The sequence below is a fragment of the Oceanobacillus damuensis genome, from assembly GCF_001618145.1.
Classification (GTDB): domain Bacteria; phylum Bacillota; class Bacilli; order Bacillales; family Amphibacillaceae; genus Oceanobacillus; species Oceanobacillus damuensis.
Map to the genome: position 1 here is coordinate 202950 of NZ_KV392042.1, position 57671 is coordinate 260620.

The following is a 57671-nucleotide window of genomic DNA, read 5'->3' on the forward strand; positions in this document are numbered from 1 at the left end:
ACAAATGTGGAGGAATTAATCAATAAAGTTTCTACTGTCCCGCTTTCAGAAGGTGACATTATTACCAAGAACATGCTCAAAGATGCTTCGGCTGTAACCGATGTGGATAATAGGCTGATTTCATTACTCCAATCAGATAAGGTCTTCTTTGATGAAGAGTTAACTGCATTGGACCGTGTAGATATTTTGGTATCACATAACTTGGAAAAAGAACCAATCACAGAGGTATTTTTGGATGATGTAAAAGTGGCTCGGGTTGCCGCTGATTCAGATAAGCAATTTTCTGGCGTCCAGGTGGAGGTACCTTATGAAGTTGTACCGGAACTAATACATATGCAAAATTACGCCGATAGTATGCGAATCGTAAAAGCAAATGTAGGACAATTGGCAGTGCCAGAAGAAAGTGGCAATGAAGCCGAAGCAGCAACTGAAGAAACAGATGATAAAGAGGCTAAAGCTACTCCTGAAGAAACTACTGAGAAAAAGGAAGAGAGCGAAAGCACTAAAGAGAAGCAGGCAGCGGAGACCGAAGAAGCAAAAGCCGAAGAGGAAAAGCCTGAAAGTAAAGAGCCTGAAAACACAAAGAAGGAAGAGCAAAATACGGATGAGTAATCCTATTTTGCATCATGATCAATGGGTGGAGGAAGTTGTATGAAGGTGGCAAATGATATTTATGTTGTTGGTGAGAATGAAGAACTTATATCATCCATACAAGAACGAGTCAGGGAAGCATATCGATTGCACTTTGTTTCTGCAGCAGATTTAAAAAAGTATGATGCCCAGGTAATTGTTATTGTTAATTCGGAAAAAAATTCTGCTGTTGAAGATGCTCAACTTATTTTGTCGAATTTTCCACATGCTTCTATTATTTGTGTAAATGATAAAGAGAATTTTGAAGTATTACGCGGACTGATTCGTTTAGGTGTTTCAGACTACTATGTTTTTCCTGGCGAAGAAATTATCTTTATGGAAAAACTTGATGCCACTGCTAAAGCAGCTGCTGCTATTAACGAACTGAATGCCGACCAGACATCATTCAAGCGAGGCGGCGGAAAGGTTTTTGCCTTTTATAGTGGAAGTGGCGGGGTAGGGAAATCCTTAATCAGTACCACGTTTGCCCAAACGCTTAAATTGGAATCAACTGCAAATGTTTTATATATTGATCTGAATTTACAGTATGGTGGCGCAGAAACTTACCTTAGTATCGATAGTAACAGATCAATGGTTGACTTACTTCCCGTAGTTGATGAATTGGGAGAACATCATATCAGAAATGTTGCGGAAATCGAAAAACATTCGAACCTGCAAGTGTTGGTAAGTCCGAGGGATGCGGAGATGGCAGAGAAAATAAGTGAGGATTTTATATTCGGATTAATCCGAGCAAGTAAACGCAGCTATGATTTTATCATTATTGATTTGCCTGCGTGGATGGATGAAAAAGTATTTGCAGCTTTAGAAGAAGCAAATAAAATCTACTATATAATGAATTTAGATACAGTAGCAATTCGGGTGCTGAATCATGTCGAAAAGTTATTCAAACAGTTAGGAATCGTGACACAAGACCGTTTAGAGCTAGTCATGAATTTTAAAGGTAAAGATAAAGAGTTAACGAAAAAAGATATGGAAAAATTCGTTGAATATACAATTGCCGCTGAGATTAGAAGAGATAAAGGGCTTCAGCAATATATCAATCAAGGTGAGCCGCTGAGGAAAGAGCCAAAAGAGAAAAAGCTTACTACCGTAGCAAAGGATGTACATAAATGGGTTCACTCCATGCTGAAATAAGCATTACATAAGGAGGTGGGGACATGGCGCTTTTTCAACGAAATGCTAAAGAAAAAATGACGGAAGAAACAGAATCAAGTTTTATAGCGACATCCGGTTATATTGATGATCTGGTAGAGCATTATAAAACAAGACTGCTGACAGAGGTTAATCTAGAACAGATTAATCGTTTAGGTGAGTCAGATAAACGTTTGAGAATTGAGCGGTATATCAACCAATTTATGACGGAAGAAAAAGTAGTCATTCCCAGACAAGATAAAGACTCACTCCTTTCCAAATTAATCGATGAAAGTGTAGGGTTTGGGCCACTGGAGCCTTTGCTTAAGGATGATGCCATTACAGAAATTCTAGTGAATGGTCCTAAGGAAATATACGTGGAAAGAAAGGGAAGACTTGAACGGTCGAAGGTAAATTTCAAAGATGAATCACATGTAAGACATATTGTCGATCGAGTGGTAGCCCCATTAGGTAGGAGGATTGATGAAAGCTCGCCAATGGTAGATGCAAGGCTACCTGATGGAAGTCGTGTGAATGCGGTTATTTCTCCTGTCAGCCTGGATGGAACAATTGTATCAATCAGGAAGTTCAGGAAAAATCCATTCGCCATGGATGATTTGGAAGAGCATCATACGTTTACAAGTGATATGTCCGTTTTTATGCAGGCACTGGTAGAAACGAAATTGAATGTTTTAATTTCAGGGGGGACAGGCAGCGGTAAGACCACATTATTAAACGCATTGGCACAATCTATCCCAAATGGGGAACGAGTGATTACTATTGAGGATTCTGCAGAGTTAAAGCTGGACCGTGCCAATGTGGTGCGAATGGAATCGCGTCCACCAAACGTCGAAGGATCCGGAGAAATAACCACCAGGCAGCTTGTAAAAAACGCTTTGCGGATGCGGCCTGATCGAATTATTGTTGGTGAAGTGCGTGGATCTGAAGCATTCGATATGCTTCAGGCGATGAATACGGGTCATGAAGGCTCCTTGACAACCGTGCATTCCAACACACCAATTGACGCAATCAGTCGTGTGGAAGGAATGGTTGTCATGGCAGGTTTGGATTTGCCTACACATATTATCCGGGATTATATTGCTGGAGCATTGGATTATATCATACAGGTCCAACGGTTGACGGATGGAACACGGCGGGTCACTAATATCTCCGAGGTTGAAAAAATAGAAGGCAATAAAATTCAAGTACGCGATATTTTCCGTTTCCAGCGTACTGGAGTGAAGGCAGATGGAATGATACAGGGTTATTATACATCAACTGGGATTATCCCAAAATGTATCCCACATCTGCAGGTTTACGGGTTGAACCTGAGCATGAATATCTTTACACCTGAGGAGGGAATGGCGGATGAACATAGCAGTGTCTATACTCTATAGTTTAGCAGTACTTTCACTTCTCCTGTTTGCCTACTATTACTTAGGTTATCGCTCCCAAAAGAAAGAATGGAAATTAAAAGTAAAAGAGTGGTATCCGGAAGAACAGCGCAAGAGCATGATAAGCAAGCTGGGAGACCGTTTTGATGAACGGGAGTCGTCGAAGGCTTTAGGCCATAAACTGCAAAGTGCCAACGTAAAGCTTTTGCCTTCTGAATATATCGCTGCTCTATTCGTAGGTGGAATGACGGTATTTGTATTCTTCTATACGATCTTCAACATGCCAGCGGCAATCAGTTTGTTGTTATCTGCTTTGTTGATGACCGCTACGAATTATCTATTATTCTATATTAGAAAAAACAACTATGAAATCCGTTTTAATGAACAACTGGGAGAAGTGTGCAGGTTACTCGGAAATGCAGCACGATCAGGTATGACGATTAATCAGGGAATTGATATCGTCGCAAAGGAAGTACCCGCACCAGCCGGGAATGAATTCAAACAAATTTCCAATGAATTGAAACTTGGTGTTCCGCTGGAGCCCGCATTACGATCTGTCCAGAAAAGAAATAAGTCACGGGATTTCAATTTGTTCATCGCAACATTGCTTATACAGAAAAAAACGGGAGGAAACTTAGCCCGCACCCTGGAAACGATGGGAGAAACCTTCGAAGAGCGAAAGGTACTGAACCAAACGATAAAAACGATGACTGCAGAACAGAAATATATTTCCTTTATTGTACCGGCCATGCCTGTATTTCTATTACTTGTTATGAACAATATTATTGATGACTTTATTGAACCATTATGGTCAGGGCTGGGAGTCATTTTATTAATAGTATTTATCGGAGCAATTATCCTGTCATTTATTTTAATCCGAAAAATAACAGATATAAGGGTGTAGCCAATGGATGCCTTAATCATTTTAACCATCATCGCATTCTGGTTCAGTATGCTATTATGCTTTCAACATTTTTGGTCTTATTTAAACGGAAAGCGAAGGATTTTATCCCATGTATCGGACGTGACACAAATTGACCCCTATGAACGAAAAAAGAAAAAAGTGGACAGAAGGGCAGCCATTTTTCAAAAAATTACGAAGTATGCAGATGATTTTACGGATTTGGGACAAAGGATAAACTTTTTCAGTGAAAACTATATGGTGGAAGAGTGGCTCGGAAAATCAGGAAATCCATTGAAGTTGACAGTGGAACGATTTCAAGGGTTGAAAATCTTTTTATGCCTATCAGGTTTCTTAATAGGAATTCTGGCCGTCATTATTGGTCTTCCATTCTCTCAATATATGATGATAGGGATTCCCACTTTAGGATATTTCCTGCCAATCTTATTTATGAAAAGGGAGGTAAAAAAGCGACAGGATTTAATCAGACAGGATTTACCGGACTTTTTGGATACGGTAAGTACGAGTTTACAGGCAGGAGTTAGTCTAGACCAAGCACTTAGGGAGGTGATTCGCCATTTCGATGGTCCAATCAGGGAAGAATTTTCAAGGTTCAATAATGAAATCGACTTAGGCATTGCCAGGGAAAGAGCATATCGGGAACTGTTACGAAGGAATGACAATCCTGAATTCCAATCATTGATCAAGGCGCTTATACAGGGGATGAACTTGGGCGTACCAATTGCTAAAACATTTAAAATACAGGCAGAAAATTTACGGGAAATTCGTCAGGAGCAAGTTAAGGAACTGGCCGCAAAAGCATCACCAAAAGTTACACTTGTAACAACATTTTTAATTGCACCTGTTTCCATATTGATGATTGCGGGGTTAATGATCATGAATATGCTGCTGGGTGATAACAGTATTTTTAATATGTTTTAAAAATAAGGGAGGAATTTTGAATGATAAAGATGAATGAAGTTTATGTAAACATGATGAACAAAGTAACAGGTATGAAAAAGGATGAAACAGGTTCCCAGACACTAGAGTGGATTGGAATTGCGGCTGTTATTGTGATTCTAGTTGGGGTCATTTCTACATCAATGGCTGGTGCAACTGGGATTGGGGATGCTGTAGTAACTAAGTTCTCGGATCTAATTAAGAGTATAGGTGGTAACTAAGATAAATAATTAGATATTAAGGGGTTTTATTGCATGGTAAAAAATAGGTATCTTTTCTTTCAACTTGTCCTATTATTTCTTCTCGTATCTTGTAGTAATACTGATGGAGAACAAACACAAGTAGAAGAAGCGGAAGATCAGAATCAAGAAACAGAAGTGGAAGATGTAGAAGATAAACTAGTTCCGACTACGAACTCTGAAAAGACTACTAAACAAGAACTTTCACTGGGAAATCTTGACCCAATTCCAACAGATGAAGTTGGGTTAGCAACTCAATTACCAGGTCCTTATGGTGGGTATCAGCCTAGTTTCAAAGGCGATCATGAAGAAGAATTAAGAGAATACTTCGAACAGATTGAACCGATGAGTGAAAATCCAAGTGACGAGGAATATGAGGCTTACTTACGATACATGTATTGGTTAGTGGCTGCTGATTATCCTGATCCACAAGACGTTATAAAAAAATGGGAGTTCGGTTCTTTTGGAAATCCAGATTTACCGGATTCACGCTTACATTTTAAAGAAAACTACAATATTGAGATTCTATTAGATTCGAGTGGAAGTATGGGGTTCTATGCAGGGGATAAAACCCGTATGCAAGTTGCCAAGGAAGCAATTAATGAATTTGTTAAAAATACACCAGAAGAAGCGAATGTTTCACTAAGGGTGTATGGGCATGAAGGTACAGGTGATGATGCAGATAAGGCATTATCTTGTGCAACGATTGAACAGGTCTATGGATTTGCACCTTACAATGAGTCCGACTTTCAAGCAGCACTGAATCTATTTGAGCCTGCAGGTTGGACACCACTGGCTGCTGCCATGGAAGCTTCGAATGAGGCAATGAAAGATCTAAACAGTGAAGAGAACACCAACCTCATTTATATTGTTAGTGATGGAATAGAGACATGTGATGGTGATCCTGTAAAAGTAGCTGAACAGCTTGCCGCTTCCAATGCGAAACCGATTATTAATGTGATTGGTTTCCAAACTGATGCCGAATCTCAAGAGCAATTACAGAAAATTGCAGAAGTTGCAGAAGGGATTTATGCCTCTGCAAGAAACCAGGATGAACTCCAAGCTGAGTTTGAGCGAGCAGAAGAAGTATTAGATGTTTGGGAACAGTGGAAGAAAGAGGCTTTAAGAAATGTTGATGCGGCTGAAACAAAAAGTACATTTGATATTATGGAAATGAGTAATGATTGGAGTTTCATTACTACAGCCACTAGTAATAATATGAACAGTTTAGCTCCTTTGTTAGAGGACTTTGGGATTATTACATTTGATCAAAGAAAAGAATTGATTAAGAGATACAAAGAATTAAGAGAAGAAATGGAGCAAACAGTGAAAGAGCTTGAGGAAAGTTTAGAAGAATTAAGTACAGAAACACTTGAACAAACCAAAGATGAAATTAACCAGAAGTATAATAGTAATGTACAGGACTAGTTGAATATAACCCTTCAGCCAGTTTTTTCCATGGACAGGGAGTTCTTGGACAGGTGAATTATGGCAAGAGGACGTTAGAAGCAGTAATGAAAAGACTTGATTTAGTTATTCATGAGCTAAATAAGAATTGGAAAATAGAAGAAAAGATATATTTGAAGAAATCAATCATACAGTGGATGAATTAGAGAAAGAGATGAAGCAGGTTAGCTCAAAAACGATTGAAGAAGCAAAGCAGGAGATTGAGAAGAAATACAGCGAAAATTTACAGGAATAACCAATTTAAAGAGTGCACCAAATGGGGGTGACGATCATTGGCAAATGGGTAAGAATAATGTCAGCTTTTATTGCCTCCTTGTTCCTAACCTTCTTACCTGTCTTTATGCCGGTTGCTTATGCAGTGGAGGCATGGACAGGTAATTCCTGGGAAGGGGAATCCTGGACTGGGGATTCTTGGGATGGCTCTAGCTTACAGTGGGAAGGTCAATCCTGGGAACGAAAGTCTTGGCAAGGTGATGATTGGGAAGGACAAGGAACAGAAGGGGCTAGTTGGAATAGCTACACTTGGAGTAGTGTTCCCTGGTACTTAGAGGGATGGTCCCAGCATGGCTTTACAGGGGATTCATGGACAGGCAATCCATCATTAGGAGATTCCTGGGGAGCTAATGGCTGGAACGGAAATGGATACACTGGAGATGGATGGCAATATCAAGGGTGGAATGGTTCCTCCTATAATGGAAATGCTTGGAATCAACCAGGATTTCAGGGTGGTGACTCTTATGCGGGAAACCCGTGGAGTGATTCTGGTTTTACAGGTAATTCATCTTTAGGCAACTCATACTCTGGTAATCCGTTTTTAGGCAATCCATATTCAGACAACCCATACTCTGGTAATCCGTTTTTAGGCAATCCGTATTCAGTCAACCCTTATCTAAGTACTCCATATGCTGGTAGTACTTCCGGGTCAAATGTATATGTGCCACCGGGAAGATTCTATGATTCTGAGGGATTTAAGGCAGCTAATTTTGCATTTAATACTGTAACAAAGGGTACGGTGAACTTATTAAATAGTGGCATAGATAGTGGTTTTAAAACGGGTTTACATGCAAGCAACTTAATTGTTGGTACTGCTAAATTACATTTAGGGGACAGCTCTGCATTTGATATCTATGATATAGGAACGAAAACTTATGGGGGCTATGAAGCCTACAAAGATTTAGAAGAATTGAGACGGACTACGGACTTTGGAAGTACAGTAACTCAAAGTATAAAAGATTTTAATAAAGTTTCCGATACATCAAAAATAAAAAAATATGGATCACTCGTAAGAGATTCAGGCAAAACAGTCTTCAAAAATGCAAATATTTCTAATATGACAAGCACTTGGAAAAGTATGGGTGCTCTATCTAAGTTTAATGGTGTTACTTCAGCGTTGAATGCAGGGTTTTCAGCATATAAGACAGGAGCAAGTATAAACGACTTTGCCCATGCTATCCAGAGTGATGCTTCAGTATCAGAGAAATGGGCTTCTGGGGCGGATGTTGGTGTTAACTTGGGTGAAACGGTGATGAGTGTCGGAGGTAGTGCGGCAATAATCCCCGGGGGTCAGGCAGTTGGTGCTGGACTTGTTGTTGCAGGTGCTGGTATCTACGCAATCTCTAAAGGAACAAAACTCATAGCAAAAAATGCAGATAAAATTGCGACAACAGTTAAAAAGAGCTGGAAGAATACAAAAAATGCTATCAGTACAGGATGGAATAAGGTAAATGGATGGTTTTCTTAAATGTTCATTGATTTTAAAGAGGATAGAATAAAACTTTCCTATCCTCTATCTCCTTGGAAAAGACTTATATAGCAGGCTGTTTACTATAGGCATATGGAAGAAATAGAAATCATTTGTGCCAAGGAAATTTATCGAAATTTTTCACACAAATCAAGTGGAAAAAGGATGTTAGGCTTTCTTTTAAAAATCATTGATATTTTAAAAATTACTATCTATTAAAAGTAAGGAGTTAATATGAAAAAAGTTGATAAAAAAGAACTGCTCAAACTAGGGAAAAAGCATCGTAAATGGCTTGAAGAAACAACTGTAAATCTAAATGCTTATAAAATCGGCAGCCATTTATTTTACCTGGTACATTATGAGAGTAAATTTAGCACAAAAGTTAAAGCCAATGCAGTAATATCACCCGATTCAGATGACAGGGAGGAAGCACTTCAATCTATAAAACCTCATATTTATTTTGTCATTAGTTGTAATAATCTTAGAGAAAGTGGTTCAAAGCGTGCAAACCTTGATTATGCAGTTTGGGAGAAAATCAGGAATTATCTAAAACAAATAGTGGAATCAAACGTGTTGGATGGTATGAATAAAATAATTTACCAACGCTCATTAACTATCATGCAATCTATGATCGATTTACAGCTTGACATGATACAGCTTTGGGAAAATTACACAACCCTAAAAGAGCAAGTGGATCAAAAAGGTTTTTTTACAGATGAAGAAGTTGAAAAGGTCTTAGATTATGTAGCAAAGGGAAATCTCATTCAGTATAAACAATTTAGGGATCGGTATGATAATTGCCGGGATTTCGATGTGATATATGAAAATAGGGATCACCCCCAAATTAAACTTTTTGAAAAAAATGTAGATCATATGGTATTAAAAGGGATGACCAGTGATGCTGCGGAACAGCAGCTTAAGGATGCACTTGACCGCTTAACGAAAAATCGGTATTTCGGAAATATGAATGAAACTGAAATTTATGACGAATTGCGGAAAACTTATCAGGAAGGATTGGCTTTACGAGTTCAACAAACAAAGGATATGCTGCGTTATCCATAAAAGCCCTTTTGAGTGTAGTTCCAATGTGAAAAATCGCTTGATGGCTCCGAAACAGTGCAGCAAAGTTCAATATTTTAAAGGGGAGTTATCTATGAATAATCCGCTAGGGAATTATGATGAATAAAAGAGAAAAAGAACTTTTCAAATTAGCAAAAAAATACCAGAAGTTTTTTGAAAATACAACGATAAATGCCGATGCTTACCAATTGAATAACTGTCCTTATTATCTTGCTTTTTATAAAAGTAAATTTGGCGGCGAGGTAAAAGCAACTGCAGTGATATCAAATGATTTAAGTTACAAAAAAGAAGATGCAATGAAGGCTTTTTCAGCTTTAGTATACTACTTTATTTCCTGGAATAATGTTGAAGACAGTGTTGGGGAGCGTGCAAAACTCGATATATTAATTTGGGAGGAGGTTCGGGACTATCTAAACACTGTCGTGGAGTCTGGACTTCTTGCTTATGAAAACGAGATTATCTATCGACGTTCATTACGGAGTATGCAATTAACAATCGAATTACAGCATGAGATGGTAGAACTTTGGCATGAAGCTAAATCAATGAATGATTCTGTTGTAGAAAAAGGCTGTTTTACTGATGAAGAAGTGGAAAAAGTTATAAAGATTGTCACAGTCGTGGCTGGATTCAGTATCAACAATTTAAAGACCGATATGAAAACAGAGGAGATTTTGAAGTTATTTATGCGAATAGAAATGATTCGAATATTAAATCGTTTGAACAATTTACTAATCCTAACACATTAAAAGAAATGGCAGATTCAAGTGCAGCACAGCAATTAAAAAAATCGATGGACCGTATGACTGATGGAATGGATATGAGCCATATGAATAAAGAAGAGTATATTGATTCCTGGACCCAAACTTATAAAAAGCGCTTGGATGATCGTGTTGAAAGTATGAAGAAAAAATTGCGTTATCCATAAAATGACCTTTTTAAGAAAAGGAAAGTGCATTACCTATTAAAAAGGAGTTAGCTATGAAGAATCCACTACGTTCCACATGGCAATTATATACAGGTAAATTCGAGAAAATACTTGTATTGATGCTGACGACAACTTTACCATTACTGATGCTCCACTCTTTTACTACCAATTATATTTATGCAATTACACCAAGCATGAATCCCAACTATTCTTTTGCGGATATTTATTATGCTTTGCTTACAATTTTGTTTTATATCTTTGCTCAAATTCCTTATATAAGGTTTGTATATAATGAATTTCAGGGGCATGAACATAGTTTAAAGAATGCTATGTACACTTTTCTGGTCAGTGGATTTACCGTGTTTTTGTTTGCGGCTATTGTCGCAATTCTATCTTCCATTGGTTTTATGTTCTTTGTTATACCGGGGCTTCTATTGCTGTCATTGGTTTTTCCAATACCGTATATTAGTATTTTTGATGAAAAATCGATATGGAAAGCATATAAAGAGGGTTTACGGATTGGAAAAAAACACTTCTTGAAAATCTTCTTGATGATTACCATCACAGGTACGATTGAAGCGGTTATCGGTTTGTTTGTCGTAGCGCAAGTTTACTCGATTACCGATTCTTTTGCTGCTCAAATAATTACACAAATGACATTGAATCTATTAATTTTTCCTTTTGTAATTATGTATATCACATCCAATGTAATGAAATGGAGAGAAGAACTGGAAGTATTGGAAATTAGCGATAAGGAAGATGTTTCTTGATGGCAGTTAGCGACAATGGAAAAGAAAAAATGAAGAGGAGATTTAAAATGAAGAAATTATTTTTAATATCAATTTTATCCATCGTTACTGGACTTGCTGCATGCAGTTCACCTGAAGCAGATGAATTGGTTGAGTATCACAACGACTTTGTAGATACAGTCAATCCAAAAGCGGAACAAATCGATATGGAATTGCAGGAACTTTCTATGATTGAAGCACCTGACGAAGCATTGGAATTTCAAAATGAAAATATTACACCGATTGCAAATGAAATAATGGACTATATTAACTCCCTGGAGCCAGAAACAGAAGCCGTGAAAGAACTGCATGAGCTGAGGTTAAGTCAATTAAATTCATGGTCAGAAGGTTTCGAACTTAGACACAAAGCAATGGAAAGAGCTGCGGAATCCGCAGAAGAGCATGAAATAAATCAGCTTGTTCAACAATCAGACGAAAAATTTATGGAAGCCTTCGAAAACGCTCAAAAAGCTGATGTAAGACTAGTGGAAATGGCTGATGAGTACAACGTGGAACTTGAGGATGAGGAAGGGGTAAATTAAGGTGTCGATCTAAAAGAAATCCTTTATCTCAAGAGATGGGGAGTATTTATTGTTAGATTCATTAAGAGGCATATGAAAAAACTATGCCATCCAAAAATTTAATGAGGAGTTTACCATGGAAACACCACTGCAATTTGCTTGGGAGTTATACACACGTAAATTTGAAAAGATTTTAATGTTAATGTTGTTTACGACGCTGCCCCTATTAATCATTCATAATTTTGCAACAAATTATATGTACGTTGTAACTCCGAGCTATTCACCAATTTACTCATTTGCGGACATATATTATGGCCTATTAACCGTTTTACTGTTTATCTATGCACAAGTACCTTATATCCGATTTGTCTATAACGAATATAGAGGTTATGAAAATAGCCTGCGAAATGCCATTTATCATTTTATTGCGAATGGATTTACGGTTTTTTTGTTTGCGTGTATTGTTTCCATTTTTACAACAATAGGTTTTATGTTTTTTATTCTTCCTGGTTTTATATTTCTGGCACTATTGTTTCCTATACCATATCTTAGTATTTTTGATGATAAATCGGTTTGGAATTCTTATAAAGAGGGATTACGCCTCGGGAAGAAAAACTTTTGGAAGATCGCATTAATTCTTATAATTACCGGGAGCATTGAGTTCTTATTTGGAATTTTTATTACCATTCAATTATTTAATATTACACCATCCTATGCTGCTCAAATAATTACGCAAATGATTTTAAATCTATTAATATTTCCTTTTATTATAATTCTCTTAACCTCATATATTATCAAATGGAGAGAGTCATCAGAGGTACTCGAGGTTTCAAGTGAAAGAAGACAACGTTAATTACCTAAATTAGAAACTTCATTAAAATCCTGCTTCCAATGGAAACCACTATTTTTCATAAAGGGGTTATGAAATGAATAAATGGCTAAAATTATTCTTTGTTTCTATAGCGAGTATCTTTCTCGTATTTCAGCCTATACTTTTACCTACTGTATATGCGGTAGAAGCGTGGCAAGGTAATTCCTGGACGGGAAACTCTTGGACAGGTGAATCCTGGGATGGGAATGATTTAAAATGGGAAGGCAATTCATGGCAAGGTAATACTTGGACAGGAAACTCATGGCAAGGTAATTCCTGGACGGAAGACTCATGGCAAGGGGAACCAGGTAGGAATGAGGAATCGTGGGACGGAAGTACATGGAATCAATCTGGATTTTCAGGTGAACAGTATCAGGGACAACCTTGGTTAGCTCCTGGGTTTCAAGGATATGAGTATCAGGGAGGACCATGGACGAATTCAGGATTTACAGGTGATGGCTATCAGGGAAATCCTTTCTCAACACCTGGATTTCAACAAAATGGATACCAGCAAGGTCCATTGTTAGCCCAACCTGGAACGCAATTCCCTGGTGTAATGGGATACCCTTGGGCACAGCAAGGATTTAGTAATTATGATTCAACAGCCAACACTACTTCAGATAGAGATCAACCTATTCCAGATTTGCCAAAAGGATATGATATTGGAAAGTATATTGTAAAAGACGTGGTATTGGGTCAGGTTAATTATGTAGGTGATGTGCTAACCTATGAAAATATGACAAGCCTGGGCTATGATGCCAAGATGAATTATGGTGGCAGTCTCTATAAAGGTTTACTTTTAAATGGGATAAAATTAAGTATAAATGATAAGACATTATTTGATATTTATGATACTGGTACGCATATTGCAGATGGCTATAGTGCTGTTCAGGATTATCAAACAGCACGTAACCTTTCCAATATTACTACTTCGGGAAGTGCTTTGGCAGATGCTGCAAATACTGTCTCTAATGTAACTCCTTCAGCAGGTGCAGTTGGTGCAATTTCAAAATTAAATATTGGCGCAGCTGCAATTGGAACAGGCATAGCAGCATTTGAAACAGGTTATAAAACCGGTCAGGCCTATAATGTGTTAACGAGCGATGCTTCAGGTGCTGAGAAAACATCTGCAGTTGCAGACGCCACTGGGAGTTTAGGTGATACGTTAATGAATGCAGGAGTAGTTGCTTCTGCAATTCCTGGTGGCCAAGCTGTTGGTGCTGGAATGGTGGCTGTTGGTGCGGGAATTTGGGTCGTATCAAAAGGTGTTAAACTCTTTGCAGAAAACTGGAAAGGTGATTTGGGATCTACGACAAAATCTATCGTTAATAAAGCAGGAAATAAAGTTAAGGATGGATGGAATTGGCTTAAAGGAAAATTTTCCTAAAGCATAGATTCATAAACTCTGTGCTAACTAATTTTAAAGAAAGGTCGTTCAAGTGTTAATAACAGAGGAATTAAATAAACAGGCTAAAAAGCATAAGAAACTATTCGAAACCTATGATATTAATGAAAAATACGTTCATGTGGATGGTAAGGATTTTTATATGGTGTTTTATCGGAAATTTAATAAACATAGTGGTTTTGGAATGCTTTCTTCTCACCCAAACCCTACAAAAGAAGAATATAATACCGCTTTTGAATTGCTGGTTATTTTATATAATAATATCGCAAGCTTCAAAAATAATGCCTTTAGCAGAGCGAAAATACCGATGGAGCATTTTGAGAAGACAAATTTATTTTTTGAAAAGGTTACAAAAGAAGTTAACTTATCTGAACATGAAAGAAAGATATATAATCATTGCTACAATGGAGCAGTGAAAATAATGAATCTGCACAAGCAGTTAAAAAAGATAACAAAAGACTTTGAGATGAAGACAATGACTAAGCAATGTTTCACTGTTTCTGATCTTGATTATGTGCAAGATGTTTTGGCTGAATTTGATTATATTCAATACACACAGGCTCAAATCGATTATCAACTCATTGACTACTATAAATTTATAAAAGAGCATATCAAACAGGACAAAATGATTCAAACTCTCGCAACAGCTGATGTGAAGAAATATATTGACCAGCTTTCCGATAATAAAGAAAAGTTGCGAACAGAAATTGAATCGGTGAGCCATGTAGAAAATATGGAAAACATGACAATGGAAGAGCATATGGACGCTGTTAAAAAATATTATTTAACCATACAGGATGAAGGAAATAAGTCATTAAGGAAAGAAATAAGATATCCAAAAATTATTTAGAATTAGAAAGTTAAAATTTTATATCTGTAATAAGAGGAATTTTAAATAAAAAGGGGGATGTTGAGTCTCATGAATGGTTAGATAAAAGGGTTTAATGGAATGGGATTAAAAGCAAGTTCTCTTAAGAATAAAGAAAGGGTGTTCACATGTCTTTAGTAAATCCCGTACTAGATAAAGAAGCTAAACAGCATAAAAAGATGTTTGAAACCTACAAAGTTAATGAAAAATATGTGCGAATCGACGGTACAGAATTCTTTATGGTATTTTATCGGAAATTCAATAAACATAGTGGTTTTGCAATCATATCATCCCGGTCAGGTATATCAACAGAAGCCTATTATATTGCTTTCGAACAGTTAGTCCTTTTATACACAAATACTTCAAGTATTATAAAAAATGGATATGACCGAGCACAAATAAACATGCAGCCATTTAACGAAACAAAAATAGCTATCCGACAGATTTTGCAGGAAGCAAATCTATTAATGGAAGATAAAATAGTATACGAGAGATGCATAAACTTTTTATCGACCGCAATTAATTTGCAAAATAGACTGATTGAATTGACTAATCAATTTCAGAAAAAAATGGAGATTAAAGAAAGAGAAGGTTTTTCGAGAGAAGATATAGATTATATTCTAACAACTTTGGCGGAAATTGACTATATTCAGTATATACAATTACTTGATAATTATAAAAGGATAGATGATTTCAGACAAATCAAGCAAAATTCTGAAAGGTACCCGAATATGAAATCATTACTGACCACTGAAGTAGAAAGACATATAAGTGAATTTGCCAGCAATAAAGAAAAGCTGCAAGCTGAAATCCAATCTATTAGCCACTTTGAAAATATGGAAAGCTTTACAAAGGAACAGCATATGGAAGCATTTAAAAATAAAATTCTTGTGGAACAGGAAGAAGCAAATATATCGTTGCGGAAAGAGATGAGATATCCCAAACTTATCTAATATAATCTTATTAAAAATTTCATTACCACTTCTGATAACAGGATTCATGAAAAGTTTTTTAAAAAGGAGGTTGACTACCCATGAAGTATTGGAGAAAAAAATTAAATAATGAAGAAGGATCGGCCACGATAGAATTCTTGGGAATCGTGCCTTTAGCTCTGATTCTGTTGATGACCCTGATTCAATTCATTGTTGCCATACATGGTATTCTCGTTACCCAGTCGGCAGTAAATGAATACGCAAATGTCTATTCCGTAACAAAAGATTATTCCGAAGCTCAAGAGGCAGCAAATAGAATATTATCTTCCACTGGCGATTATTTACAATTGAATTCTATTGTGAATCCATCTCCTGGGGCGAAAGAGTTTGAGGCACAAGTAAAAGTAGATATTAATTTTATTTTTCTATCAAACTACTTTCCCAATTTGTCGGTTCCATATTCTGCAGAAGCATATGGCAGGGTGATCGAATGAAGGAAACGCTAAAAAATAGATTAAATAATGAAGAAGGAAATATTGCGTTATTTGTCCTCGGTATGCTTGGATTTATCATGATCTTATTTGTTTTTGTAATGAATATGGGGATGGCGTTGGCAGTAAAGGAACAGTCAGCAACAACCGCCCAACAGGCGAGCATGGCTGCATCCAGCGTACTTTATGATGAAGTTCAGGAAATTGTATTTGGATTTGATTATGAAGGGGTCTTACCAGAAGAGGATCCTGAAGAAGATTCTGATGAAGTTAATAACGATGAGCCGGAAGAGGAGGACCTGCCTTTTGAAAATCTCGAAGAAAAAATTAATGAACTTGCAGTTAATTTTCAAGGGAATGGCAGATATAGTGGCTGGTCGGAAAATGAAAAGAAACTGCAGGCGTTTGATCAATATTTAACGGACGACCTATTTCCCCTTCCACTTATAGGACAGGCATTAAAGATTAAGCTGCAGAATTCAGGGATTGAATCGGCGGTTATCGATATGGCAAGAAATACAATCATACAAAATGGTGGCGTACTCGATGAAGCAGAGCTGTGGGTAAAAGATGATCGAATATACGTACGGGCAGCAAATGAAATGGAGGGCGCTTCCTACAATGGTTTCATGAGTGGTATCCAGGAAAATATTTTTCAGGAATCAGCCGGTCCGGAAATAGAATTCATAGAGTTTATTCTCGGTAAAAATTACCATGTATCATTAGAAAATTAAGGAGGTATTTTTATGCCAAAAAAAGAAAAAGGATGGCGGAGATTGTATTTGATTTTAATGATTTTTATCTATGCAGTTTTTGTACCTATTACAGTAATCGAGTGGCTTACAGGGAATGGAGGGTTTCCAATGACAGCTCTCATCGTTGGTTTAGCTCTTCCAGCAATGAGAAAAAACCATCTCAATCAAATTAGGGAAAAAGAAGGTTAAAATGGTGCCTGTCACTTCCCGAAATTTGTCGAATCTTGTCAATCGGATTGCTCCCATTTCAATGTGAATATAATCAAACGTTCCGGCATACATAATCCAAAAAATCTTAGGAACAATATATAAAGATTTTTAATCAGCTTCAATACGGAGGTACATGTATGGTACAGGACATCCATCAGAGATTACAGGAAGCCAGTCATCAAATAAAAGAAGCACAGGAAGCAATAATACGTGCGCAAGGTCATGATCGGCAATTATTGGAACAGGCAGAACAGCAATTGCTGCAAGCGGAACAGGCTCTTCAAGCTACTGGGGAGCAAGCTGGATCTGAAGCAACAGAGAATTCCCAATTTCAACAAGCATATCAAAAACTGCATGATACCCGACAACAAGTGAAGGAAGCACAGCAAAATATTAATGATGTTTTATAGAATAAGCATGGAAACTTCGTTATAGAGGTTTCCTTTTTTTCTCCTTATTTTATCCGCAATTATACTGATTTTAAGCAAGCTTATTCCAATTATTTACTAAGAATATAAATTAATGGAATGGAAACAATGAGATGTGTATTACATAACAAATCTGTATATCTTTGCAGGGAGAAATCGGGATGAATTTAAACATTAAAAGAAATTGCGTCTTACTTTGGAATTTTATTGATCCGATTTATTATCACTTTACACGATTGAATTATATTCAAAATGATGACGGGAAAAAAACAATTATACGTGTGCGTTTGACACGGTATAAAGGGAGAAAGATAACTTTATCAGATGGTACAGTAATAAACAAAAACGATATCCTATTAAAAATACACCTGCATAATGTGAAGCTGATGAGAGAAATGGACGGAAAGAATAGTGATATCAGACGTGCTTTAATCATTTATAAAAGCGTGCGGGAGTCTCTCCCATATGTTGCCCGCTATATACAATCACATGGATACACAAGCGAAATTAAGGGGTTAATTGGCATAACCACGCTACATAAAGGCTGCAGGAAATTGAACTTTGAAGTTTTCTCCATTTACAATCCATACTATAAAATGTTCAAACGCATAGCTCTACTACCCATTCATCTGTTATCAACAGAAAATAAGTGGAAGGAAATTCCTTCCCCGATGTACTTATTCATGTCAAAGAAACGTTTATTTAAAGAGTACAACTAAAATCCCTCCTCAAGAAGAGGAGGGAGAGATGTGGATAATTATGATTGTCGATATCTTAAAAGGCTATGGAATGCTTGCCTTTTACTGTTGTGTGTTATTACCACCAAATGTGTTTGTTAATTGTTGTAAATTTTGATTGTTTGCCATGTTTTCCAACGGTTTGGTTATTTGCTGCATTGCCGGGTTGTTCATTGCATTGGATAGCTGTTGTGGCAATCGCTGAAATGTCCCGTTTTGAACACCTCTTGTAATTCCGTATACAGCTGCACCTGCGGCAGCGGTAGTCAGTACCGCAGTCATCACACCTTGTCGATTATTCATACGCATCAACATCTCCTTTATCAGTTATGGAAAGTGTTTTATAAACACAGTATTAGTTTTAATTATTCAGCTAAAAATATACGGAAAGTGATTTCCATTTTTTGAACGTACAACGTGCTAATTGTGAATAAAGAAGTGATGGAAATTTATAAGGATCTGGCTTTCGCAGGAAAAGGAGTTAGTTGTTTGTGGAAATTAAAGTCATGACATATAACATCCATCATGGAGTTGGAATAGATAAAAGACTGGATCTGTACAGAATTTCTGAAGTAATTATGAAAAGTAACTGTGACATCATAGCTTTAAACGAGGTTGATAAAAACTTTTCCAAAAGAAGTGACTATACGGATCAAATTGGTTGGCTGGCAAACCAATTAAACATGGATTATGCTTTTGCTCCCTCACTCTCTTTAAAGTCAAATGGGTCATTGCCATTAAGGGAATACGGAAATGCCCTGCTGTCACGTTATTCAATCATCACGGAAAAAAAACATTCATTTGGAATTCTGCCTTGGCTCCTTGAAGGCCGCTCCATGCTTGATACGACCATTCAGATAAATGAAAATAAAGTCAATGTAAATGTAACACATCTAAGCCTTAACCCTTTCCTTCACCGAATGCAAACATCTTTTATGATTAATCAGCTAAAGGACAATCCGCTTCCAGTAATTATTATGGGGGATTATAATATGAAGCCTGGTTCAAGCGGGTGGAAGAAGATAACGAATGTATTTCAAGATGCATGGACAATTGCTGGTAATGGAAAAGGGTACACGTATTCATCGCTTCACCGAAAGTCCAGATTAGACTACATTTTTGCTGATTCGCGCTTTGAAGTTTTAAAAGCAGAAGTACTGACAAAGCATCCTGAAGCTTCCGACCACTTTCCGGTAAAAGCCCATCTCCGTCTATACTAACTTCAATCATTTGTCTGATATGCACCTGAAAATATAGTACATGGAAAGGAAAATAGTTATGTCTTCAGCTTTTCCCCATAAAAAAAGAGTGATCATGTTAATGATCGATACATTAATGGATTCACCACTACAAGAAGCAATAAAGTATAAGAAAGCACCAGCCTTGAAGTTTTTTATGGAAAATGGCCGTTATTTTCCAGATCTTATCTGCCCTTTTCCAACGATGTCAGTCAATGTTGACAGTACATTATTAACGGGTGTTTACTGTGATAAACATAAAGTTCCAGGACTTGTTTGGTTTAATGAAAAGGAAAAGAGAATAGTCAACTACGGAAGCGATGGGAAAGAATTAATTAAACTGGGGATGAATCAATCTGTAAAGGATATTTTTTATAATTTAAATCACGTACATTTGGATAAAAAACATTCCACTTTTCATGAAGTCTTCAAAGAAAAAGGAATCGATACTGCGTCCATAAATGCACTATTATACAGAGGAAGCAATCCAGGTCATCTGAATATACCTTTCCTTTTATCTTTATTTACAGGTGTTGACAGAAAGTTGAAAACGTACGCACCCGATTTCTTCTCCTATGGAGGGATGCATAAGCTGAATCCAAAGACAAAGCTATCCGAATTAAGAAAAAAATATGGATTTAATGATAAGTTTTCAGCCAGTGAATTAAACTATCTGATAAAAGAAAATAAACTTCCACCTTTCACAATAGCATATTTACCGGATTTGGATCAAAGTGTCCATAAAAACGGAAGAATGGATATAAATGGAATCGAAAAGGTGGATATGCAGTTACAGTGAATTTTAGACGAATACACGTCATGGGACAACGCGCTCAAAGAAAACATTTGGATAATTCTGGGTGATAATGGTCAGGCGAATATTGACAGTGATCGCAAGAAAGCATTGATCCATTTAAGGAAGCTTCTGGACTCTTACCGAATTGTAAAGTTACGAAAAGGGGTCAGACAGGAGGACCAGGTTGTTCTCGGTGTCAATGAAAGAATGTCCTATATTTATACACTTCACCCTGAAAAGGTTCCCCTGTCAGATTTGGCAAAAGTAATGCAAGAGGACAATCGAATTGATGTGATTGCCTATAAGCAGGGAGAGGCAGTGACCGTAATGTCCGGCATGCATGATGGTCAATTTCACTTTCGTCCTGATGGCCCACTCTGTGACGAATATGGAAAAGGCTGGGTAACTGAAGGTAATATGGAAATCTTGGATATGAAAAGAAAAGGAAACAAAATATTTTATGGTAATTATCCAGATGCCTTAGCAAGATTGCATGCTTCCCTGTTATCCCATGAAGGTGAATATTTGATAGTGAGTGCAAAACCAGGCTATGAGTTTAAAGGGGAAAGTTCACCTACACATATTGGGGGTGCAAGCCATGGGGGGTTGCATAAAGAGGATTCGTCAGTATCCATGATTATTTGCGGCACCAACTCCTCCCCCAGACATTTACGTACAGTCGATCTTAAGGATTGGATTATTTCATTGATATGACTTGTTTAGCAGTAGTGGAAACTTTGAAAAAGGAAAATACGTTTATCATGTATTTCTTTCTATTTCAGGGGAAAATTAATATCGATTTTTAAAAGGAGGTAGGGATTTTGAGTAATTTAACAGAACTGGAAGTCGAACATTTACGCCATATAATTGGTGGGCACGGAATGATAGCGAATAAATTAGATACTTATGCACAAAGCTGTTCAGATCCTGCATTCAAAGCAATTTTGCAAAAGGATGCCCAGGAAGCAAGGCAAGCACAGCAGCAATTAATGACATTTTTAGGATAAGGGAGGAATTGCTATGTTACAGGACAAGGATATGGTTAATGATTACTTGGCTGGATTAAATGCCAGCCTTACAGGTTATGCAGGCTATATTAGCGAAGCAAATAATCCAGAACTTCGGCAGACTTTAATTCAATTAAGAAACCAAGATGAGGCGCGCCAAAGAGCAGTATATGATTACGCTCTCCAAAAGGGATACTATCAGCCAGCAGCCCCGGCTTCCCAAGAAGTTGTTCAACAGTTAAAAACACAGTTATCTTCTGGACAGTAAATAACAGATTTAATATTAGAGCCGACTCTCTGGTGAAAGAGAGTCGGCTTTCTGAATTTATCTTATTATTTTTACTCAGCAGATAGCTCGCTTTCCGTAACCCATTTGTGATTGGTTACTTCTTCACCATCCGTAGTTGTAAAGTCAACCATGTATACTGTCGTCTCTTCCGCAGTGTCAATTGTTGCGGTAGCTCCTTCCATTCCTTCCATATGGTCTGCCTGCAACGTGACTTCCTCACCAGGCTCGAAGGATTCTTCTCCAGCATCCGCAATTTCCTCATGGATTACCCATTTATGGTTCTCGACAGGTTCACCGCCTGTTGTTGGTGTATAGGAAACCGAATATACTGTTGTATCATAGGCACCTGCAATGGTTGCTTCTGCACCTTCCATACCAGACATGTGATCCGCTTGGATAATAGCCTGACTGCCGACTTCATAGGTAGGATTTTCTGCTTCTTCCAGGCCTTCAGGGACTTCACCTGAACCGGAATGATCCATATGCCCGTGAGAATCAGAGTCTGAATCTCCGTTTTCTTCAGTATCGGTATCAGTGTCAGTGTCAGTATCTGTTTCAACTTCTGTATTTTCCTCCGGAGCATTTTCTTCTTCTGCCGCATCCTGTCCACATGCAGCTAAAGTAAATACAGCTACCAGAGAAATAAATCCAATCAGTATGTTTTTAAATTTCATCTTCAAGCTCCTCTCTATTGGGAATTATTAGTACATTACCCAAAAAGTGTGCAAATTATTTGCAGTGTCTGTGACAATCTTATGAAATCATCCTTTCCTTGGCAAGTAGTAAAGTGTAGACTTACCAACATGCATAAGGGAAACGAAGCTTTCGATTAGATATTTCCCTAACGTAACTATTGCCTATATTCTTGAACTGGGTGTAGTATAAGAGTGAAATTTTTCTTAAAAGTATGTTAATAATCAGTAGAGAGGAAGATCTTTTTGGCAACAATTCAACGTGCAAGCAAGGGAGATGCAAGTGAAATACTGGCTATCCAAAAGCTGGCTTATATTAGTGAAGCAGAACTGTATAATGATTATGAAATTATGCCTCTTAAGGAAGATATGGAGACTGCATTGAATTCATTTGATAAGAATATAGTGCTTAAATACATCAATGACGAAGGAAAAATTGTTGGCTCGGTAAGGGCTTACGAGGAAAATGGAGAATGTCATATTAACAAACTGATGGTACATCCTGATTATCAAAATCAAGGTATAGGAAGAAAATTATTGGAAGAAATAAAACGTATTTTAAAGATGTTACCTTTAAGTTATTTACAGGCAGTCTATCTTCGAAAAATATTGCTTTATATGAAAAGCTTGGTTATAAAGGCTATAAAACAGGTAAGCTTGATGTTGAAGATACAGTCTTTTTATTTATGGAAAAGTAAAGACCTTAAGCGAAATAATGATGTCAACTCAATATGCACTACAGGGAATGAGTATTTTTTTAACGAACCTGATTTTTTCGTTAGTCCGTTTCCGTTACTTATGTATTAAAAGCATGCATTCCGCTACTTAAAGCTACGTATGGAAAATACAACGGAGGGATACATGGGAAAAATAGAATAAGTGTCATAGATATTTGAGCTGTCCAACTTATAGAAAGTTTCCTTTTGGGAATGTTATATAGTAACACCCTAATGAAAGGAAATTGTCTATGAATGATAAACCTAATAAGAATGAAAATAGGAAACAAGAACAGCTGGAACAGTTTAAGGTTGATGATACTAACAAGAAATTGACGACAAATCAGGGTCTGAAGGTTTCTGAAGATGGTTTATCATTAACGGCTGGGGAACGTGGGCCTACGTTAATGCAGGACTTTCATTTCCGGGAGAAAATGACCCATTTTGACCATGAGCGAATTCCGGAGCGAGTAGTACATGCGAGAGGCACTGCGGCACATGGAGAATTTGAAGTCTATGAGTCCATGAAACCTTATACGAAGGCTAAATTTTTACAGGATCCTAATGTGAAAACACCGGTATTTGTTCGTTTTTCCACTGTAGTCGGTTTTCGTGGATCAGCGGATACGGTTCGGGATGTGCGAGGTTTTGCTACGAAATTTTATACGGATGAAGGCAACTATGATTTGGTTGCGAATAATATGCCTGTATTCTTTATACAGGATGGAATTAAATTTCCTGATATTGTTCATGCGATTAAACCAGAACCACATAATGAAATCCCGCAGGCATCTGGTGCACACGATACATTTTGGGATTTTGTTGCCAATAATCAGGAATCCGCACATCAAGTCATGTGGCTGATGTCTGATCGGGCGATCCCGAGAAGCTTTCGGATGATGCAGGGATTTGGCATTCATGCATTCCGTTTTGTGAATGATGAGGGGAAAGCACATTTTGTAAAGTTCCACTGGATACCGAAGCTTGGTGTGCATTCCCTTGTATGGGATGAAGCGCAAAAGATTGCCGGTAAGGATCCTGATTTTAACCGGAGGGATTTGTACGATTCCATTGAGATGGGGAATTTTCCGGAATATGAATTAGGTGTGCAGATCATTGAGGAAAAGGATGAATTTGCCTTTGATTTTGATGTTCTTGATTCAACGAAAATATGGCCGGAAGAAGATGTTCCGCTTAAAATTATCGGGAAGCTGACATTGAATCGAAACGTCGATAACTTCTTCGCGGAAACAGAACAGGTTGCTTTTCACCCGGGGCATGTCGTCCCAGGGATTGATTTTACGAATGATCCTTTATTGCAGGGTCGTTTATTTTCTTACACAGATACACAGCTTATTCGTTTGGGTGGTCCGAATTTCCATGAAATCCCAATTAATAAGCCGGTATGTCCGTTTCATAATAACCAGCGAGACGGGTATCATAGACAAACAATTAATAAAGGTAAGGTTGCCTACCGAAATAATTCACTTGCTGCGAATACACCTGCTCCTGCAACAGAGGAAGAAGGGGGATTTGCACATTATCAGGAAAAGGTGGAAGGGAATATCGTTCGCTCAAGAAGTGCGAGCTTTAATGACCACTTTTCCCAGGTGAAACTGTTTTGGAATAGTATGAGCCCTACCGAGAAACAACATATAATTGATGCATTCAGTTTTGAATTGGGGCATGTGAAGGATAAATCTGTAAGACAGCAAGTAGTGGATATGTATGCGAATGTTGATCTGGCTTTAGCCACAGAAGTCGCAAGAAACATCGGAGCAACTATCCCGGTTGCAGAGGGGTCAAAAGTAACAAAATCCTCACCAGCGCTAAGTCAGGAAAACACAATCAAAACGCCTGCCGGTCGAAAAGTTGGCGTTATCATACAAAATGGCTACAATGACTCAGAAGTGAAGGATATTTTGCAAGGATTGAACCTGGCTGGGATTGCGTATGAAACGGTCAGTGATAAACAAGGTGTTGTGACAGGGATAAATAAAGTTGATATCATGGTGGATCACACGTTTTCTACAACAGACCCGGTTTTATATGATGCAATCTATCTCGTAGGTGGAGCTAACATCGACAGCACTTTTTATAAAAACTCCAATTACTTTGCTAAAGAAGCATTCAAACATTATAAACCTGTTGGAGCTACACATGGTGGGATACAATGGTTGGAAGAAAATGATATGCTCGAAAGCCCTGGAGTTGTAACAGGGAACAATAAAGACTTTACAGAGAAGTTTATTCAAGCTATTGCAATGCATAGGCATTGGAGTCGTCAAGTAGTTTAAGAATCCAATTTCGGGGAGTGCCAGGTCGAGTGCCTGTCACTCCCCGATTTAAAATTACGTAAGTATTTGATTTATTGGCCGCTCCGTGTTTGACAAAATAACTTACAGACCAAACTTGGGAGATTCCTGATGGATTCCTGCAAAAAGGGAACACTTCATGTAAAGAATTATTTAGGGGTGTTTTTTATCATGACATTCGTAAGACTCGGATACTCTGCCATTAGTACCCATCTTAAAAATAGCTCCACATCAAAAACAATGACATATACAAGATTTTTACAGATTAAAGACCGGGAAGCTGCAATCCATAAACTTGAAGAAATTTCAAATGCCAATCTGATGAACTTATTACGTCTGCTCCGTTATAATGTGGCTAATGATATTTTATTTTACCGTATATCATCAAAACTAATTCCTTTGGCTGATCATGAAGATACTTCTGACTGGAATTATATGGAGCCCTTAAAAGATTCTTTAGTAAAGCTTCAGTCCTTTCTAAGCGAGCATCCTAATCTGCGTGTCGACTTTCACGCAGATCATTTTGTACTGATCAATTCACCAACAAAGCATGTTTTAATAAATTCCATCAAGACGTTGCGTATGCACCATCGTATTTTAAAAGGGTTGAGGATTGCTCCGGAGCATCGCTGCATTATGCACGTGGGTGGTGGCTATGGTGATAAAGAAAAGGCGTTGGAACAGTTTATCCAGAATTGGGCTCTCGTATCATCAGACTTGCAAAAAATGATTATTCTGGAAAATGACGACAAGACTTTTTCTTTATTGGATACCTTATATCTTTGTGAAAAATTATCGATTCCTATGGTTTTTGACTATCATCACCATCTGGCTAACCATGCAGACGCAGACTGGCTGAAACAATGGGAGCGGGTAATCGATACGTGGCAATTTTCCAATCTCCCGATAAAGATGCATATCTCAAGTCCAAAATCGGAACAGCAATTTCGGGCGCATGCCGACTATGTGGACATCGATATGTTTATGGCGTTTTTAAATAATATAAAGGGCAGTGTGGATCAGATCGATTGTATGATTGAAGCAAAACAGAAGGATGAGGCATTGTTTAGGCTAATGAAGGATCTGAAAAACCGTCCCGAGATTGAAATTGTTGACGGTGGGAGTTTTTATGTCAACTGAGCAGTCAAGGTAGGGTGATTAGCTTTATTGTTGCTGAAACGCTCATTTTATATCTGTATCGGCTCTCTTCCCATACATCTATGTCTAAAATGATAATTCCCTATGTATTATCGGTTTTAACTGCTAATTGGGTAATGGCTTATTTCGTAAAATGATTTGCATAGGAGCTCGCCACAAAGGAATCCGGTTTGATTTTAGGTTCGATGCCTAATGTTTCCATTCGTAAAACCATCTCATTAACAAAGATTTTAGTTTTATTTCTGTTTCCCGCTCCGATATCGATATGCCCTTCAATTGTGAAGGACGCTCCCTTATAAATATTCGGCAGGACAATATCAATAAGCTGCTCCTTCCTATCCTCGGAAAACATGGATACTACTTCCTCCGTTAATGTTGTTTCAAAAGAAATCCTCTCATGAAGATTGATTAATTTTCTTGGTACGATTACTTTTCGGATACATGCCCATGCGCCTTTTGTTTCGCAATGAATGACAACGCCTGTAATAAACCTTGTATGATCTGGATGGACCTGTGAATCAGTGCCGAACATTAACTTGTAGCATCCACCCGGATCTTTATACATAAATCGTTTGATATTTTGAAACACCTGACCGAACGACATATTCTTCTCGCTTAAATTTTGAAATGTAATAGTTGAACTCTTTGTCATAATGTTCAAATGATCCTCCTTCGTAATCGGAAAGAAATTCACCAATTGCAATGTTTCTTAGTATGTTCGATTCCTTATACTATAATTATAAGTATAAAATATTTTATAATTCCTAAAAGGAAGTAAAAATATTTTAATAGTATTGTGAGTGAGGAATTTATTTATATAAAAGGGGTGATGGGATGCAACATGCACTAGTGGTTGGTGGAACAGGAATGTTGGCTGAAGCAACAATGTATTTGGTTAATCAAGGGTATTTCGTGTCTGTTATTGCTCGAAGTCAAACACGGATGTGGCGGCTAATAAACGCGGCAAAGGACAGGTCAATGATTATACCTTTATATGTCGACTACAGAAATGAAAGCGAATTAAAAGAAGCGGTAAGGAAGACGATTCTGCAAAACGGGAATATCAATTTGGTTATAGCGTGGATTCATTCTGTTGCAGAGAATGCTCTTGAGATTATCAGCGACGAGGTTGCCAGCATAGAAACATCATGGGATTTATTCCATATAGTTGGAAGCAGTAATGATTTGAATCATATGAAAAGAAAAGCTGAAGTTCCTGTAAACTGTATATATCATCAGGTTCAGCTTGGATTCGTCATTGAGGGGACGAAATCAAGGTGGTTGACCCACAAGGAAATTTCTGAAGGGGTCATAAAAGCAATTAAAGAACGGAGGCTATTGCATATTGTAGGTACATTGGAGCCTTGGGAACGCAGACCATAAGTTAATGGGGGGTGTATTCAGAGGATAAAGAGGCCAAAGAGATCAAACTGCTCGAAAAAATAATTGATATCTATCATCAAAAATGTAGTAAAATTAATTGGAGATCAATAAATTAATTGGAGGTACAGATGAAAGAAATTGTCATTGCATTAGCAGAAATCGTAAATAATGTACACGATATGATAATTGATATATTTGGCTTGCGTATGTCCGATAAAGAGCTTCATTTTTGGGTGATTGGATTTATAGGTATGATTACCTTCTTTTTTGTCTACTTCTTTTTTAAAATTCTTGAAAACTTGAAATGGAGTATTACCATCTTTTCATTCATTTATACGTTTACGGTTATGCTCGTACTGGTTTTTGCCATCGAATTGCAGCAGGCCATCACGAATCGTGGAAATATGGAGTTTGCGGATGCAGTCATGGGTTTATGGGGATTTATTGTCATGTTTTTTGTCTATGCTGTACTAGCACTCATCATATACATTATCGTGAAGGTTGATCGTAAAAGAAAAAAGTAATGTGATTGATATTCGTCCATGCTGACCGGGGACGTTATTGTGTGTGTGTTTTTTTTAAAAAGTGAAATTGCTCAACCTATAACATTAACTTTATATAGGTTATTGATATTTCAAAAAATGTCAAAGCACCAATTTGACATTTTTGTTAAACAAGGAAGATAAATTTACTTCCTTGTTTTGCTTCATGTATACTTATGTGAAGGGATTCACTATGGTGTTTTCAATGGGAGGCACAGTAATGGACAGACTGAAGCAATTGATGATGGAACAGAAAAGCAAGTTGATTTCCATGTTTATTTTGGCGGTATTATCAGGATTTGCAATAATCGGTCAGGCTTATTTGTTTGTTATTATCGTTGACCGTATTTTCCTCAAAGGATACGGTTTTTCACAGGTTATACCCCTGTTAATTGGGTTGTTGGCAGTTCTGTTAACCAGAACGCTGTTCACCTATTTGAACCTCAGGACAGGAATTAAGATGGCTTCCACGATTAAGGGGAAGTTAAGGCGCTCCCTTTTAAATAAATATTCAAATAGTCCTTTGCAAGCCTCATTGCATGGACAATCAGGCCAGAAAGTCAGTGTGATGATGGACACGGTTGATGGAATCGATAGTTATTTCAGCAGTTACATTCCACAGGTAATCCAGTCAACGGTTATCCCCTTGATGCTGCTTGTTGTCATTTTCATGGAGCATTGGACCACTGGGATCATTATTTTAATCACAGCGCCATTCATTCCGGTGTTTATGATGATTATCGGCTTTAAAACAAGGGATAAATCGGAAGAACAGTTTGATCAGATGGCTGCTTTTTCTGGAACTTTCCTTGATACACTACAAGGCTTGACCACACTTAAACTGTTTGGGAAATCGCAGCAGCAGAAAGAAAAAATCCGTAACAGCAGCCTCCGGTTTCGTGATACCACGATGGAAGTATTGAAGATAGCTTTCACCAATTCTCTGGCACTGGAATTTATTTCTATGCTCAGTGTCGGTCTTGTAGCACTTGAAATCGCAGTGCGTCTGATTATTTTTCAGGATATCACCTTTTTTACAGGTTTCCTCATGCTGATTATCGCCCCTGAGTTTTTTACCAAACTAAAAGATTTAGGCAGCGCCTTCCATACTGGCAGAACAAGTATGGGCGCAGCGAAGAAACTTGAAGAAGAATTGACCGAAACGATTCAAAATGTTGAATGGGGAAGTGTGCCCATCGTCTCCACCGAACCTCCACACATTGAACTCAATCAAGCTGGATTCAGCTATAATACCGATGGATTTGCATTAAGAAATATTACCCATGAGATCCAACCGTACGAGCAGGTAGCGATTGTAGGCAAAAGTGGTTCCGGGAAATCGACAATGCTGAATATGATAGCTGGACTTATTTCACCCATGAATGGAGAAATTCGAATCAATGGCAAAAAACGCGAACAGCTGCGGGAACATGATTGGTTTGATCATCTAAGTTATATTTCCCAGGATCCGTATTTATTTTCAGGAACCATCGCTGATAATATAGCAATTGGTTCCAGTAAGGGAGCATCACGTACTGAAATTATCAAAGCTGCGGAGAAGGCTGGGATAGATATCCTGATTCAGTCACTTGATCATGGATATGATACCCAAATCGGTGAAGCGGGAAGGGGTATTTCCGTAGGGGAAAGACAACGGATTGCTGTTGCAAGGGCATTTCTCAAACGTCCATCCGTTATCTTATTTGATGAACCAACTACAGGACTCGATCTGCAAACAGAGCAAATCCTGCAGGCATCGATAAAAGAGTTAGGTAAAAACTCAACTATCATTACAGTTGCCCACAGACTGCACACGATTAAAAATGCCGATAAGATTCTTCTGCTGGAAGATGGAGAATTAAGGGCTTCAGGTTCACATGAAGACTTGCTGAATTCAGATGCAGTGTATCGGAAAATGGTAACCGTACAGCAGGGAGGGATGGCCCAATGAAAGGATTAGGATCTGTCATCACGGTGTTGCTTAAGGAAAAAAGGGATATTATTTTATCCATTATCTGCGGGGTTCTTGCCGGTATTACGTCTGTAGGTCTCTTTTCATCAAGTGGCTATCTTATATCGCAGGCGGCATTGGCACCGCCAATATACACATTAATGGTTCTCGTAGCCGTCGTGAAGCTGCTCGGAATCATATCTGCAGTGAGCAGGTATGGCGAGAGATATTTTTCCCATCGCGGGACCTTTACTATGCTCAGCAATTTGCGTGTGTCATTTTATGAAAAAATGGAACCACTTGTCCCAGCAATCTTTCAGAAATATCGAAGTGGAGATTTATTAGCAAGAATCGTTGGAGATATAGAGACATTGCAAAATTACTTCCTACGTGTCTTCTACCCTCCAATCGTCATTGTCCTTGTATTTCTTGTAACTATATTTTTCACGTCAATCTTTTCACTCGAAGCCGCACTGATTATCCTTGCAGGCTTGCTCTTGACCACCTTTATCGTACCTGCTCTTTTCGGGTGGAGACAGCAAAACATTGACAGGAGGGTGAGGGAAAGCAGGGGAGAATTATCTACGGAGGTTACGGAATTTCTATATGGATTTAGAGATCTGAAAATCTACCAGCAAGTGAATAAAAAAGAATCGGAACTGCTTCACTCATCCGATGCTTATTTGGAAGAGCAGGAGCGGGAAAATTTCCAAAAAATATTCAGTGAGTCAGTGAACACCTTTGTATCATTACTTGTTTCCGTTTCCGTACTTGCTGTTGGAGCATATTTGGTTACAACAGGTCAATTAAACGGCGTATTTCTCGCCCTGCTTGTCATGATTTCATTGACAGTATTTGAAAATACGACGGCAATGGCAATTTATCCAAGTTATCTTCAGGATAGCCGACAAGCTGTATCAAGATTGGATACAGTTGTGAATGATCAAGAATATCACCTGCCAGATAATAATAATGATACGGTCATGAAGGGAATTGCCCCTTCCGTGGAGGTAAAAAACATGTGCTTTTCCTTTCCGGGAGAAAAAAGGAACACGCTGAAAGATATTTCCTTTTCTTTGCCTGAAGGATCGAAAACAGCGATTGTAGGTGCAAGCGGTTCCGGAAAATCGACAATCATGCAATTGCTATTGAAAATTTATCCGCCCAGTGATGGCATGATTGCCTACAATCAACAATCAATCGAAAAGCTCTCCCAGGAAACGATTTGGGAAAACGTGAATGTTGTCCTGCAATCCAATCATTTTTTCTACGGAACGGTTCGAGAAAATCTTGAACTTGCAAAGGGTGGATTAAATGAGGAGGAAATGCAACACATCCTGCGAAATGTACAACTTGATCATCTGTCTTTAGATGATCAAGTCATGGAAAAAGGTGGAAACCTCTCTGGTGGAGAGAAACAACGTTTAGCCCTTGCACGTGCAATGCTTCGGAGAGCACCTTTCTGGTTATTGGATGAGCCAACCTCATCGGTCGATGCTGTAACGGAGAAGGAGCTTTATGATCGACTTCTTGAACTTGCGCAAGATGATACTGTAGTTCTTATCAGCCATCGCTTGACAGGTCTTGAAAAGATGGACCAAATTATTGTAATGGAACAGGGCCTGATCATCGAACAGGGGACTTATGATGAATTGATGGGAAGAAAAGGTTATTTTTATCAGATGAAGGAAATTGAGCAGAGTGTATTTGGAGGAGAATGACGGTTTCTTGCGGAAATGCCGAAGTTTACGGTAAAATGGCCGAAGTTTAAAAAGAAAATGCCGAAGATCCCGAGAAAAAGCCATAGTTCACAAAATAAATGCCATAGTTTACAATTGGAGGCCATGGCTGACGAGCTCGCAACAGGTTTTTCCCGCATATCCAAAAGCAAGGGCATTCGCCAAGACATAGGCGAATGCCCTGTTTTTCTATAACAACTTGTTCTTATTTACAGGTTCATCTTTACCGGCTGCCCAGAATGCAAGTGCGATTGCACCGATGATAATCAGAAAGGGAGCGACAAAGACTAGAAAGTCATTGATCATTTCGTTCACTCCTTCTTACTATTATTTCCTTGCACATAATTCTTATCAAATAGAAACAGCTTCATTAATAAATACAACGATGGGAGCAGGAGAGCCATTCCCAGTATGAAGGCAATGATAAGTGAGATTGCCATTGCTGTATTGGTAAACCCTTCATATATTGTCAGGTAAGGGTAAAGCAAATACGGATAATGGGAAATACCGTATGCGAAGAAGGCTAGAGCAAATTGTCCTACAAGCAGGCCAAATGCAACGCCATATCTTGTTCGTTTCCAGAGGAGCCAGACTGTTCCAATCCATAATAGAAATGATAATCCAAACATCCACCATAAATCTATCATTCTGGAAAAATGTTCCTCATTATGGAAGCTTAGCTCATAAATAATGCCACTAGCTGCAATAATCAGTGGTACAGACCATCCGATTGCATATTTTCGCATGAGTTCTGTGGCATTGTCATCACCTGTTTTAAAAGCATACCAAGTGAGGAATACCGCTGATATATACAGTACTGCTGCAATACTGAGCACAACGATAGACCATGTTAATGGGCTGGTGAACAGTGCTGCATAATCAAGTACAGGATTATCGTCTACGATTGATACAAATCCACCTTCTGAAATTGTCAGCACAATAGATAATGATGCAGGGATGAGCAATCCTGACGCTCCATACATAAAGGCATACCCTTTGTGCCCTCTTGCCCCATAGGATTCAAAAGCATAATAGGAACCGCGGATTGCCAGTAATATTAAACCGATACTTCCCGGAACGAGAAGTATCGTTCCGAAGTAGTATGCAGTCTGTGGAAAGAAACCAACTATACCTACAAAAAAGAATACGAAAAATACATTTGTAACCTCCCAAACAGGGGAAAGATAGCGCTGAATGACTTTGGACAGGATGTGCTGTTTTCCTGTAATGATACTGTGGGCATTAAAGAACCCCGCACCATAATCGATGGAACCAACAATGACATACCCAAACAGGAATAGCCAAAGTACTGAAATTCCAATCAGCTCTAAACTCATGATGGCTCACCCCCTTGCAGTTTTTCGAGTTCTTTTTCCACTGGGTCGTTTTTGAAAATTTTCCGAAGCACGACAACAGTCCCTATTCCTAGAACAAGATAAAGCCCTGCAAACAAAATGAACATATGTCCTACATAATCACTCGTTGTTGCAGCCTGATCAACCGTCATAATGCCTCTTAAAATCCATGGTTGACGTCCACGCTCCGCAAGCCACCAGCCTGCTTCAATTGCAAGAAATGACAGTGGACCTCCAAGAACAATCAGCCAACGGTACCATTGTGCTCTTACAAACGGCCACCCACGCCTGATTCCAAACCAATAAACAAGCGAGAGTCCAATCATAAATACACCAATCGTAACCATGATGGCGAAGTAATAATGAATAATCAATGGAGGCTGTTCCTCCTCAGGAAATTCATTCAGACCGGTTACTTCTGCTGAAGGGTATCCATGGGCAAGAATGCTAAGCATAAGCGGAATCTCAATCGCATAGCTGATTTCCTGATTTTCATCGACTACCCCAAACATAATTAATGGGGCTTCATTTTCTGTTTCAAAATGCCATTCAGCTGCAGCAAGTTTTTCAGGCTGATATTCTGCTAAGTACTTACCGGAAAGGTCACCAAGCAAAGCCGTTGCTATAGCGAAGACAAGCCCGATTTTCATTGTCATATAAAGAGCCTTTTTATGATATACATGGTTGGAACCTTTAATTAACCTATAAGCCGCAATAGCTGCCAGCATAAATGCCACTGTCATGTAGGCTGTAGAAAGGACATGCGTCACTTTCGTCGGCATGGATGGATTGAACATAGCAGCAATTGGATTGGCATTTACCAGTTGGCCATTTACTATGTCGAAGCCAGCAGGTGAATTCATAAAGGAGTTCACAGCTGTAATAAAGAATGCTGACATACCCGCGCCGATTGCAACAGGAATCAGCAATAGAAAATGTTTTTTTGGATTATCAAAGCGATCCCAAGTATATAAGTATATTCCTAAGAAAATTGCTTCAAAAAAGAAAGCGAAAACTTCCATAAATAATGGCAGCGCAATGATGTTTCCGGCAAGTTCCATGAACTGCGGCCACAATAAAGAAAGCTGCAGTCCAATAGCTGTACCGGTTACAACCCCTACTGCAACTGTTACAACAAAGCCTTTCGCCCAGCGTCTTGCCATCATTATATAGTGCATATCATTCTTTTTGATACCGATCCACTGCGCAATCATAATCATGAGTGGCACCCCAACCCCGATGGTTGCATAGATGATATGGAAGGACAGGGTTAGGAGGGTAAGTAATCTGCTGGCATATACCGGATCGTCAAACAACAATGTAAATCCTCCTTTATTCGTTTACGATATTCTTGAGCATAGAAGTCTTTTAAGAAGACTAATTGACTGTGTGTATGGTTGTATACCTTCATTCTACCCTCATAGAGAGACAGCATGTGATTCATTTATGACGAATTATCAACTTCATTTTGAAGTAATTGTGAACAGTAGACGCTTCAAAAGATGTATAAAATTAATTTACCCTAAGAGGCTCTTTATTAACCTTTTATTCCAGCTTGAAAGTATACTTGTTTTCCTTTTTGAAATGTCCTTTCTCATACGTCCGCTCCACAAAAGTAACGTTATAGCTCTTATCTATCAATAAAATAGTGGAAGAGCGAGTCCCATAGTCTGGAGTTCGGATAAAAAGAGGGGAAAGTTTTCTTTCGAGTTCTATGCCCACTCCAGTATGCGGCAATTCTTCATCTCCAGCCTCTTCAGCATCAGATACGATTTCAAACAGCTTATTGATCGTGATGTTTTTATTTTCATCCAAGTAATTCTTAAGTGCATGACGGCCTTTTATTACTTTTGGCCATGGAGTATTCAAAAAATGATTGCTGAGAGCATGTGTACCTGCCTGAATTCTGGAGATTTTGTCCTGAATATTATTATAATAATACAGTTGATCTGCATCGCCGACGAGGACATTGAACCCAGCATAATCTTTTCGGTTAGTGCTCAGCGTCTGTAAATAATCTTCAGGTGACTCAAAGCTTTTCAAATAGTTGGTTACAATTTCACCACGAGAAGTGTAGTTTTGCCCCTCCATGGCTGGATCCCGATAATTTGTCAACGCAGCGAACCGGCCGCTATTTGTGATGCCAAGCCATGTTCCCAAACCAATTAAATCCCTGCCGGCAAGTATTTCCGGGTGGTCTTCCCAGAAACCAGCCTCTTTCGTGGGACGAGCATAAAACTCATCCCGATTTGCTGCGATAACTAATTTATATTTGGAATGATTCTTCAATTGGAAATTGATTAGACACATTGTATAGTTTTCTCCTTTTTTCCTAATTATAGTTGGATAAGAATTGTATTACCAAGAATCTGGATTTTAAATTAAACTGGCGGAAAGTGAAAAATAATGCTATACTTAATGAGCGATGAGCTGATTTGTGTAAGACGGAAGGATAACGCAATACATGTGAATGTGAACCACATGATCCTGCGCCACAATTATAAACGCAATGGAAAGAGGCTGACTTATATTTAAGTAGTCTCTTTTTTAGATTTAAATTTGATATCGCATACAATCCTCCCGTGAGTACTAATGTGGCAAATCATATCATATTAAAGTGGCGCCAATGGGATTAATAGATTAATTTTTACATACAAAGTCAGGTTGAAGGGGTAAGATGATGGCTGAAAAGAAAACAGTTTGTGTTGTGGGAAGTATTAATATGGATTTGACGGTCAAGACAGATAAAGTGCCGGAACAGGGTGAGACTGTATTAGGTCAAGATTTCGCTGCTTATCCTGGAGGTAAGGGTGCTAATCAGGCAGTGGCAGCTGCCAGGAGTGGCGCTCAGGTACATATGATTGGAGCTGTTGGTGATGACTCTTTCGGAAAAACACTGCTCTCCCATCTGGAAAAGGAAGGAATCCATACAGATGGAATTCTTCAAAGCCCGGAATCTGCATCTGGTATTGCATCGATTATATTATCGGATAATGATAATCGGATAATTGTCGCTCCAGGTGCAAATAACTTGGTTACAAAGGAATGGATTGAACAACACAAGAACTTGATCAGTCAGAGTGATATTATTCTGCTGCAATTGGAAATCCCATTAGAGTCTGTACGCTATACAATTGAGATAGCAAATCGATTTCATGTGCCAGTCATATTAAATCCCGCACCATTCCAACCATTAAGTGATGAACTATTGCAGGGAGTAACCTATATCACACCAAATGAATTGGAAGCAAGGGCATTAACGGATAATTCGGCTTCTGCTTTATTTCAAGATAAGCTGATTGTTACGAGAGGGGATCAAGGTGTAAGCTTCTTTACCGGGGGGAAACATCTTTCTTTCCAGGGGTTCGATGTAGATGCAATTGACACGACAGGTGCTGGCGATACATTTAATGGCGTGCTTGCTTCTCAGTTGGCTTCCGGTAAAAGTTTAGAGAAATCTGTAGAGTATGCAAATGCTGCTGGTGCCCTCTCCGTTACAAAGGTTGGTGCCCAGAGTGGAATGCCTGCGATAATGGAGATAGAGGAGTTCCTGAAAAATCATCCACATAGATGAAAAAATTCTATTATATTTTCACTATTGACATAAGTTCTATTACTATCCATAATGATATCAACAATATCGAACGTTAATGAAGGAATAGTATGAGGAAATTGGTATGAAAGAGAGCGGGATTTAACAGCTGAAAGATCCCGTCATATTCAAGCTTCAGAACCTGCCTTCAGAGTCTCATGCCAAAACATGGGCGCTTATCCAGCGTTATGGATTTGAGTGGAATGTGCATACATTCAAGTAATGGTGGTACCGCGGAAGCAAAGTTCTTTCGTCCTTATAATTAGGGATGATTGGGCTTTTTTTCGTTTTAAAAAATTGTATAGGAGACATGCATGATGAGTAAAAAACGAATTGTAGTCAAAATAGGGAGCAGTTCTTTAACAAATGATAAAGGTGAGATTGACCAGAAGAAAGTTAGTGATCATGTTCATGCATTGGCTGCGCTTCGCAAGGAAAATCATGAAGTGATCCTTGTATCTTCAGGGGCGGTGGCAGCTGGGTTTATAAAGCTCGGCTATTCTTCCAGACCAGTGACACTGAAAGGGAAGCAGGCAGCAGCTGCAATCGGACAAAGCCTATTGATTCAAACTTATATCGAAAAGTTCAGCGAGTATCAAATTACCTCTGCACAGTTGCTATTAACGAGAAGTGATTTCTCCAACCGAGGGCGGTACAGGAATGGTTATGCAACAATAATGGAATTGCTGGAGAGAGGTATTTTGCCAATCATTAATGAAAATGACACGGTTTCTGTTGAAGAATTGACATTTGGAGATAATGATATGTTATCGGCATTGGTGAGCGGGTTTGTCCATGCTGACCAGTTGATCATTTTAACAGATATAAATGGCTTGTACAGTGGTAACCCAAGGACAAATCCTAATGCTGTGAAATACGATTTTTTGGAATCAATTACGGACGAGATGATTCACATGGCTGATACGAACGGATCGAAGGTTGGCACAGGGGGCATGAAATCAAAATTAATGGCTGCCAAAACAGCTACTTCACTTGGTGTACCTGTTTTTATCGGCCATGGGAAAGGTAATGGGAAACTTCTTCAAATAATAAGAGGCGAAGGGGATGGTACCTATATTTCGGGTCATCGAAACGGTCCCATCAATACGAGAAGGCAATGGATCGATCTGCACTCCCAATCAATGGGGAAACTATTTGTTGATCAGGGAGCTGAAGAGGCTATTCTATATCATGGAAGCAGCCTGCTTTCGCCAGGAATTTTTAAAGTTACTGGGAGATTTGAGAAGGGGGATGTCGTGCAAGTGTATGGCGTAAATCGATTGCTTGGAAAAGGCCAGGTAAGATGTTCCTCAGAAGATTTAAATAGGCTGCTGGACAATGAAAAAGATATGATTTTACCTTCAATTGAAGTAATCCACCGTGATGGCTGGGTGGGAGCGAATAAAACAGGGGAGGAATTACAATGAGTGAAGTGATTCAAAAAGGTAAAGCTGCCAAGTCTGCAAGTTATCTGTTGACGGGAGTGACAACGGAAGAAAAAAACACGGCACTACGTTTCATTGCAGAACAACTGATAGCCGATCAGGATATTATTTTACAGGAGAATGGGAAGGATCTTGCTGAAGGGAAAGAAAAAGGGTTGACACAGGCAGTTCTGGATCGGATTATGCTGAACAGGGAACGGTTAAAGGGCATTGCAGAGGGCATTGGGCAGGTCATTGATCTTGAAGATCCTATTGGTGAAGTACTGGAAACGATTGAGAAGGATAACGGGCTTTGCATTCAGAAAAAGCGGGTGCCAATTGGTGTTGTAGGAATGATATATGAGGCCAGGCCAAATGTGACGATTGATGCAGCCACACTTACGTTGAAAACAGGAAATGCAGTGATTCTACGGGGAAGCTCTTCTGCAAGAAATTCGAATATTGCGCTTGTTAAATCCATTCACCGTGCATTGGAGAAAAGCAAAATTCCAGTCGATGCAGTCCAGTTAATTGAGGACACCAGCAGAGAAACAGCTAAAGACCTTTTCCGTTTGAACGATTATTTGGATGTATTGATACCAAGAGGTGGCAAAAATCTAATCGATACTGTCGTCAGGGAAGCATCTGTACCTGTGATTGAAACAGGTGCAGGGAACTGTCATGTTTATATAGACGAGTCGGCTCAGCAGGAGATGGCAGAGCAAATTGTGCTGAATGCAAAGCTGCAGCGCCCATCAGTTTGTAATGCCATTGAATCTATTTTGGTGCACCCAGAATGGTTTCGTGCATATGGAGAAGGACTATTAAAGAAGCTGGCAGAAAAAAATGTGGACGTTTATGCCGATGAACATGTCAGCGAAGTTTTTCCCCAAGCAATGAAAGCAACAGAAGAAGACTGGTCTAAAGAATACCTCGGTCTGGCTGTCAGTGTGAAACGAATTGATAACGTCACCGAAGCGATTCAGCATATAAACAAATATGGAACGAGACACTCAGAGGCAATCATTACGGAAGACGAAACAAATGCACAGATGTTTTTACAGAATGTAGATGCTGCGGCGGTTTACCATAATGCCTCAACGAGATTTACAGATGGCTTTGAATTTGGGTACGGTGCTGAGATCGGAATCAGCACGCAAAAACTGCATGCAAGAGGCCCTATGGGATTGCAGGCATTAACATCAAGTAAATTCTTTGTTAGAGGACACGGTCAGATCAGAAACTAATAAAAGCTATTCGACAAAATTCGGGGAGTGACAGGCACCAAGGTCCTTGCATTCTTGACCACTAAGGTTAAAATAAATATAGAGTCCAATGAAGATATTGCAGAAAGAAGGACAATAAATGTTTGAACATGTTACAGATGACATAGAGAAACTGATTGTACGCTTTCCAGGCGGGATGGGTGAAGTTAATTGCTATCTTATTAAAGGAGAAAGCGGATACACAGTTATCGATACCGGTACATATGCGAATGAATCAATTGATTTATGGGAAACTGTTCTGGAATCAGGTGTTCTAGTTGAAAAGGTAGTTTTGACGCATACACATCAGGATCATATTGGTCTCGCCAGATGGTTTCAGGAGAGCATCGGTGTTCCTGTTTTCACTTCCAAACTTGGATATATGGAAATGCTGAAAGCCCGAAATTTCAAAAATAAAAAGGAAAAATTGGACAGCCTTATCAAAAGGCATGGTGGTACGGGAATACCAAAAAGGCTGGATAATGATGCTTTTATATATGATTTTGAACCAGATGGGTTTTTTGAAGAAAATGATAACATCCAGCTTGGCAATGACTTTTATGAAGTAATATGGGTTCCAGGCCATGCTCCAGATCAATACATATTCTATCAGAGGGATAAAAAGATTCTCATAGTTGGAGATCATATCTTAAAAGATATTTCACCTGTTATTGGTTTGTGGTTAGGGGAGGAGTCAAATCTATTGAAGGAATATTACGATTCTCTTGAAAAAATGACCCAATTCCCTGCTGTCATAGCGCTTCCTGGTCACGGGCCGGAAATTACAAACCTTGAGGCTCGTGTTCAAGATATAAAAGATAAACATGATTACCGCCTTGAACAGATTCTGGAGCATATAACCGATCAAGGAAAAACCGCAAACGAACTAAGTAAAGAAATCTATGCTTCATTAAATATGTCTGTTTTCATAAGTCCTTTCATGGCAACATTAACGAGATTGATTTATTTAGAATCGCTAGGGGAAATCCACAGAGTGGAAAAGAATGGATTGATATGTTTTAGCAGGTAAAAAATATAATCTTTTTTACCTGCGTTTAAACAGTGCAGACTCTTTAAGATACTATACCGAAGCAAGTGGGATTAGGGGCTGCGCGTTCCATACCCCGCTAACTGTTGGAATGGTTCTTGACCCTGTACTGGTGAAAACTGCCAATTATTACGTAGATGTCGAGACAACGAGTGAATTAAGCTATGGTCAGAGAATCTGTGATTTCAATGGACTATTGAAGAAAGACCCAAATGTGGAAATATGCCTCGAAGTGGATCATGAGAGATTTGTATCTATGTTAACTGGTACACTTAAAACTTATTTAGGAGATTTTATCATGTATAAAAACTCGGACAGATTTTTAACAGCATTCAATCGAATAGAGAAAGAGCTAAAGTCATTGCTTATCAAGAAGGAAATGGGGTTTTCCAGGGCGGTAAGAGTGCTTCAGAAATCGAATGCGATTATCAAGCAATATATGGATGACCTTCTGGAATTTGCCGAATTGCGCAATGCCATTGTTCATAATAAGCTTGATATGGCTTTTGTGATAGCTGAGCCCCATGATTCTGTCGTGGAGCGTATAGAAAAAATAGAATCCGAACTCACCCAGCCAAGAACAGTAAATCCGCTTTTTATAAAAAAAGTAGTTTCTTTTCAGCAACATGAGCCATTATCTAATATTCTCGATGTCATCAATCACAAAGGGATTACAAAGTTTCCAATTTATGATGGAAACGAATTTCAGGGGCTGGTCACACATAAAGGGATTGCGAAGTGGCTTGCCAAAGGAACAGAGGCAGATACGGTACCATTGTTTAAAACAAGCATTATGGAAGTTCTTCAAGGTGAAAAAAGCGATAACCACAAGTTTATATCGACAGGTACATCTGTTTACGAAGCAATGGATATTTTTAGAGAACAGATTGGAAACGGGAATCGACTTGAGGCCTTACTCATAACCAAGAATGGGACCTCGGAGGAGAAGCTTTTGGGAATTGTAACAAACTGGGATATAATGGAAGTCTAATGCCTGAATGATTGTATTCTGGAGATTTGAATGTTGAGATCAGTTAACAACTGGTAACCAAAAAAGGAGGGGAATCCATGAATTTCGTATCAATCGACTTTGAAACGGCTAATGAAAAGCGCCACAGCCCATGTGCAGTGGGTCTTGTGGTTGCCAATGAACATGAAATTATTGATGAATATTACAGCTTGATCAATCCACTGACGGATTTTCGTTCATTCAATACATATATTCATGGAATTACCGAAGATGATGTTGCAGATGCCCCCACATTTGCAGAGCTTTGGCCTACGCTGAATAAGTATCTGATGAACAATCTTGTTGTTGCACATAATGCTAGTTTTGATATGAGTGTAATCCGGAATACCTTGGATTATTTTAAATTGCCATATCCAATAATGGACTATCTGTGCACGGTGAAAATATCCCAGCAGATATGGCCGGAATTTGATAATCATAAATTAAATACACTCGCATCGAACCACGGGATAACCTTTGAACATCACCATGCTTTGGAAGATGCCCGGGTAGCAGCCAAAGTTTTCATGAAAGCGATACACGACAAGCAATCGGGGTCGGTTGAAAACTTTTTGGACGTCTGTAATTTAACAAAGGGAAGGATTTATGAAAGAGGCTATACCCCACCTAAAACGAAGAGGGCGAAAAGAAGCAGAAAAATATATCTAAAATAACCTGGGACTAGACAACTTCGGAGTATTTGCTATACCCGGATTGATTCTCGACCCACGAATTTGGTGCAGAATTCCCCGGATATCCATTTTATTCCTAGAATTTGGTGCAGGATTCCTCAAATCGCCCATATCGTAAGCATTCCACTCAGCCCGAGTTTTCCCACCCAATAAAATATAATTTCCTCTTTTACAGAAAAAACTAGCCTACGTACTTGCTATTGCAAGTTATCTGAAATAAACTAAAAAAGAGAATATTCAGCTTGGGAAACACCATTAATATCATTAGAGGAGTGGTTAAATGTCTCATGAAGCAAGTGTACAGGATGTACTGCAAAAGATGGTGGAACGGGCCAGAAGAAATACACTTGGAGATTTGCTTGCACGAACGCGAGACCGTCTTCCGGATAAATTTGCAATCGTTTACAAAAATAAACGATTGACTTATGCAGAGTTGGACGATCTAGTAAATCAAACGGCCCAAGCACTCTCGACAGACGGCATGAAAAAAGGGGACATGGTAACTGTAATGTCCAAAAACAGCCTGGATTTCGTTTTGGTTACTTTTGCATTGGCACGGATTGGCGCTGTCATGATCCCTATAAACTACATGCTGACGCAGGAGGATATCCGATACATTCTGGAACATGCTGAAGTCACTGGACTAATTGCATCTGAAGAATATGCAAACCTGCTTGAACAGTCAGCGGGAGGAATGACGATCAGACACCGGTATTTAATGGATGTTCCTATTGATTCTAATGAGCAATTGTCTTCATGGACTTCCCTTTCAAAAGCGCGGGAGGGTCACTCTACAGATTTTCTTGATGTACAGCTGGAAGATGATGAGCTTGCACAGGTTCTTTATACAAGCGGAACTGAGTCAAGACCAAAAGGAGTTATGCTAACGCATAAAAGTATCATAAGTGAGTATGTCAGTACTATTTTTGATGCCAAGATGGAAACGAGTGATGTGGCAATTCATGCGTTACCTCTTTATCATAGTGCACAGCTCCATGTATTTTTAGGGCCTAGTATATATATAGGTTCAAGTGGTATTATATTGGACACGGCAAGCCCGGAACTTATCTTAAAAACAATCGAAGAGGAAAAGGCTACCCAGCTATTCTGCCCACCGACAGTTTGGATTGCATTGCTGCGTCACCCGGATTTTGATACACGTGACCTCTCATCCCTAAAGAAATGCTATTATGGTGCAGCAATCATGCCGCGGGAAATTATTAAGGAACTGACCGAACGATTGCCGGATGCAAAGCTATGGAACTGTTATGGCCAGACAGAAGTGGCCCCACTTGTTACGGTCTTACAGCCTGAAGATCAATTGACAAAATTAGGCTCAGCAGGCAAACCAATTTTAAATGTGCAGACAAAGATATTCGATGATCATGGTATGGAAGTGCCTTATGGAGAAACAGGAGAAATTGTCCACCGCACACCACATGCAATGAAAGGTTATCTGCATGATCCGGATAAAACTGCTGAAGCATTCCGAAATGGCTGGTTCCATACGGGTGATCTTGGAGTGATGGATGAAGATGGCTATATAACAGTAGTAGATCGTAAAAAAGACATGATCAACACCGGGGGAGTAAATGTTTCAAGCAGGGAAGTGGAAGAAGCGATTTATCAGCTGGAAGGTGTTTCGGAGGTTGCAGTAATAAGTATTCCGGATGCTTACTGGATTGAGGCGGTTACTGCCATCATTGTCCCAAAAGATGATGCCACCCTGACAGAAGATGATGTTATTGAGTTCTGTAAAGGAAAGCTTTCAAAGTTCAAGATTCCAAAGTATGTTGATTTTACAAAAGAATTGCCGAAAAACCCAAGCGGTAAGGTACTGAAGCGTTCGCTGCGTGATCAGTATGAGGGATTAGGCCAAAAATAAAAGTGAGAAACACGGTGAGATTACGAACAAGTTCCGTTACCTATCGAAAACATTAAAAATATAATGTGAAATGACCATTAATTTGTTCGTTAATTTGATGGTCATTTTTTGTTGGTGTAATAGTATTTTCGTGAACATATACATTAAAATAATAGTGTAAATTGTTCCTCGATTTGTCAGGTAAAATGGCCAGTGCATATCTACATTTTTTAATTACAAATTCTCATGCAAATTGGCATACATAAATTTACCATTAATTGAAAATTGATTCATTTTCGCTTGATTTTGCAAGGTGATCTGAGTATGTATGTTAAAATATATATAGATATTGTGAACGATTACACTTAAAGGCTAAAGGGGCAGGTTAGTTTTGGAAGATTTAAAATAAATTGCGGAATTAAGATTATATTCAAAAGGGTTAGTTTCTAAATGTTTTTTAGAAACTAACCCGGAAAGTTTTAAGGCCGTTTAAAGAAATATCATAAAAACCACGCAGGAATGAATTATGCAGTAAAGCTTTATAAAGAGGGAGATATGACTGTAAATCAAATTTGTAAAATTACAAATGTTTCTAGGACCTCATTATATAGAAAGCTATCGGAAAGGAACAGTTGATGAGTTGTACCAAAAATCGGAAATATATAATAGAAGATAAATTTCATATAGAGGTGGAATTATATGCCTAAAATTGACAATATGTTAGCAATTCTATGGATGCTTCGTTCAGGTGAAAAAATTACTGCAAAACAGATTTCAGAAAAGTTAGAGATGAATATAAGGACTGTGTATCGTTATATTGATACAATTTCAACAAGTGGCGTACCTATAATTTCAGAACCAGTACATAACGGTGGATACACTTTATTGAACAATTTTATTGAGGCTCCTCTTTTTTTTGATTTTGAGGAGCAAACTTCACTATTTCACGCTGCTGTTTTTGCAGAAGAAGCCGGATATTATGGAGGTGAAGCACTAAATAGGGCCATTTCAAAACTAAGTAAATACTCAAATCAAAAGCAGGAAACAAAGATAAACCAACATTTAACTAGTCTTGAAGTAATAAGTCGATTAAGTTCACTCTCTATTGAACCTTTTTTGAAGGAGTTGGAGCAGGCCGTAGCTGACGGGTACTCAGTAAAAATTCTTTACCATAAAAGTGGCGAAAAGCAATTAAATTATAGATTGGTCGATCCGTTCAGAATTATCTATTGGAATAATAAGTGGTATGTGATTGGATTTTGTCATCTTAGGAATGATATCCGTAGTTTTAGAGTAGATCGAATTGAAAGTCTAATGCTAACCGAAAATAAGTTTAACCGGCCAGAAAATTTTTCAGCACATGACTTTTTTATAAAAAATCTTCTTCCAACTATAGAAGATAAGGAAGGGATTATTTCTTTGTTTATTAATGGGGATAAAAGTGTATTGGCTGATATGCTGTATCTTCCATCCTTAACTAGCTATGCAATGCGCATCTTTGGTGTTGCTTTTCGTAGGTGAGTTATCATCGGACTCTTTGGACTTTTTGATGGAGGAGCGCAACATTGGGTTAACCGAATGTAGGGAATCAGCATCCAGATTCTCATTTTGAGCAAAGGGCTTAAAAAACAAATCAAAAAGATAAGGTTCTGGTTTTTTTCCATAACCTTATCTTTTTGTATTATTGAATTACTGCAATACAGAGAAAAACGCTTTTACAAAATTATAAAAAACTTTCTCAGAAGGTGATAAATCTCTATTTTTTGGAGTAATCATCCCAACTGTACGACGTAGCTGAGGAGTGTCTATTATTATTTTTTTTGAGTAATGAGAATTACTATTATCAAATGCGCTTTCAGGTAACAAGGTTATACCGATACCAGCAGCAACGAGCCCTTTAATCGCATCAAGATCTTCTCCTTCTGACGTAACAATCGGTCTGAAACCTGCTTGTTTACATCCTTCAATAGCTAAATTATGAAGGATAAATCCTTTTGGAAATAGCACAAACGGTTCATTGCTTAGTTCAAGTAAATGTACACTCTTTTTATTAGCAATAGGATTTGTACTAGGTACAAGAGCATGTAGTCTTTCCAAAAACAAGATATCTCCTTTAATATCAGGGTAGTCTGTTGGTACTGGGCCAAGAAATGCAACATCAATTTCTCGTTTCTTCACCGATTCTATGAGGAAATTATATGATCCCTGCCGTAATTGGAAAGCGATTCGTGGATATTTCTTTTTAAATTCGGAAGCAATCATCGGGAGTAAATGGCTAGCTAAACTAGTTGGAAAACCTATTTTTATGGTACCTCGTTCTGGATCTAGATACTCATCAACATGCTTTTTTGCATGTTCAATTGCTTTTATAGCTGTTTTGGCATGAGATAAAAAAGTTTTACCAATATGCGTAATTTTTATGTTTCTTCCTTCTCTGTCAAATAATGAAACTCCTAATTCTGCTTCTAAATTTGCAATTTGTCTACTAACTGCTGACTGTGCTACATGCAGGTTTGCAGCAGCTTCAGAAACATGCTCTCGTTCAGCAACTTCTATAAAATAAACGAGTTGTCTTAACTCCATATTGAACTCCTCCAAAATTTAATCTATATCAAAAAGAGATAGTTTCTATCTTAATTATATATTGTTTCGATTAATAATAACATATAAGATTCTATCAGACACTTCAAAAAGATGGAAACGAGGAGCTTATTATATGGATTACAATCAGATGCCTAATGCACAAGGTTTATACCGTCCCGAATTCGAGCACGATGCATGCGGTATTGGCTTATATGCACATATAAAAGGATTAGCAACACATGATATTGTAAAAAAAGGCTTACAAATGTTATGTCAGTTAGAACACCGTGGTGGACAAGGCAGTGACCCAAACACAGGTGACGGTGCTGGACTGATGGTTCAAATACCTGATAAATATTTCAGGAAAGTATGCCCTGAGTTAAATTTACCAGATAAAGGGCGATACGGCGTAGGAATGGTTTTCTTTTCGAATGACGATCAAGAGAGGGGGGAAATAGAAAATTTTGTTAACGAATTAATAGAAAATGAGGGACAGAAACTTCTTGGCTGGAGAACTGTACCCACAGATGCCAGAAAAATCGGAAAAAAGGCGAAAGAAACTGCTCCGGTGGTTCGTCAAGTATTTATCGGTGCGAATGATGATATAACAAATGAATTAACGTTTGAGCGGAAGTTATATGTAATTAGAAAACAAGCTGAAAATTGGGCGAATAAGCGTGAAATGCGTTTTTACTTTGCTAGTCTATCTAACAGAACAATCGTTTACAAAGGCTTGTTAACATCGAATCAAGTTGATGACTTTTATGTAGAGATACAAGATGAAGACTTTGTATCAGCTTTTTCTTTAGTACATTCAAGATTTAGTACGAATACATTCCCTAGCTGGGAACGAGCACATCCGAACAGATATTTGATTCATAATGGTGAAATTAATACTTTGCGTGGTAACATCAATTGGATGAGAGCGCGCGAACAACAATTTGTATCAAAAGCATTTGGTGATGATCTAAATAAACTTCTTCCTATTTTAAATGCAGATGGTAGTGACTCTTCTACTCTAGATAATGCATTGGAATTCTTTACTTTGGCTGGAAGGACACCAGCACAAGCTGCAATGATGTTAATTCCAGAACCATGGAATAATAATCCTCATATGTCAGAGGAAAAGAAAGCATTTTATGAATATCACAGTTGTCTGATGGAACCATGGGATGGACCTACTTCCATTACGTTTACCGATGGGAAGCAAATTGGTGCAATTTTGGATCGTAACGGCTTGCGCCCTGCACGTTACTATGTAACAAAAGATGATTATATTATTTATTCTTCTGAAGTTGGCGTTATTGATATAGAAGAAGAAAATATTTTATATAAAGACCGCCTTCGTCCAGGGAAAATGCTTCTAATTGATTTAGAAGAAGGGCGTATAATTGCCGATGAAGAAATCAAGAAGAAAGTGGCATTAGCACATCCATACAAAGAATGGTTAAATGATAAATTAGTTAAATTGGATGAGGAAATAACCGGTGTGGATGAAGAGCCAATAACCAACTTACTTAAAAGGCAAAAAGCTTTTGGTTATACGACAGAAGATATTGAAAAGTATTTAATACCTATGGTTAACCAAGGAAAAGATCCGATTGGTTCGATGGGAAACGATACTCCGCTAGCAGTATTGTCTGATCATGCCCAATCACTTTTTAACTATTTTAAACAATTGTTTGCTCAAGTAACTAACCCGCCAATCGATGCGTATCGAGAGCAGGTCGTTACATCGACAATGACATTGTTAGGGCCAGAAGGAAATATCTTACATTCGGATGAAACAAACTGTCATCGTATTCAACTAGAATCCCCGGTTCTTTCTAATCAACAATTGAATCAATTGAAGGCTAATAAATATAGAGGTTTTTTGAGCAAAACCATTGATACGCTATTTACCGGTGATTTAGAAGCTAGTTTAGAGTCTGTGTTTAAGCAAGCTGATCAAGCTATAAAAGACGGTGTTAATCTATTAATCTTATCTGATCGAAATATGAGTGCTACTAATATTGCAATTCCTGCTTTGTTAGTAGTAAGTGGACTGCACCAATACCTTGTTCGCCATGGAAGCAGAACAAAAGTAAGTATTATTGCTGAAACTGGTGAAACAAGAGAGGTTCATCATTTTGCTGCCTTGTTAGGTTATGGTGTAGATGCTATTACCCCGTATTTAGCATTTGAATCCTATAAGCGCGAAATTAATCGTGGAAATCTTTCTGACTGCTATCAAGAAGTTGTTAGAAAATACATTGCTGCTGTTACAGAAGGTGTGGTAAAAGTAATGTCTAAAATGGGGATATCTACAGTGCAAAGTTACCGTGGTGCCCAAATTTTCGAAGCTGTTGGGATCAGTAATGAAGTGATTGAAAAATACTTTACTGGAACTGCATCGCAAATTGATGGCATTGGATTGGAAACAATTTCCAAAGAAGCGGCAATTAGACATCAAAATGGATATCACCAATCTGTTGATCAATCCTTGGAACCAGGGAGTGATTTTCAGTGGAGAAAAACTGGTGAACATCATGCGTTCAATCCAAAAACGATTCATACGCTCCAATGGGCATGTCGTAGAGGAGATTATAGCCTTTTTAAAGACTTCTCAAAGGCTGCAGATGAAGAACGCTTAGGTTTTTTACGTAACTTGTTCTCATTTGATGTTAACCAATCGATTCCTATTGTTGAAGTTGAGTCTGTGGATTCTATCGTAAAACGTTTCAAAACTGGCGCTATGTCATTTGGTTCACTGAGTCAGGAAGCCCATGAAGCGCTAGCAATTGCAATGAATCGCTTGGGTGGTAAAAGTAACAGTGGTGAGGGTGGAGAAGACTCAAATCGTTATACGGTTGATGAAAATGGAGATTTACGCAGAAGTGCGATTAAACAAATTGCATCGGGGCGATTTGGAGTAAATAGCCACTATTTAGTTAGTGCAGATGAATTACAAATCAAAATGGCTCAAGGGGCAAAACCTGGTGAAGGTGGACAGTTACCTGGTAATAAAGTATACCCATGGGTTGCAGATGTTCGAGGATCTATACCAGGAGTAGGTCTCATTTCACCACCTCCACACCATGATATATATTCCATTGAGGACTTATCTCAATTAATCCACGATTTAAAGAATGCAAATCGTGACGCAAGAATTAGTGTGAAGCTTGTAGCTAAATCAGGTGTTGGTACAATTGCTGCCGGTGTAGCCAAAGGAAATGCAGATGTTATTTCTATTGTTGGTTACGATGGTGGTACAGGTGCATCGCCAAAAACGAGTGTGAAGCACACTGGTTTACCATGGGAATTAGGATTGGCAGAAGCACACCAAACATTAATGCTTAATGGGTTAAGAGAGAGAGTTGTATTAGAAACGGATGGTAAATTACTAACTGGTAAAGATGTAGCGATGGCGGCATTACTCGGGGCAGAGGAATTTGGATTTGCAACAGCACCTCTTGTTGTTCTTGGTTGTGTGATGATGCGTGTTTGTCATTTGGATACATGTCCTGTAGGAGTTGCAACGCAAAACCCAGAGTTGCGCAAAAAATTTACTGGTAATCCTGATCATATTGTGAATTATATGCGGTTTGTTGCCAGGGAGTTACGTGAAATCATGGCACAACTTGGTTTCAAAACGGTTGATGAAATGGTCGGCCGTACAGATGTGTTAGGAGTAAGTAATAGAGCGAAAGCACACTGGAAAGCAAAAGACCTTGATCTTTCAAAAATACTCTATCAACCTACTACTGGTGGACGCATATTTAGTACACCACAGAACCATAAAATTAATGAATCACTCGATATTAGAGAAATTTTACCTGCTGTCCAGTCAGCGATAGAATCAAAAGGAAAAGTTGATTTAAATTTCCCGATTAGAAATATTGATCGCGCAACAGGTACGATAGCAGGTAGTGAGATTTCTAAAAGATATGGGGATGAAGGATTACCTGTAGATACGATTATACTTCGCTTTTATGGTTCTGCAGGTCAGAGTTTTGGAGCGTTTATTCCAAAAGGTATGTCCCTAATCCTCTATGGAGATGCCAATGACTATGTTGGCAAAGGCCTATCAGGAGGTAAAATAGTTGTTTCTTCACCGAAAGAATCTATTTTTGTTCCAAGCGATAATGTTATTGCTGGTAACGTATCTTTCTATGGTGCAACAAGTGGTGAAGCCTACATCAACGGTATGGCTGGTGAACGTTTTGCTGTTCGTAATAGTGGTGCAAGTATTGTTGTTGAAGGAATAGGTGACCATGGTTGTGAATATATGACTGGTGGAAGTGTTGTTGTACTCGGTGATGTTGGTAAAAACTTTGGAGCTGGTATGTCTGGTGGAACCGCTTATGTACTTGCAGAGGATAGAGAGAAATTCAAAAACTTAAGTAATCAAGAAATGATAAAAATGGAAAGACTACAAGATACTGAAGAAATGAATAAAGTAAAAGAAATGGTTCAAAAGCACTTACACTATACAAATAGTAGTAAAGCTGCACATGTACTAGAAAATTGGGCCGAAACAGCAAATAAATTTGTCAAAGTCATTCCGGAAAATTATCAGGATATGTTAAATACCATTCAATCGTTTATGGATGTTGGTGAATCAGAAGAAGAAGCACAAATGAGTGCATTCCAAGCGAAAAAAGAAAACAAAACAATCCCAATCAAGAAACTTGAAAATACAGTAGTACAGTAGAAAGGAGAGAGGAATATGGGAAAAGCGACAGGATTTATGGACTATCAGCGTGAAGAGACCAACAAACGCGATCCGCTAACCCGGACAAATGACTGGCATGAATATGATACGTCCTTATCTGATGAATCATTGAAACGGCAAGGGGCAAGATGTATGGATTGTGGAACTCCTTTTTGTCAGATAGGAGAGGTAATCAATGGTGCCACAACAGGATGCCCGATTTACAACCTGATACCGGAATGGAATGACCTGGTCTATAAGGGCAGATGGAAAGAAGCGCTGGAAAGGCTATTAAAAACCAACAACTTCCCGGAATTTACCGGGAGGGCATGTCCCGCACCATGTGAAGGATCTTGCATACTTGGGATTTCCGATCCTGCCGTCACGATTAAGAGTATCGAACGTACGATTATTGATAAAGGGTTTGAAAATGGCTGGATCACACCACGTATACCGAAAAACAGAACGGGTAAAAAAGTCGCCATCATTGGTTCCGGTCCTGCCGGGCTGGCCAGTGCTGACCAATTGAATCAGGTTGGTCATCACGTCACCGTGTATGAACGTCAGGATCGTGCGGGCGGACTATTGATGTACGGTATTCCCAATATGAAACTGGAAAAAGATGTGGTCGAGCGCAGAATCTGGCTTCTTGAACAGGAGGGCATTAATTTCGTTCTGAATACAGAAGCAGGCAAAGACATCACATTTGAAGCATTAAACTATCAATATGATGCTACCATCCTATGTATCGGTGCTCAAAAGCAGCGCGATTTACAGATGGAAGGCAGAGATACAGAGGGTGTTCATTTTGCGATGGATTATCTGACAGCTTCCACGAAGCATTTGCTGCAAGGTGAAGACTGCATCGATGCCAAAGGGAAAGATGTCATCGTTATCGGCGGCGGTGACACAGGGGCAGACTGCATTGCAACAGCACTTCGACAAGAGTGCAACAGTGTGGTGCAATTCGGTAAGCATCCAAAACCTCCAGCAGCCAGAATTGGAAGCAACATGTGGCCAGAATTCCCGAACGTCTTTACCGTAGATTATGCCCACAAAGAAGCAACCGCCAAGTTCGGCGAAGACCCTCGTCAGTTCTGTATTCAGACAAAGCGGTTCGTTGCTGGTGAAAACGGGAGTCTAAAAGAAGTGCATACCGTGGAAATGGAAAAAACAACAGACGAAAACGGCAAGGCAACGTTCCGTGAAATACCCGGAACAGAAAAGATTTGGCCGGCTCAGCTTGTCTTCATTGCTATTGGCTTTGAAGGGTCTGAAGAACAGTTGCTGCAGCAGCAGCTTGGTCTCGACACTGAAAATGGCAACGTAAAGGCGACATACGGTAACTTTATGACCAATATCGATAACGTCTTTACAGCAGGTGATGCCAGACGTGGCCAAAGCTTAATCGTTTGGGCCATCAATGAAGGGAGGGAAGTAGCCCATAAAGTTGATGAATATTTAATGGGAAGTTCCGCACTTCCATCTTATCTGGAAGAATCAGTCTAATACTAGTAGAAAAGGATGAGTACTAATATGAACAAATTTGATATTTATAAAATAATTGAAGAAGAAAATGTTCGATTTATTCGGCTACAATTTACGGATATGCTGGGAACGATTAAAAATGTAGAAATTCCACTTAGCCAATTAGATAAAGCATTGGATAATATGATGATGTTTGACGGATCTTCAATTGAAGGTTTTGTACGAATTGAAGAATCAGATATGTACTTATATCCTGATTTAGAAACATTTGTAGTATTTCCATGGACTTCTGATAAAGGTAAAGTAGCTCGATTTATTTGTGACATTTATAAACCAGATGGAACACCGTTTGAAGGATGTCCACGATATAACTTGAAACGAAATCTTAAAAAAATGGAAGAGTTAGGATTCGACACATTTAATATCGGAACAGAACCTGAATTCTTCTTATTCAAATTAGATGAGAATGGAGATCCCTCATTAGAGCTTAATGACCATGGAGGTTACTTTGATCTAGCTCCTACCGATTTAGGGGAAAATTGCCGAAGAGATATTGTTCTTGAGTTAGAAGAAATGGGATTTGAAATTGAAGCATCCCATCATGAAGTGGCTCCTGGTCAACATGAAATTGATTTTAAATATTCAGATGCTGTTAAGCATGCAGATGATATTCAAACATTTAAGTTAGCTGTAAAGACAATTGCAAGAAAACATAACCTTCATGCAACATTTATGCCTAAGCCACTATTCGGCGTAAACGGATCTGGAATGCACGTTAATATGTCTTTATTTAAAGATGGAGAAAATGTGTTCTTCGATAAAAGTGGCGAAATGCAATTGAGTAACACAGCATATCAATTCATTGCAGGTGTGATTGAACATGCTACAAACTTTACTGCAGTTACAAATCCAACTGTAAATTCGTATAAAAGACTAGTACCTGGCTATGAAGCACCTTGTTACGTAGCATGGTCTGGGTCAAATAGAAGTCCTTTATTACGTATCCCAAGTTCACGAGGACTCAGCACCCGTGTTGAAGCGCGCAGTGTTGATCCGTCTGCCAATCCTTATATGGCTTTAGCGGTATTACTAGCTGCGGGTTTAGATGGTGTGGAAAATAAACTAGAAGCACCTGAGGCAGTTGATCGCAATATTTACGTGATGAATAAAGCTGAGCGCGAAGAAAATGGTGTGAAAGATCTGCCAGCTACGTTAATGGATGCGTTGGAGGAGTTACAGAAAGACGAAGTCCTGGTAAATGCATTAGGTGAACATCTATTTGAACATTTCATGGAAGCAAAGGAAATGGAATGGGATAATTTTCGAACAGCTGTACATCCATGGGAGCGCGAACAGTACTTAACCTTTTATTAATACAGGCCTATATGTTTCGTATCAATTCATTCACAGTCTGGATATACTTAGTAAGAGCCTCCTTGAGCTCCCGCTTCAAGGAGGCTCTTAGTTGTGCGCCAGGCACGCGCACATTCTTTAGGGTTCAAGCCCCAAACCACGAAGGCAGTAGTAGTGGTTAGCTTAAGACAAGGATGTCTGGGGTGACCCAGAATCTGAAGGAAGTCGGCGGCAAATCTCCGCCCTTAGGAACACGAACTTCATATAAGGCTAGGTGTTCTTGGATGAGACTGCATCACAAGTCAAAGCCCATACTGCCAAAGGGGACACAGAGTAAATGAAGAGGGGACATGGAGAGGAAGAATGTGTGCTTACCCTGGGAGGTCTGATAGAAATGCGCAACACTTTGAGTAACCGAACATGAGAATGTTCGCTGAACTATCAGAAGTCAGCCGAAGCCGTAGTACCAGGCATTTCTAGAATGTCCGGGAAGGGCTGAATCATTTAAGAAGAATTGCCACTCTGCGTACGCAACACTTGATGAAGCAGAAACATAAATTCCTTCCTAATGGAGGAAACGGTGAATCCCGTGGGGGACATTAGAAGGGCTGAAAGTGATTGCCACACAAGAAGAACGGACAATTCACGTAGGAGTTAGATAACGGGATGCTTTGTTACATCGAATTTAATATTAATAGGGAAAAAGTGTTATATATAACCAGCTGTGCTAACGCTTCTGTATTCCTTATAAGAATTGTGCTTTTTACGATATCCAAAAATATTTATCGTAACTAAAGGAGGTAAAAAAATTGAGCAAAAAATTAATCCATCTTGTTAATATCACTTTAGGTGTCTTAGTCTTTGGAGGAATTACTTTACTTGTAACTTGGGTATATCTATCTGTTGGAACGATAAGAGGTATTCCGATTGGATATCCTGTTCTACTTATTTTATTTTCCATATGGTCAATATTCTATTTACTCCAACTTAAATTTTTATCTACTAAATTTTTCCTTCTGTTTATCTTGGTTGAAATTGCACTATTTATATTCATCTATACTCAACTATCAAGTCAATTTACTATCACTATATTAAGGGAGAATTAAATCCAGGTCTCGATATAAGCCTTATTCAACAAACAGGTGCTTTAGCGAAATGGGGGAACAAATATGACAGCGTTCATTAGCATTTGATTGTCTATTTTCCAAGTTTTCATTTAGGCATATTTCTATCAGGATAAATCTAACAAATATATTAATAGATACCTTGTGCATCAGCTGGTAATTGTCTAATGTGTTCAAGAAACTTCGTCATTCTTTTATCGTCATCAATTGGGTATGGGAACAACAAATGTTCTGCAACATCTTTTGCTACTGTTCGAAACAATTCACAAGTGAAAAATATAGAACTCCAAAAGTTCTTATAGTTATAGTCAGAGTAAGTTTTTTTATACATCTCCCAAAGTGGTTCTGGAAGGTACTTTTTAAAATATTTACCCATCTTTCCTGTCGAAACTCGGAAGTCATTTTTTATGCCAATCCACCAAGAAACCATCTCGTCCAATCTAACTCTTATTACAAATTCAAACATTTGTTTTGCATAGGGTAATTCATCGCGCCATATTCCTTTTCCAACATTCTGCAGACACCACCAATAGTCATTACAGCAACTTATAAAGAGTGATTCTGTTGGTTTCTTTACCCAGTAATCCATATCTGTAGGGGAAGTAATATTCGGAAGCAGCTTGTCCTTATCTAATAAAGGAATAGCAAGTTTATCCTCAGTATACCTCTCAATCATGGTTTCTATTGCTTCGATATGCAGATCTATCCGATACCCATCTGTAAACAGCATTAAATATCCATAAGAATTATCAAAATCCGTATTTGCGCCCAAAGGTTTATCATTTTTATCAGGTTCCTGAATCATAATTAGATTTCCAAAAGCATTGATCCATTTCTCATCACTTATGAATGATGCTGTTTCCGTCACTACATAAACAATATCAAAGTCCTGAAAGATATCTTTTGGAGCATTCGGATCGGTTCTTGAACCGTTCATATAAACAGCCCGAATACGTTCATCTTTTTGGGCAATATCTAATATTAAATCATATATCTCTTTTTCGGTTCTCATATTTACTCACCTCGAGACTGCATTTTTTCAAAAATCTTATACTAACTATAACATATTCCATATTAAATTCTAAATTGCCTAACAATTATTCCGGCAGAGTGACAATAGCTATTTTCACTCTGTTAATTACATTGCAATTATGTGCAGATATAGGAATAAATCAAATATACCCGTTGATTTAGCAACAAAAAATTGGATCCGTTCCTTGCACATAGGAAATCCGAATTTGATGCACTCTAAGTTATAAATTGATTTACTTTGAGGTGTATGTATGGAATTGCTGAAAGAGCTTGTAATATTACTGGTCAGAGTTATAACGATATTGCCATTACTCCTTTTAGTGACATTAATCATGGGTAAACGTTCTATTGGAGAACTTCCGGTTTTTGACTTTCTAATCTTTCTTTCGCTGGGTGCAGTTGTTGGAGCAGATATTGCGGACGCTGATATTAGCCATATTCATACAGCTGTGGCTATTATTTTAAATCGGGATATTGCAGAAAGTAATATCACATTTGAAAATACGGAATAAAAGGCTTGGCAAGAAACTCACATTTGAACCAACTGTAGTGATGAATGATGGCAAATTTATTATTGAAAACCTAAATAAGATCCAGTACACAATTGATAATATACTGATGATGCTTCGAGAGAAAGATGTTTTTGATACGAGTATGGTGAAACTGGCTATCATAGAGGCAAACGGGAACTTATCCGTATTAAAAAAACCTAGTAAGACTCCTGTTTCCAAGGAAGATATGAACATATACAATAAACAGCCTGAATTCGCCTATCCGGTTATCGTAGAAGGAAAGCTGTACACAGATGTCCTATATTTGAAATTAAAT

53 protein-coding genes, 4 pseudogenes and 1 other annotated feature (2 of these 58 cut by a window edge) are annotated in these 57671 nt (G+C 38.5%); of the genes and pseudogenes, 48 read left to right on the forward strand and 9 right to left on the reverse strand.

Annotated elements, in window-relative coordinates; genetic code table 11:
* The 23 genes from cpaB to A4245_RS01070 all read left to right on the forward strand — a co-directional run.
* A protein-coding gene (gene cpaB / locus A4245_RS00970) for a Flp pilus assembly protein CpaB (RefSeq protein ID WP_067724786.1) crosses the window boundary here: on the forward strand, positions 1-612 show its 3' portion. 228 nt of this gene lie to the left of the window's left edge; the window shows 612 of its 840 coding nt (coding positions 229-840); the start codon falls outside the window, past its left edge; the stop codon is at positions 610-612.
* 39 nt (positions 613-651) lie between these two features.
* The gene (locus A4245_RS00975; RefSeq protein WP_067724788.1) at positions 652-1785 is read left to right on the forward strand and encodes a CpaE/TadZ family protein; all 1134 of its coding nucleotides are present in this window, start codon (positions 652-654) and stop codon (positions 1783-1785) included.
* Positions 1786-1808: 23 nt separating this feature from the next.
* Positions 1809-3179: a TadA family conjugal transfer-associated ATPase gene (locus tag A4245_RS00980; RefSeq protein ID WP_067724789.1), complete on the forward strand. Its 1371-nt coding sequence runs from the start codon at positions 1809-1811 to the stop codon at positions 3177-3179.
* Positions 3151-4080 (forward strand): type II secretion system F family protein, encoded by a 930-nt coding sequence (locus A4245_RS00985; RefSeq protein ID WP_234402319.1) that lies wholly within the window; start codon positions 3151-3153, stop codon positions 4078-4080. The genes A4245_RS00980 and A4245_RS00985 overlap by 29 nt, the downstream gene beginning before the upstream one ends.
* 3 nt (positions 4081-4083) lie before the next feature.
* Positions 4084-5019, forward strand: coding sequence for a type II secretion system F family protein (locus tag A4245_RS00990; RefSeq protein WP_067724791.1), 936 nt, complete (start codon positions 4084-4086; stop codon positions 5017-5019).
* A 20-nt stretch (positions 5020-5039) separates the two neighbouring features.
* Positions 5040-5258 carry a Flp family type IVb pilin gene (locus A4245_RS00995; protein ID WP_067724793.1) on the forward strand — a complete coding sequence of 73 codons (219 nt, stop codon included), beginning with the start codon at positions 5040-5042 and terminating at the stop codon, positions 5256-5258.
* 33 nt (positions 5259-5291) lie between these two features.
* Positions 5292-6704 (forward strand): VWA domain-containing protein, encoded by a 1413-nt coding sequence (locus A4245_RS01000; RefSeq protein WP_067724795.1) that lies wholly within the window; start codon positions 5292-5294, stop codon positions 6702-6704.
* A 127-nt stretch (positions 6705-6831) separates the two neighbouring features.
* The gene (locus A4245_RS19965) at positions 6832-6978 is read left to right on the forward strand and encodes a hypothetical protein (RefSeq protein ID WP_157087622.1); all 147 of its coding nucleotides are present in this window, start codon (positions 6832-6834) and stop codon (positions 6976-6978) included.
* A 21-nt stretch (positions 6979-6999) separates the two neighbouring features.
* Positions 7000-8484, forward strand: coding sequence for a hypothetical protein (locus tag A4245_RS01005; protein WP_067724797.1), 1485 nt, complete (start codon positions 7000-7002; stop codon positions 8482-8484).
* Positions 8485-8718: 234 nt separating this feature from the next.
* The gene (locus A4245_RS01010; RefSeq protein WP_067724799.1) at positions 8719-9546 is read left to right on the forward strand and encodes a hypothetical protein; all 828 of its coding nucleotides are present in this window, start codon (positions 8719-8721) and stop codon (positions 9544-9546) included.
* A 116-nt stretch (positions 9547-9662) separates the two neighbouring features.
* Positions 9663-10310 (forward strand): hypothetical protein, encoded by a 648-nt coding sequence (locus A4245_RS01015; protein WP_157087623.1) that lies wholly within the window; start codon positions 9663-9665, stop codon positions 10308-10310.
* A 5-nt stretch (positions 10311-10315) separates the two neighbouring features.
* Positions 10316-10489 carry a hypothetical protein gene (locus A4245_RS19970; RefSeq protein WP_157087624.1) on the forward strand — a complete coding sequence of 58 codons (174 nt, stop codon included), beginning with the start codon at positions 10316-10318 and terminating at the stop codon, positions 10487-10489.
* A 53-nt stretch (positions 10490-10542) separates the two neighbouring features.
* Positions 10543-11259, forward strand: a complete 717-nt coding sequence (locus A4245_RS01020; protein ID WP_067724805.1) for a YciC family protein — start codon at positions 10543-10545, stop codon at positions 11257-11259.
* A 47-nt stretch (positions 11260-11306) separates the two neighbouring features.
* Positions 11307-11819 (forward strand): hypothetical protein, encoded by a 513-nt coding sequence (locus A4245_RS01025; protein ID WP_157087625.1) that lies wholly within the window; start codon positions 11307-11309, stop codon positions 11817-11819.
* A gap of 115 nt (positions 11820-11934) precedes the next feature.
* Positions 11935-12651 (forward strand): YciC family protein, encoded by a 717-nt coding sequence (locus A4245_RS01030; RefSeq protein ID WP_234402320.1) that lies wholly within the window; start codon positions 11935-11937, stop codon positions 12649-12651.
* 73 nt (positions 12652-12724) lie between these two features.
* A complete protein-coding gene (locus tag A4245_RS01035) occupies positions 12725-14056 on the forward strand; it encodes a hypothetical protein (RefSeq protein ID WP_067724809.1) in 1332 nt (443 codons plus the stop codon).
* 52 nt (positions 14057-14108) lie between these two features.
* Positions 14109-14924: a hypothetical protein gene (locus tag A4245_RS01040; RefSeq protein ID WP_067724811.1), complete on the forward strand. Its 816-nt coding sequence runs from the start codon at positions 14109-14111 to the stop codon at positions 14922-14924.
* A gap of 146 nt (positions 14925-15070) precedes the next feature.
* Positions 15071-15895 (forward strand): hypothetical protein, encoded by an 825-nt coding sequence (locus A4245_RS01045; protein ID WP_067724813.1) that lies wholly within the window; start codon positions 15071-15073, stop codon positions 15893-15895.
* A gap of 80 nt (positions 15896-15975) precedes the next feature.
* Complete coding sequence (locus A4245_RS01050) at positions 15976-16368, forward strand: TadE family protein (RefSeq protein WP_067724815.1); 393 nt, start codon at positions 15976-15978, stop codon at positions 16366-16368.
* Positions 16365-17099, forward strand: coding sequence for a Tad domain-containing protein (locus A4245_RS01055; protein ID WP_067724817.1), 735 nt, complete (start codon positions 16365-16367; stop codon positions 17097-17099). Before A4245_RS01050 ends, A4245_RS01055 begins: the two co-directional genes overlap by 4 nt.
* A 12-nt stretch (positions 17100-17111) precedes the next feature.
* Positions 17112-17309, forward strand: coding sequence for a hypothetical protein (locus A4245_RS01060; protein WP_067724819.1), 198 nt, complete (start codon positions 17112-17114; stop codon positions 17307-17309).
* A 158-nt stretch (positions 17310-17467) separates the two neighbouring features.
* A complete protein-coding gene (locus A4245_RS01065; protein ID WP_067724821.1) occupies positions 17468-17740 on the forward strand; it encodes a hypothetical protein in 273 nt (90 codons plus the stop codon).
* Positions 17741-17919: 179 nt separating this feature from the next.
* A complete protein-coding gene (locus tag A4245_RS01070; protein WP_234402321.1) occupies positions 17920-18477 on the forward strand; it encodes a YkoP family protein in 558 nt (185 codons plus the stop codon).
* A gap of 81 nt (positions 18478-18558) precedes the next feature.
* Here the strand turns inward: A4245_RS01070 and A4245_RS01075 are convergent, their stop codons facing one another.
* The gene (locus A4245_RS01075) at positions 18559-18798 is read right to left on the reverse strand and encodes a hypothetical protein (protein WP_157087626.1); all 240 of its coding nucleotides are present in this window, start codon (positions 18796-18798) and stop codon (positions 18559-18561) included.
* A 188-nt stretch (positions 18799-18986) separates the two neighbouring features.
* Here A4245_RS01075 and A4245_RS01080 point away from each other — a divergent pair, with 188 nt between their 5' ends.
* The 4 genes and pseudogenes from A4245_RS01080 (at position 18987) to A4245_RS01095 (ending at position 21804) form a co-directional block, all read left to right on the forward strand.
* The gene (locus tag A4245_RS01080) at positions 18987-19715 is read left to right on the forward strand and encodes an endonuclease/exonuclease/phosphatase family protein (RefSeq protein WP_234402322.1); all 729 of its coding nucleotides are present in this window, start codon (positions 18987-18989) and stop codon (positions 19713-19715) included.
* 58 nt (positions 19716-19773) lie between these two features.
* A pseudogene (locus A4245_RS20905) lies at positions 19774-21243 on the forward strand (alkaline phosphatase family protein).
* A gap of 107 nt (positions 21244-21350) precedes the next feature.
* Positions 21351-21536 (forward strand): hypothetical protein, encoded by a 186-nt coding sequence (locus A4245_RS01090; protein ID WP_067724825.1) that lies wholly within the window; start codon positions 21351-21353, stop codon positions 21534-21536.
* A 13-nt stretch (positions 21537-21549) separates the two neighbouring features.
* Positions 21550-21804, forward strand: coding sequence for a spore coat protein (locus A4245_RS01095; protein WP_067724827.1), 255 nt, complete (start codon positions 21550-21552; stop codon positions 21802-21804).
* 71 nt (positions 21805-21875) lie between these two features.
* Here A4245_RS01095 and A4245_RS01100 read toward each other — a convergent pair whose 3' ends face one another.
* The gene (locus tag A4245_RS01100) at positions 21876-22499 is read right to left on the reverse strand and encodes a YdhK family protein (protein WP_067724828.1); all 624 of its coding nucleotides are present in this window, start codon (positions 22497-22499) and stop codon (positions 21876-21878) included.
* Between the two features lie 264 nt (positions 22500-22763).
* Here A4245_RS01100 and A4245_RS01105 point away from each other — a divergent pair, with 264 nt between their 5' ends.
* The 3 genes from A4245_RS01105 to uvsE all read left to right on the forward strand — a co-directional run bounded on the left by A4245_RS01105 (position 22764) and on the right by uvsE (position 26688).
* Positions 22764-23324: a GNAT family N-acetyltransferase gene (locus A4245_RS01105; protein ID WP_067724830.1), complete on the forward strand. Its 561-nt coding sequence runs from the start codon at positions 22764-22766 to the stop codon at positions 23322-23324.
* A 160-nt stretch (positions 23325-23484) separates the two neighbouring features.
* A complete protein-coding gene (locus tag A4245_RS01110) occupies positions 23485-25530 on the forward strand; it encodes a catalase (RefSeq protein ID WP_067724833.1) in 2046 nt (681 codons plus the stop codon).
* A 189-nt stretch (positions 25531-25719) separates the two neighbouring features.
* Entirely contained in the window at positions 25720-26688 is a 969-nt protein-coding gene (uvsE, locus tag A4245_RS01115) for a UV DNA damage repair endonuclease UvsE (protein WP_067724982.1), read from the forward strand.
* Positions 26689-26827: 139 nt separating this feature from the next.
* On the opposite strand, the gene A4245_RS01120 is transcribed toward uvsE, so the two are convergent.
* Entirely contained in the window at positions 26828-27358 is a 531-nt protein-coding gene (locus A4245_RS01120; RefSeq protein WP_067724984.1) for a ribonuclease H-like YkuK family protein, read from the reverse strand.
* A 182-nt stretch (positions 27359-27540) separates the two neighbouring features.
* Here A4245_RS01120 and A4245_RS01125 point away from each other — a divergent pair, with 182 nt between their 5' ends.
* From A4245_RS01125 to cydC, 4 genes are all read left to right on the forward strand, one after another.
* The gene (locus tag A4245_RS01125) at positions 27541-28089 is read left to right on the forward strand and encodes a short-chain dehydrogenase (RefSeq protein WP_067724835.1); all 549 of its coding nucleotides are present in this window, start codon (positions 27541-27543) and stop codon (positions 28087-28089) included.
* Between the two features lie 128 nt (positions 28090-28217).
* Positions 28218-28613 carry a hypothetical protein gene (locus A4245_RS01130; RefSeq protein WP_067724837.1) on the forward strand — a complete coding sequence of 132 codons (396 nt, stop codon included), beginning with the start codon at positions 28218-28220 and terminating at the stop codon, positions 28611-28613.
* A 238-nt stretch (positions 28614-28851) separates the two neighbouring features.
* Positions 28852-30582, forward strand: a complete 1731-nt coding sequence (gene cydD, locus A4245_RS01135; protein ID WP_067724840.1) for a thiol reductant ABC exporter subunit CydD — start codon at positions 28852-28854, stop codon at positions 30580-30582.
* Complete coding sequence (gene cydC / locus A4245_RS01140; RefSeq protein ID WP_067724843.1) at positions 30579-32303, forward strand: thiol reductant ABC exporter subunit CydC; 1725 nt, start codon at positions 30579-30581, stop codon at positions 32301-32303. Before cydD ends, cydC begins: the two co-directional genes overlap by 4 nt.
* 207 nt (positions 32304-32510) lie before the next feature.
* Here the strand turns inward: cydC and cydS are convergent, their stop codons facing one another.
* From cydS to A4245_RS01160, 4 genes are all read right to left on the reverse strand, one after another.
* Positions 32511-32627 (reverse strand): cytochrome bd oxidase small subunit CydS family protein, encoded by a 117-nt coding sequence (gene cydS / locus A4245_RS20910; RefSeq protein ID WP_407668340.1) that lies wholly within the window; start codon positions 32625-32627, stop codon positions 32511-32513.
* A gap of 5 nt (positions 32628-32632) precedes the next feature.
* A complete protein-coding gene (locus A4245_RS01150) occupies positions 32633-33658 on the reverse strand; it encodes a cytochrome d ubiquinol oxidase subunit II (RefSeq protein WP_067724846.1) in 1026 nt (341 codons plus the stop codon).
* The gene (locus A4245_RS01155) at positions 33655-34995 is read right to left on the reverse strand and encodes a cytochrome ubiquinol oxidase subunit I (RefSeq protein ID WP_067724848.1); all 1341 of its coding nucleotides are present in this window, start codon (positions 34993-34995) and stop codon (positions 33655-33657) included. The genes A4245_RS01150 and A4245_RS01155 overlap by 4 nt, the downstream gene beginning before the upstream one ends.
* A 226-nt stretch (positions 34996-35221) precedes the next feature.
* A complete protein-coding gene (locus A4245_RS01160) occupies positions 35222-35986 on the reverse strand; it encodes an NRDE family protein (protein ID WP_067724850.1) in 765 nt (254 codons plus the stop codon).
* 370 nt (positions 35987-36356) lie between these two features.
* Here A4245_RS01160 and rbsK point away from each other — a divergent pair, with 370 nt between their 5' ends.
* The 9 genes and pseudogenes from rbsK to A4245_RS01200 form a co-directional block, all read left to right on the forward strand.
* Entirely contained in the window at positions 36357-37250 is an 894-nt protein-coding gene (gene rbsK, locus A4245_RS01165; protein ID WP_067724852.1) for a ribokinase, read from the forward strand.
* Positions 37251-37314: 64 nt separating this feature from the next.
* Positions 37315-37529 (forward strand) — a binding site (T-box leader).
* A 56-nt stretch (positions 37530-37585) separates the two neighbouring features.
* Positions 37586-38695 carry a glutamate 5-kinase gene (gene proB / locus A4245_RS01170; RefSeq protein WP_067724853.1) on the forward strand — a complete coding sequence of 370 codons (1110 nt, stop codon included), beginning with the start codon at positions 37586-37588 and terminating at the stop codon, positions 38693-38695.
* A complete protein-coding gene (locus A4245_RS01175; RefSeq protein ID WP_067724856.1) occupies positions 38692-39939 on the forward strand; it encodes a glutamate-5-semialdehyde dehydrogenase in 1248 nt (415 codons plus the stop codon). Before proB ends, A4245_RS01175 begins: the two co-directional genes overlap by 4 nt.
* Positions 39940-40057: 118 nt before the next feature.
* Positions 40058-40987: an MBL fold metallo-hydrolase gene (locus A4245_RS01180; protein WP_067724857.1), complete on the forward strand. Its 930-nt coding sequence runs from the start codon at positions 40058-40060 to the stop codon at positions 40985-40987.
* Between the two features lie 19 nt (positions 40988-41006).
* Positions 41007-41996: a nucleoside hydrolase gene (locus tag A4245_RS01185; protein WP_267886887.1), complete on the forward strand. Its 990-nt coding sequence runs from the start codon at positions 41007-41009 to the stop codon at positions 41994-41996.
* 77 nt (positions 41997-42073) lie between these two features.
* On the forward strand, positions 42074-42688 hold the full coding sequence (locus tag A4245_RS01190) for a 3'-5' exonuclease (RefSeq protein ID WP_067724860.1): 615 nt from the start codon (positions 42074-42076) through the stop codon (positions 42686-42688).
* 298 nt (positions 42689-42986) lie between these two features.
* Positions 42987-44591 (forward strand): acyl-CoA synthetase, encoded by a 1605-nt coding sequence (locus A4245_RS01195; RefSeq protein ID WP_084268617.1) that lies wholly within the window; start codon positions 42987-42989, stop codon positions 44589-44591.
* 462 nt (positions 44592-45053) lie between these two features.
* Positions 45054-45206: pseudogene (locus A4245_RS19525) on the forward strand (helix-turn-helix domain-containing protein); the annotation flags it as partial.
* A 63-nt stretch (positions 45207-45269) separates the two neighbouring features.
* Positions 45270-46028 (forward strand): annotated as a pseudogene (locus A4245_RS01200) (helix-turn-helix transcriptional regulator); the annotation flags it as partial.
* A gap of 231 nt (positions 46029-46259) precedes the next feature.
* Here A4245_RS01200 and A4245_RS01205 read toward each other — a convergent pair.
* The gene (locus tag A4245_RS01205; protein ID WP_067724861.1) at positions 46260-47153 is read right to left on the reverse strand and encodes a glutamate biosynthesis transcriptional regulator GltC; all 894 of its coding nucleotides are present in this window, start codon (positions 47151-47153) and stop codon (positions 46260-46262) included.
* Positions 47154-47286: 133 nt separating this feature from the next.
* On the opposite strand from A4245_RS01205, the gene gltB reads away from it, so the two are divergent.
* The 4 genes from gltB to A4245_RS01225 all read left to right on the forward strand — a co-directional run bounded on the left by gltB (position 47287) and on the right by A4245_RS01225 (position 55793).
* Positions 47287-51846 (forward strand): glutamate synthase large subunit, encoded by a 4560-nt coding sequence (gene gltB / locus A4245_RS01210; protein WP_067724863.1) that lies wholly within the window; start codon positions 47287-47289, stop codon positions 51844-51846.
* Positions 51847-51861: 15 nt separating this feature from the next.
* Positions 51862-53355 carry a glutamate synthase subunit beta gene (locus A4245_RS01215; RefSeq protein WP_067724866.1) on the forward strand — a complete coding sequence of 498 codons (1494 nt, stop codon included), beginning with the start codon at positions 51862-51864 and terminating at the stop codon, positions 53353-53355.
* 27 nt (positions 53356-53382) lie between these two features.
* Positions 53383-54708 carry a type I glutamate--ammonia ligase gene (glnA, locus tag A4245_RS01220; RefSeq protein ID WP_157087628.1) on the forward strand — a complete coding sequence of 442 codons (1326 nt, stop codon included), beginning with the start codon at positions 53383-53385 and terminating at the stop codon, positions 54706-54708.
* A 788-nt stretch (positions 54709-55496) separates the two neighbouring features.
* Positions 55497-55793, forward strand: a complete 297-nt coding sequence (locus A4245_RS01225) for a hypothetical protein (protein WP_067724870.1) — start codon at positions 55497-55499, stop codon at positions 55791-55793.
* A 148-nt stretch (positions 55794-55941) separates the two neighbouring features.
* Here A4245_RS01225 and A4245_RS01230 read toward each other — a convergent pair whose 3' ends face one another.
* Positions 55942-56823: an aminoglycoside 6-adenylyltransferase gene (locus tag A4245_RS01230; RefSeq protein WP_067724873.1), complete on the reverse strand. Its 882-nt coding sequence runs from the start codon at positions 56821-56823 to the stop codon at positions 55942-55944.
* 271 nt (positions 56824-57094) lie between these two features.
* On the opposite strand from A4245_RS01230, the pseudogene A4245_RS01235 reads away from it, so the two are divergent.
* Positions 57095-57671: pseudogene (locus A4245_RS01235) on the forward strand (DUF421 domain-containing protein) (it continues 144 nt past the right edge of the window).

Excerpts from the sequence above, each read along its gene's own strand:
- A4245_RS00975 (WP_067724788.1), top strand. The coding sequence starts at position 652 with ATGAAGGTGGCAAATGATATTTATGTTGTTGGTGAGAATGAAGAACTT.
- A4245_RS00980 (WP_067724789.1), top strand. The coding sequence starts at position 1,809 with ATGGCGCTTTTTCAACGAAATGCTAAAGAAAAAATGACGGAAGAAACA.
- A4245_RS00985 (WP_234402319.1), top strand. The coding sequence starts at position 3,151 with ATGAACATAGCAGTGTCTATACTCTATAGTTTAGCAGTACTTTCACTT.
- A4245_RS00990 (WP_067724791.1), top strand. The coding sequence starts at position 4,084 with ATGGATGCCTTAATCATTTTAACCATCATCGCATTCTGGTTCAGTATG.
- A4245_RS00995 (WP_067724793.1), top strand. The coding sequence starts at position 5,040 with ATGATAAAGATGAATGAAGTTTATGTAAACATGATGAACAAAGTAACA.
- A4245_RS01000 (WP_067724795.1), top strand. The coding sequence starts at position 5,292 with ATGGTAAAAAATAGGTATCTTTTCTTTCAACTTGTCCTATTATTTCTT.
- A4245_RS01005 (WP_067724797.1), top strand. The coding sequence starts at position 7,000 with ATGGGGGTGACGATCATTGGCAAATGGGTAAGAATAATGTCAGCTTTT.
- A4245_RS01010 (WP_067724799.1), top strand. The coding sequence starts at position 8,719 with ATGAAAAAAGTTGATAAAAAAGAACTGCTCAAACTAGGGAAAAAGCAT.
- A4245_RS01015 (WP_157087623.1), top strand. The coding sequence starts at position 9,663 with ATGAATAAAAGAGAAAAAGAACTTTTCAAATTAGCAAAAAAATACCAG.
- A4245_RS19970 (WP_157087624.1), top strand. The coding sequence starts at position 10,316 with ATGGCAGATTCAAGTGCAGCACAGCAATTAAAAAAATCGATGGACCGT.
- A4245_RS01020 (WP_067724805.1), top strand. The coding sequence starts at position 10,543 with ATGAAGAATCCACTACGTTCCACATGGCAATTATATACAGGTAAATTC.
- A4245_RS01025 (WP_157087625.1), top strand. The coding sequence starts at position 11,307 with ATGAAGAAATTATTTTTAATATCAATTTTATCCATCGTTACTGGACTT.
- A4245_RS01030 (WP_234402320.1), top strand. The coding sequence starts at position 11,935 with ATGGAAACACCACTGCAATTTGCTTGGGAGTTATACACACGTAAATTT.
- A4245_RS01035 (WP_067724809.1), top strand. The coding sequence starts at position 12,725 with ATGAATAAATGGCTAAAATTATTCTTTGTTTCTATAGCGAGTATCTTT.
- A4245_RS01045 (WP_067724813.1), top strand. The coding sequence starts at position 15,071 with ATGTCTTTAGTAAATCCCGTACTAGATAAAGAAGCTAAACAGCATAAA.
- A4245_RS01050 (WP_067724815.1), top strand. The coding sequence starts at position 15,976 with ATGAAGTATTGGAGAAAAAAATTAAATAATGAAGAAGGATCGGCCACG.
- A4245_RS01055 (WP_067724817.1), top strand. The coding sequence starts at position 16,365 with ATGAAGGAAACGCTAAAAAATAGATTAAATAATGAAGAAGGAAATATT.
- A4245_RS01060 (WP_067724819.1), top strand. The coding sequence starts at position 17,112 with ATGCCAAAAAAAGAAAAAGGATGGCGGAGATTGTATTTGATTTTAATG.
- A4245_RS01065 (WP_067724821.1), top strand. The coding sequence starts at position 17,468 with ATGGTACAGGACATCCATCAGAGATTACAGGAAGCCAGTCATCAAATA.
- A4245_RS01070 (WP_234402321.1), top strand. The coding sequence starts at position 17,920 with ATGAATTTAAACATTAAAAGAAATTGCGTCTTACTTTGGAATTTTATT.
- A4245_RS01075 (WP_157087626.1), bottom strand. The coding sequence starts at position 18,798 with ATGAATAATCGACAAGGTGTGATGACTGCGGTACTGACTACCGCTGCC.
- A4245_RS01095 (WP_067724827.1), top strand. The coding sequence starts at position 21,550 with ATGTTACAGGACAAGGATATGGTTAATGATTACTTGGCTGGATTAAAT.
- A4245_RS01100 (WP_067724828.1), bottom strand. The coding sequence starts at position 22,499 with ATGAAATTTAAAAACATACTGATTGGATTTATTTCTCTGGTAGCTGTA.
- A4245_RS01110 (WP_067724833.1), top strand. The coding sequence starts at position 23,485 with ATGAATGATAAACCTAATAAGAATGAAAATAGGAAACAAGAACAGCTG.
- uvsE (WP_067724982.1), top strand. The coding sequence starts at position 25,720 with ATGACATTCGTAAGACTCGGATACTCTGCCATTAGTACCCATCTTAAA.
- A4245_RS01120 (WP_067724984.1), bottom strand. The coding sequence starts at position 27,358 with ATGACAAAGAGTTCAACTATTACATTTCAAAATTTAAGCGAGAAGAAT.
- A4245_RS01125 (WP_067724835.1), top strand. The coding sequence starts at position 27,541 with ATGCAACATGCACTAGTGGTTGGTGGAACAGGAATGTTGGCTGAAGCA.
- A4245_RS01130 (WP_067724837.1), top strand. The coding sequence starts at position 28,218 with ATGAAAGAAATTGTCATTGCATTAGCAGAAATCGTAAATAATGTACAC.
- cydD (WP_067724840.1), top strand. The coding sequence starts at position 28,852 with ATGGACAGACTGAAGCAATTGATGATGGAACAGAAAAGCAAGTTGATT.
- cydC (WP_067724843.1), top strand. The coding sequence starts at position 30,579 with ATGAAAGGATTAGGATCTGTCATCACGGTGTTGCTTAAGGAAAAAAGG.
- cydS (WP_407668340.1), bottom strand. The coding sequence starts at position 32,627 with ATGATCAATGACTTTCTAGTCTTTGTCGCTCCCTTTCTGATTATCATC.
- A4245_RS01150 (WP_067724846.1), bottom strand. The coding sequence starts at position 33,658 with ATGAGTTTAGAGCTGATTGGAATTTCAGTACTTTGGCTATTCCTGTTT.
- A4245_RS01160 (WP_067724850.1), bottom strand. The coding sequence starts at position 35,986 with ATGTGTCTAATCAATTTCCAATTGAAGAATCATTCCAAATATAAATTA.
- rbsK (WP_067724852.1), top strand. The coding sequence starts at position 36,357 with ATGGCTGAAAAGAAAACAGTTTGTGTTGTGGGAAGTATTAATATGGAT.
- proB (WP_067724853.1), top strand. The coding sequence starts at position 37,586 with ATGAGTAAAAAACGAATTGTAGTCAAAATAGGGAGCAGTTCTTTAACA.
- A4245_RS01175 (WP_067724856.1), top strand. The coding sequence starts at position 38,692 with ATGAGTGAAGTGATTCAAAAAGGTAAAGCTGCCAAGTCTGCAAGTTAT.
- A4245_RS01180 (WP_067724857.1), top strand. The coding sequence starts at position 40,058 with ATGTTTGAACATGTTACAGATGACATAGAGAAACTGATTGTACGCTTT.
- A4245_RS01190 (WP_067724860.1), top strand. The coding sequence starts at position 42,074 with ATGAATTTCGTATCAATCGACTTTGAAACGGCTAATGAAAAGCGCCAC.
- A4245_RS01195 (WP_084268617.1), top strand. The coding sequence starts at position 42,987 with ATGTCTCATGAAGCAAGTGTACAGGATGTACTGCAAAAGATGGTGGAA.
- A4245_RS01205 (WP_067724861.1), bottom strand. The coding sequence starts at position 47,153 with ATGGAGTTAAGACAACTCGTTTATTTTATAGAAGTTGCTGAACGAGAG.
- gltB (WP_067724863.1), top strand. The coding sequence starts at position 47,287 with ATGGATTACAATCAGATGCCTAATGCACAAGGTTTATACCGTCCCGAA.
- A4245_RS01215 (WP_067724866.1), top strand. The coding sequence starts at position 51,862 with ATGGGAAAAGCGACAGGATTTATGGACTATCAGCGTGAAGAGACCAAC.
- glnA (WP_157087628.1), top strand. The coding sequence starts at position 53,383 with ATGAACAAATTTGATATTTATAAAATAATTGAAGAAGAAAATGTTCGA.
- A4245_RS01230 (WP_067724873.1), bottom strand. The coding sequence starts at position 56,823 with ATGAGAACCGAAAAAGAGATATATGATTTAATATTAGATATTGCCCAA.